The organism is Butyribacter sp., assembly GCF_056818865.1.
Genome location: NZ_DBLYGC010000026.1, coordinates 1 through 41,597 on the forward strand (window position 1 = coordinate 1; position 41,597 = coordinate 41,597).

Here is a 41,597-nt window from a genome sequence, read left to right on the forward strand (position 1 = left end):
CATTGCACATCGCTTAAGCTCTTTCCACCACCCGCATAGCAGGTGGTTTATTTATTTGCTACATTCCATTTCTCCTCCAAGAGAAACTACATTTCGCAAATAAGGCCTCTAGGCCTATACAATAAAAAAGACAGACTATCTGCATTACAAATAGTCTATCTTTCGATAAATCACCCTATTGTATAAACTCAAAAAATCAAATAAAAACGAGCATCAATTTGCGCTAAAATCAAGATATTTAATCTTTTTTAATATATTTTTTAAGTTCATCTATTGCCGCATTTAAAATCATACAAACGGTAGCAGACTCTCTCCCGGCATCATTTGGCAATTCAATGCTTCCTCCTGCATTAAGTTTTAATTTAATTTTTTCAGACAATAATTTTTTGCTATGTTCAATTCCTGCAATATCATCTATTTTAATTCTACGCTCTCCTTCTACATTTCTCACAATCATAAAATCAGAATACAAAATATAATAATTAGGTGTCATCAATAATATTGGAATTGCCCCAGCTAAAATCGGATAATCCCACACATCTGTATTTTCTTCCAAATAACGAACGACATTTTTATTTGCCAATATCTTATTAAGTTCTTCCACTTTCCCATACATACCAAAATGCCTTGTTATCAGACTGTTGGCGGCAAGTAAACTTTCTACATGACTGTAAATTTCGCCCACTTCTTCTTCTTTTCTGATTTTCATCATATTTTCAATTTCTTGAATATATTGTCTCTTCGCTTCTTCCCGTGCCTGAAAATGCATTATTGACTGTCGAATTTGCAATAAATGTCCAAAATCAAAATCCTTATAACCTGCACAAATCTCATTCAATTTATTTTTATCTAAATACATATTGATTTGTGCCGTTTTTTCATCAGCTTCTGGTATCTTCGCTTTTAAAACTTCCGCTTTCATTTTTTCTAATTGTTCCGTGGTCGCACTATCCATATTCTGACAAACACTATCTATATATTTCTTTTCTGCTTCAATAAGAATTTTAGAGAATTTATCTTTTTCGGCGTTTATCATATCTTCAGAATATTCATGCAAATTATACATCTTTATTTTTTTTATACATTCCTCATAACCAGACAAATCAAAGTTTTCATAACCTGCACACATTTCACTGAAAAGACCATCAATTTCTTCTTTATTCAATGCATTTATACGATTCTTTATCTTATCTATATACTCATCAGCCAACGGACTATTGATTTCTTTTAACTCGTCCATCTTCTTCTCAAGCGATACTTTGTCGGCGTTTTTCCAATCATTTACAATATTAATAACCACTTTATTTTCTTCTTCATAAATTGCTTTTTCCAATCCGGCAACAGCACATTGAAATTGCATCAGTACATCTTTATTTTTTGTTTGATTTGAATTTATACAACTTTTAAGCAAACCCACATATTCCTTCTGTTCATTAACAGAAGCATTCTTTACAGCCTCATATCCTTTCCATAAATTTTGACGTTCTTCAAAATCCTTTAAATTTCCACTATTATCAGATTTGTCTAACGGTAGTTTATCAGAAGCATCCAACTTTTTTGCTATCATCACCGGATTGATAAGTTCCATAATGCTTGTTCCACTTACCGTATCATTGTAAATAACAATATCGTCACCACTATACAAAGGAATTTTCTTTTCCTTTATTGAAATGAGGTCATGTAAATTAATCTTTTTACCTTTACTAAACATAAAACAGAGTCTATTCAAATTTTTTCTTGTAGTACTTGTACATTCATTTAGTAAATTGTAACACGCATTATACATTTGAGCTGTTCCAATATGCTTTATTTCATTTATATCCATGTTTTCCAACCAAGCTGATTCTGCATTATATGTACATTTACCTTCTGCAACCTTTCTAATGCGAGATATTGTATCTAAATCATATACATAATTTATGTTTTTATTGATGTCCGACATATCATTAGTTGAAATAAACAAACTCTTAAAAAATGAAACATATTTTGGTTTATTTAGAAATTCAAGAACATCAACCCCTAAGTCACATAATTCAAAAAGAATCTTAATTAACTCACAATATTTTTCTGTTTTCTTCAACCACTCTGTTTCATTTTTCTCCATTACTCCATTTAATTGTTTAGTTGCATTAAGAATACTAGATAAAAACTCAACAACATCTTCAACATGTTTGGAACGATACTTTAACTGATTGCATCTTTCAATAGCTTCTTCTATTGACATAGCATCATCAATCTGTACTTTATCAATAATATCCAGTAATTTTTGATATTCCTCTTCTAATTCAGATACGGTTTCAGGGCAATCATAAATTTCTCCATCAAATTGACAATGATATGCATAATTTACTCTTTTTGCCTCAACTGCAAATTGTCTATACTTTCTTGATGATTTTGAACGAAACGCTTGTACTGCTGTTGTTAATTTTTGGATATTTTTTTCATCACCAGCATTAAAATTTTTTGTCAATTTAACAAATTCATCTCGTTCAGCAATCGCATTTTTAACTTCATCTTCATCATCATACTCATATCCATCACAGCAAAACATTACATCTTCATATGATTTTATAATTCTATTAAGAGCCTCCACCTTATCCGTAGGATCAACACCAAGCAAAGCACAGTTTATATTGATATCATACATAACCTTGGTAACATTATCCTTAGACGTATAATCACCATTTTTAAGAAAATAATCTATCCTCTTTCCCTTTACTAACTTATAATTCCACTCATAACAAAATCTCTGAGATATTTTTTCTAAAGTACCATTTATATCACCATATTCCACTAAAAGAGCATTATAAATACTGATACGAAATGGTACTTCAAGTAAAGCAGAAACGAGAATTTCTTTTCTTTTCTCAGAATCAGAAATATGTCTTGCATTTTCTTCCATAGTTTCAGCCTTTCTAAAGTCATAATCAAGACAAAATGTATAACCACAACGATCATTTACACAAGCCATAAAACCATAATAAATGCACATAACACATTCAGCTAATCCATTTTTCAAAGCGTTTTTTACATCTTTCTCGTTATATAGTTCAATTAAACGTTCTTCCATATTCTCCGCGCTCTTTCGATTTGCTCTTTTATTACGCAAATCATAAAGCATACCTGTACCTGCATTTATGGCAGCCGCCTGTGCCATCCCTTTCATAGCTCCTTCAAATCCAAATCCGCCACCAATAACCCTGCCACGTGAAGCTTTTTTGAATTCATTATACTTAATCTCTTGCTGATAATCTTTTAATATACTCTGATATAAATCTATTACCTGCTCGCAAACTTCAAGAGCAGGTTCTAAATTTCCACAATACTCCGAAAGAAATGTTTCCTTAGGCAAGTCAAAAATATTATAATCAAATAATTTTTTATAGCATTTTTCAACATATTGTGAAAGAACGCCACATCCGTCTTTGTCTTGAAAACCTTCAATAACATTTTCAATCGATTCCCTTTTTCTATAAACTGTTTCATATTTTTGAGAAACTTTTGACATTTCACGTCGCATTTCTTTATAGACTTTTGCAAACTTATCTACTTCGTCCCCAAAAGTCAATTCGTATCCTAACAATGAATATTTGCTCATATAATTTTTCCTCTCTATTCTTTTTAGTGCATGTTCAACAAAATCCTTGATTTTACTGACTTTATTAAACAGTTAATAAGTTACATATATCTGCAAAATAGAGTTTTCTGGATAGGAATCGACTTCGCGGAGTCCTTTCCGGATGATTTTAGGTACAAAAAATAAAACGTCTTTGTTTCTCCTTATAAATACCTTCTTGTTTCCCAATTTCACCTACAGTAACTAACCTCTCATGTCTACCAGGATCACCTGCCTCTGCCGGGTCCTAAATTCCTTCGTTCTGTTTATCCATAGTTTGGTGCTGCTTATGCTCCTACTACAGGGTCGTTGCCCTATTAAAAATGTCAACGCAGCTACTAGCTCTACTTTGTCTTATATATTTCTACATTCCTGTTTCACAGCACCATTGACAGCGGACGCTTTCCTGTTTACAGTACTTTCTTCTTAAGCGGCTATTATGTCGCCCGGACGGTGAATATCCGACATCATTTTGAATCTGTCGTAATCCACACCTTTCGTTAATACCACGTAAAATACACGGATTAACTTACAGTTGACAGCTATAATTGCCTGTCTTCGCTTCAGCGGACTCTTTACACGAGTTACATAGTAATCGTAGATCGCACGAAACTCTTTATTTCTAGCAAGCAATTGTACCATCACCTGATACAGGATCTTTCTGAGTTTTTTTCTTCCCCTCTTGCTGATTCGTGTTCTTCCTTTATGCTTTCCCGAACTGTTTCCCACAAGTTCCAGTCCGGCATATTTTTGGATCTGTTTCGGTGAATCAAAGCGTCTGATATCACTCACTTCAGCGATGAATCCTGCTATTGTAACACTTCCTACTCCTTTTATGGCGAGTAATTTCTCCACATATGGTACTTTCAGAATTGTTTCTTCAAGCACTTTATTAACGGCTTCTAATTGTGATGTCCACAGGCAATGCTCTTCAAGAAGCATATATAATTCGCTTTTTGCTCCAATACCTCCGTCAAGACCAACACTGTTGTGCGCAGCTTCAACCAGGGGCTTTGCCCTATCTTCTGTAACTCCTCTGCCACGCATCCTCTTATCATGCTATATCTTCCGGATTCCATTTACTCCAAGTGCGATTATATCTTTCGGCAGTGGTGCTTTCTCTAACACTGACAAATCACTTGCTGCATCAAACCTTGTGTATAATCCCAGATACTCTGGAAAATGTATTGCAAGCCATCTTTGGATTCTGTTTGCAGATATGTTATGCTGTTTCATCATCCTGTCACGGCTGTATACCAAATCTCTTATTTCGGCGTATATGCCTTCTGGCATATATGGGATGGAATATCTTCCATCCACAACCAGTTTTGCTATTGTTTTCGGATCTTTTGAATCCGTTTTCTTTGGACTATTGTCATCAAGTTCCTTGATCTTCTTAACCGAGAATGGATTGACCATTACTAATTTCTTCTGATGATCCTTAACATACTTTGCAAATGCAAACCAGTAATGACCAGTCGGCTCACAGCCTATCAGAACTGCAGTCTTGTTATTCTCTTTCTTAAGAGTCTCAGCCCAAAGATTGAAAGAATTAAATCCCTCGATATCATTCTTAAAAATAAAAACTCGTTTTGTGATCTCGCGTCCTCGATTATCAAAAGCCCTCGCATAGTGCGTCTTACTTCCAATATCTACCCCAACAACTATTGTTGTATCTGTTACTTGTTCAATCTTCTCATTCTGTGTATAATTCATTTTGAACCTCCTGTGTATTGATTGTTTTATTTACATCCGCCAAGATGCAACTCAATCATACATTGAGGTTCTTTTTTATTCAATTGGCACTTTTAATGAATTACAAGAATGCTCCTAAAATTTATATCCAAAATTAAAATTAATTTCAAAATAAATGTATTACTAAAATCATATCAAATAAATCATATCAAATATTTCAAAAAAAGTATTATGCTGTCAGCATAATACTCATATTAAATAGCAAAAAATCCCCGTTTTTTACCGGGGATTTTTGCTCACTCATCATTTAAATAACTTTTAATTTATAGATATACCTATATCTAATAATAATCTTTCCTTCAACTTCTTATACTTCCAATAACTGCCCCACAATGAGGACAAATAAGTACCTTCTTTTTTTAAATCTTTCCGCACTTAGGACATTTTATCCTGCCACCAATTATATTCATAATCATACCCTTTTCCTTCTTTTTTCTGCAAAGAATATTTTATTTTGTTAATCTTGCAAGCAAATCACTTACCTGTTTTTCAGCATCATCACTTACTGTGGATTTAATAATCTTTTCTTCCTGTTTTTTCTTCTCTTCTTTAAAATATGCCATGACATCCTTAAAAAAATTATATACAGGAACTTTGTTCATTAATCTGCTGCGCCATTCATACTCCTCACCGTCTTTTGTATAAATGTATAATGATGTCTTTGGATCTTCATCCTCATCTTCTACTTCTACACCCTTAATGTCTTTATATACAAATTCACCCTGTTTTCCGGAATCTTTATAATATGCCATAGTATCCGTAAAAAGATATCCCTCTTTTCCATTTGCCGTAAGAGTCTCATCTAATAAAGCAATCACATCTGATTCCGATACTCCGGTTGCATATGTTTTGATTGCATTTTTTAATGCTTTTGCCGGAATACTATCTCCCATATAAAAGCGTTGCACTGTACAAATATTCCATGCATATTCAGCTAAACATTTTGTGATTTCTTCTTTTTGTGTCATACACTTTTTCTCCTTACTGTTACACTTGTGCTAAACCGGTCTGGTCGCCAAAAACTTTTAATACGTTCTCACGCTGTGATAAAATATCACATATATCTTTTGTCAGCATACCGTCTTCACCAAGAAGCGGCATATCAATCATTGCTTTTAAAATCTGCACTGTTTTTAATGCAACAATCACCTTGTCTTTTTCATCCGACATAAGCATATTCCATTCTTTCTTCTGTTCGACAATCTGATACAGATTTTGATTGGCTTTATCCATAATCTTACTGAAGCGTTCAAAAAAAGATTGTAACTGCTCTGCATTTTTTTGAATAATATAAAATTGTTCTTCCACTAATTCCATTTCTGCTGCTCTTTTTTTCACGATTGCCAGATTAGCATACGCATCATCTTTCTGCCCTTTTGTTTTAGAATGATAAAATGCAAGTCCCACCATTCCTCCAATTCCCCAGCTTAAAAAAACATCTCTGGTCGGATTCGATTCAAGCAGTTTTTCGTTTTCTAATGTATCTAATTTTAGTTGTTCAAATTGTTTGTCATCAAAAGAAAGCTTTTCTAACTCCTTGATTCCACTTCCTTCCCGTAACTGTGTCTCTTTAAGAATAGAAAATGCAGATACAAAATCACGAATCTGTGTTCCATAAATATTCAGTTTTGTCTCTCCAAGCGTCTGTAATGATTTTTCTGCGTCTTTTTTTCTCTGATTAAATTTTTCGACCGCACAAGAATATTCATCCTGTGCCTGTTCTGACACTCTCATTGCCTCATCTGCATTTAATTTTCCATCAATTCCAAAAATAGCAGATGCTGCTAATAATGCAAGTGGCACCATCTAATCACCTCCATTTTTCTGCTTTTGTCACTTTATAAAACGAGCACGCTTTCCTTATCCTGCATAAATTCTTCAATCTCTTCTTTGCTGTTTAATGCCAGTTCTATGCCGAATGCTTTACCGAATTGGTCAATACAGCGAATATAGCCATTGATGTCATTATTAAGAGAAGTTCTTTCGATTTCCGAAAAAAGATTATCTATCAAGCGTTCCCGTTCTTCATATTTTTCCTGTGCATATTGTTTTAATTCTTCTTTCAAAATCGCAATCTGTGCAACTGCTTCCTGTGAAATCTGTTCCAGTGCTTTCCGCCTCTGTGCCGACATTTTTGTTTCATGCAGGATCTTAGTTACTCCATTATAAATTATTTTTGAAATTAAAGTTCCGGCAAAACTTCCAATCGCAGCTCCTATCGGTCCGCCTAATGCCAATCCAACAGTTCCACCAATACAGCCACCCGTCAGTTCCATTCCATTTTGACCTAATGCATACACAAGTTCTTCTGAGTTAATCTCTCCTTTTGCAAAACGGTAAAGATTCTTTCCGACAGAAACTGTTGTATTAGCAAGCAAAACAGGAAGATTAACAGCACTTGCACCAAGCTCACGGATTAATTCATTCTTAGATGCGTGCATCAATGCTTTTATCCCTGTTCCAATATTAGCAACACTATATGCGGTAGCACCATCTTTTGCAACAGTCTTCGTCACATCAACTGCTGCTTCGTCAAGATCTTTTTCTCCTGCCACGACTGCACACATATTTTTTACGCCGGATACAACACCAGATACGATCATTGTCCCCTTTGCAGCCGCTACTCCTGCTTCATGACCACTTTTTAGCATTTCTTTTGCTACAAATTTTTCAGGATTGTTTCTGGCGTCCAATGCTTCTGCTGAAGAAACACCTGAATCTCTGACTCTCTTTTGTGCATCTCTGTAACGCTGTGCTTTTTCTTCTATTTCTTTGGCTTTTTCTATGTTGCCTTGCTCCCGCAATGCTGCTGCCTGTTTTTCTAACTTTTCAGCTTCTTCTTTGGCATACCGCACTGCACCCTCATATTGATCAGATGGAATGTCAACCGGTCCATCATACCGATCCCAAGATGTATCTTTGGCAAGCTTATCGATGACATTATATTTTGTCTGACCATTTTCTGTGGTACGGGATTTTAAAAACTTCATCTGGCTGCCTGAGCCTTCCTGTACATTTCCGTTTTCATCTACTATAACATGGTCATACTGTGTATCATTTGTCTTTCCAATGCCATCTGTTGTTCTGGTTCGATTGCTTTCTCCATTTATAACCGCTTGCTTATTATCACGTGATTCCTTAATCAACTCTGCCGAAAATCCAGATTGCTGTTTTCTTGAAACATCCGGGTTGTCTCCTAAATTATACTCACTAATCTGTTTTAAATTACGCCCATAAAAATCTTCCAAATGACCATTATGATCAACACGAATCCCTTTATAAGCCTGTAAAATCTGGCTGGACGCTTCTCCATGCCTTTGCACGATTTCACCCTGTGCCAGACCAATTAGGGAATCTTTATTATCCCTTTCTTTCTTTTCTTTTTCTGTCATTTCCTTCACCTTCTCTTTTCTGCACACGGTACTTATGTACTAATTACTGTACCCTTAGATTGTCCTGCCTGTCACATGCCGGCATATTTCCTATAATCTGCCTGACTTTTTAGGCATTGACATATTCTAAAATGTCGAGAAGTAGCTTGTACATCCTTTTCAAAAGGACAGCATATTGCATTTCTGGAACAAAAACTTTAGTTACATAATATACTCTTGGTGCTGAAACACTCAATATTGATGAGCTATTATTTCCCGCTGCTGTCTGTGATACTGTGATTTCAATAAAATCTTTATCTCCTGAACTTCCATAATCAACATCTTCGATTTCATCATATTGAACCATAAAATCCATTTTAAAAGGATCACATGTTTTGAATACATATACTGCATTATCGCAAAAAACCGTTCCTACACCGTTTTCACTATATCCCATTATCATAGAATCTTTCTTAACTTTTCGTTTGACTGCATCATAGAAATCATCAAAAAATCCTCTATCCTCTTCCGGTTTCATATAATTTTCTCCAAACCGTTCTGTTGCTTTTTCTAATATGTATTGCCGGATATCCGTCTTTCCCGGATGACACTCTTCCTGATATGCATTTCTGATTTCTGCAATCTGTTCTTTAACTTCCTGTAACTGCTTTTCTAAACCAGCTACACTAGATTCTAATTTTTGAAAATTTACCATGTTTTTTCTCCTTTTTCTACAAATTCACAAAACAAACCTCTCCAATCTTTAATATATCAAAACTGTTATTCAAAGTAAACTGCTGCCAGCATAGAAAAAAGACAATGACCCCGCAGACAAAATTATTGCCTGTCTAATCATTGCCTTTTTATTAGTGATTTAAAAGATTATACATATATTATGCATAATTTCTTATAAGCCATTTAATTCTCTTTTTTGTCTGGTCTGTCAGGGATGATTTGTACATCAATGTATACCCTGTTCCGCCTACCCAGCCTGCTGCATCCTTATCAGCCTTCTTATCTCTTTTTTTAATCCACTTTATTTCGGATGCGACCAACTGCTTTGCTCTCTTATCTGAAAGTGAGCTTTTTATCTTTTTATAAACTCTGTTTAATTCATTATCCCAAAGTTTATATTCAGCACAAGCTTCTCTATTCATCTCCGCCTGTGAACCGGAATAAGTAAATTTTCGGCTGCACTTTTTCACTAACTTTTGGTAACTTTTAAGATAACTTGCTTTACTGTTTGCACTTGCTGTTGTACTAATACAACTCATGCTGCCCGTAATCATGCAAACTGCTATGATGGCAGTTATAATAACACCTATGATTTTCCTGTTTCTCAAATTACTTTTTCTTTCTCTCATAATTTCCACTTCCTAACAATTTTACTATAAACATTACTCATGTTCTTTAGGAATTATAGCATATTTATTTCTTGGTGTATAATGCTGAGAGCATACTTTCATTATTTAAATAATAATTACATTGTATTTTATTTCCCATCTGTATCTATAAGCACCTCTTTACCTTTAAAAGCAAAACCATAGTGTCTGATATTTTCCTGTTTTAAACCTCTTTTTATAAGTTCTTCATCATAGGCTTTTTCTTTTATCTGTTTCAATGCATTTTGGGCTGTCTCTTCTAATGTGTTCTCTTTTTTGGCATTAAAAACTTTAAACTCTATCACTATCCCCGGATATTTTGCATTATTTTTATCTATTGGTTCAAGCATTATATCATATCTTCCAAATCCACTTTCTCTGTTTGAATTTAAAATATAATTATCTATCTGGTCTACCATAAGTCCCAATACAAGCCCGTGGTAAAATCTCTCCGGTGCTTCGTCAGATGGGCTTTTTCCTGTATCAAAGTAACTTATCACACCTCTTGTCACTCTGTTCATATATTCATTCATACTTTCCGTATCACCTGCAAGCAGTGATTTTACAAACTCATTATAATTGACTTTTTCTTCTCCAAACCATTGTTCTATCATTCTTTCAAACATCTGTTCTACTTCTAAATTGGTAAGTTTTAATCCATATACTTTTCTTTTTAATCGACCCTCTTCACGATATGATGCAATACACAAATATCCACTTGCAAGTAATAAACTCCATATTGCATCTTCATTTTTATCCAATTGTTCAAATACTATCTGCTCATCTATTCTCTTCTCTATAACACCACCTGAAAGAAGTATTGCCATCAATTGCTTTACAGCAGAAGAACCCGTTTTTATCAATCTGTTTACTATACTATTAGAACTTGAATCCGCCCAATATGAATCAATTTTTCCTGTTTGTAAAAAATTTGTAATCGACCATGGATTATATATATCTTTTATATTTCCAAATGTAAATCCATCATACCATTCTTTTACTTCTATTTTTTCATTTGGCATATTTGCATCGTCAAGTGCCTCAAACACTTCTTTTTCCGTAAATCCAAAACTTGTCGCATATTCCATGCTTGTTGTCGTGACTACCTTAAGATTATTTAAGTCTGAAAAAATGCTTTCTTTCGATACTCTCGTTATTCCTGTCATTATACCTCGTTCAAGATATGGATTTGTCTTAAATGTTGAATTAAAAAAACTCCTTGTAAAGGCTACAAGCTCATTCCAGTAACCATTTACATATGCTTCCTGCATCGGTGTGTCATATTCGTCAAGAAGTATTATTACTTTTTTGCCATAATAACGGCTAAGATAATTTGCCAAATCATTAACCGCACTCTGCGCTATCTCGTCATTCATATCTATGCAGACCGATTTGAATTGTGCTCTTTCATTATCATTATATAAATCACTTTTCATTATATAATCATACCTATTATATACATCCGTTATCTCTTTTTTTATCATTATAATTGCCTGATTATATCCTGTTTGTTTTATTCCAGCAAAGCTCAAAAATATCACCGGATATGTTCCCTGCAATTTTCTATATTTTTCTTCTTTCCAAATATTAAGTCCTTCAAACAAGTTACCCCTGTTCTCATAGCGATTTGAAAAAAAACATTTAATCATATCCATATTTAATGTTTTCCCAAAACGACGTGGACGTGTGATAAGGGTCACCACATCATCTGACTCCCACCACTCACTTATGAAATTTGTCTTGTCTACATAAAAGCAATCTTTCTGTCTTATAGTCTCGAAACTCTGATTTCCTACACTAATTTTTTTCATAACATTCCTCCAACACAAACTACCGTCATTCACGAAACATTTCCATTTATGATATAATGAGCACAATGTGCTCATCTTAGGAGTTTCTTTGAAACTCCATTATACTCAGAAAACATGCACAGTTATTATGATATAATAACATCACCCGAAAACAAACGGCAACCATAGACTAAAATTTATTTAACCTATGATTGCCTTATTTAAATTTTTAACAAAAATCACCCTATAATGTTCCATTATCAAAATAATCTATCTGCATTGCTTTTCTTACATCATTCAATGTGGCTGCCGCCTTTTTCTCTGCTTTTTCGCTTCCTTTTTTCAAAATATCGTATACATCCGGAAGTCGCTTCTCCCATGATTTTCTTCTCTCTCTGATTGGCTCAAGTTCTGCCTGTATTACATTATTTAAGAATTTCTTGACTTTAACGTCTCCAAGTCCACCTCTCTTGTAATGCTCTTTTAATTCATCAAGATTATTATAATCAGGCAAAAATTTCTCAAAATATTCCGGTTTGCAGAACGCATCAAGGTAGATAAATACCGGATTGCCATCGACCTGACCCGGATCCTCAACTCTTATGTGATTAGGGTCTGTATACATTGACATTACTTTTGTCTTTATGTCCTTTGCTTCATCAGAAAGATAAATACAGTTGCCAAGTGATTTACTCATTTTTGCTTTTCCGTCAATTCCCGGAAGTCTCAAACATGCCTGGTTGTCAGGAAGTACAATCTTTGGATCTGTAAGTGTTTCTCCATATACTGAGTTAAATTTGTGTACTATTTCCTTACACTGTTCAATCATAGGCATCTGGTCTTCTCCAACCGGAACAGTTGTCGCCCTGAATGCCGTTATGTCTGCTGCCTGGCTTATCGGATAGCAGAAAAATCCAACCGGAATACTTGCCTCGAAATTACGCATTTTTATCTCTGCTTTTACGGTAGGGTTTCTTTGAACTCTCGATACTGTTACAAGGTTCATGTAATAAAATGTAAGCTCAGTAAGTTCAGGTACCATAGACTGGATAAAGATAGTTGATTTTTCCGGGTCAAGACCGCATGCAAGATAATCAAGTGCAACCTGAATAATGTTCTGTCTTACTTTTTCCGGATGCTCTGCATTGTCAGTAAGAGCCTGTGCATCTGCTATCATGATATATATTTCATCGAATTTTCCTGAGTTCTGTAATTTTACTCTCTCTTTTAATGAACCTACATAATGACCTACATGGAGTTTGCCTGTAGGACGGTCTCCTGTTAATATTATCTGCTTCTGTTCCATTTTATATATTTCTCCTTAAATTATATTTTCTGTTTATCATTCAAAATATGCCATATTTGACTATGTCTTATACAACACCACATTTTATTGTACTATATATTTTAATTTATCGCAATTGTTAAAATATTTTTGAAATCATTATTCCTCTGAGAATGAAATTCCAAAATGCTCATAACCGGCTTTTGTAACACTTCTTCCCCTCGGCGTTCTTGCAACAAGTCCGTTTTGTACAAGATATGGTTCATACACATCTTCTATAGTTCCGGCATCTTCACCTATTGATACGGCAAGTGCTTCAAGTCCGACCGGCCCTCCTCCAAAATTATTTATCATTGTGAGTATTATCTGTCTGTCCGTGTTGTCAAGTCCAAGTTTATCTACCTCAAGCAGATCAAGTGCAAAGTCAGCAACTTCTTTTGTTATCCTGCCGTCATATTTTATCTGTGCAAAGTCTCTCACACGTTTTAACATTCTGTTCGCAAGTCTTGGTGTTCCTCTGGAACGTCTTGCAAGTTCAATTGCACCATCTTTTTCTATCTCTACGCCAAGCACTTTTGCTGAGTTTGTGATAATCTTATAAAGTTCATCCGTTGTATAAAATTCCATTCTGTTCACAACTCCAAACCTGTCACGCAAAGGTGCTGAAAGCATTCCTGCTCTTGTAGTTGCACCTACCAGCGTAAATTTAGGCAGATCCATTCTTATAGACCTTGCCGTAGGCCCTTTTCCTATCACAATATCAACTGCGTAATCTTCCATTGCCGAATAAAGCACTTCTTCCGCCTGTCTGTTTAACCTGTGTATCTCATCTATAAACAGCAGGTCTCCTTCTGCAAGACCATTTAAAATTGCAACAAGGTCACCTGTTTTTTCTATAACAGGTCCTGAAGTTACTTTAAAATTTACCCCCATCTCATTTGCGATAATTCCTGCAAGTGTAGTTTTTCCAAGCCCCGGCGGGCCATATAAAAGAACATGGTCGAGAGCCTCGCCTCTTTGTTTTGCCGCTTCTATGTATATTTTAAGATTACCCTTAACCTTCTCCTGACCTATATAGTCTTTCAAGAATTTAGGTCTTAGCGTCGTTTCTATACCCGCATCTTCCTCTGTAAATTCTGTTGTTATACTCCTTTTTGCCATCTATTTTCTCCATTATGAATATAAGTATTTCAAACTCAGTTTCAGCAGTTCTTCAACCGTAACATCGTCACCTGCATCAGCTTTTCTGACTGCCTTAGTCGCTTCCGTTGCGGAATAACCGAGTGACACAAGTGCTTCTATGGCATCTGATACTGCCTGCTTTGAACCACCGTCATCAAATATACTCTGCTGCCCGTCAATTTCTGACGAAATATTTTCTGCCACATCACGCATTTTAAGCTTATCTTTGAGTTCAATAACCACTTTGCTTGCAGTCTTTGCTCCAATCCCCGGTGCCTTTGCAATCGTCTTTGCATCCTCTGCCATAACCGCATATCTGATGTCATCCGCAGATAATGTTCCAAGAACACATATAGCTCCTTTTGGTCCTATTCCGCTGACAGTGATAAGAAGCTTAAATATTTCAAGCGTATCTCTGTCAAGAAAACCAAAAAGCTGCAATGCATCCTCTCTTACATGCATATATGTATATATCATAACTTCACTGCCTACAAGCGGCATATTTCCTATAACCGACACAGGCACAAATATCTCATAACCTATCCCGTTATTTTCTACTATAATAACATTCTCATATATGTGAACCAGTTTTCCTTTTATAAAACTAATCATTCGTCATCCTCCAAACGGCTGAACGTACCATTTACGGTATTTAGCCAGCCCTCATCCATAAATTTTATTATCTCATACGGATGTATTCCAAGTTCCTCCGATATCTGAAGTGCATTACTGTTTGGATACATTCTCAGATATGCCACAATATCATCAAGCTGCGAATCGTCAACACTGCGGCATTCTTTACAGCAAAGTGTTCTTATCTTTGACTTAAAAACTTTGTGACAATGCTTACATACATTTGTATAAACCATTTTGCCTCCTCTTTTCAAAAACGCTTCTGCGTCAAATCATAATAATGTTGAAAATACATTTAATATTGGCTGAATCATTTTCCATGTTCTCGGTCTGTTAAGCCAATCCTGATAAGTAATTTCCCTGCTTTCCTCAAATGTTTTCTCAAAATCTCTCCTTACAGCATTTTGAATCTGTTTTCCCGACATCCACACCCCATTTTCATAGTGCAGATAAAAACTTCTGTAATCCATATTTATAGTGCCAACAATAACTGCATCTTCCGTAAGTATCTGTTTTGCATGTATAAATCCCGGCGTATATTCATAAATTCTTACACCTTCCCTGAGTAAGACACCATAGTTATAATTTGTAAGCATCTTCACCTGCTTTTTGTCCGGTATATTTGGCGTAATTATCCTTACATCCACGCCCCTCTTTACCGCCTCGATAAGAGACTGTTTCATATAATCTTCTATTATAAGATATGGTGTAGTTATATAAAGATATTTGTTTGAATACATTATCATCTGATTGTAAATGCTTTCTATCGGGTTTCTCGGATTATTTGCCGGTCCGTCCGATATTACCTGGCAATATGTGTTTCCAACTCTCGGATATACCGCTTTATATTTAAGATAATCTATATGCACATCATCTCTTCCGCATACTTCCCACATCTGTAAAAATACAACAGTAAGTCCCCATACACCCTCACCGCATATTCTTACACCTGTATCTTTCCATACACCAAAACGCTCAATAAGATTTGCATATTCATCTGCAAGATTAAATCCTCCTGTATATCCTACTTCACCGTCTATTATGAGTATTTTTTGATGCGAGCGAAAATTCATATAAAGTTCTCCCGTATACTTGTGTATCGGATTGAATATTCTCACCTCAAATCCCTCATCTTCAAGAACTCTCTTGAAGTACTTGCCGGTTCTGATTGCAGCTCCAAAATCATCATACATGAACTTCACTTCAACACCTTCTGCAATTTTTCTAAGAAGTATTTCATGCATTTTATCCCACAGTGCCCCCTCAGCAACTATAAAGAAATCAATAAGTATAAATTTTTCGGCTTTCTCAAGGTCTTCAAATATATCTTCAAAAACATCTTCACCCATAGGATAATAGGTTACTTCATTGCCTCCCGTAAACATATATTTCTCAGCAGACATATATTTAACCATACGGCCTGCCACCGGATTTTTGTCTATATAATCATTTACAAGTTTTTTATCTCCCAATAAAAATTTGTTTCCGTAAGATATCTGCCTTAGTATATACAAATCAAGATATTTTCTCTTTTTTCCTGACCTTCCCCACAAATAATACATAAAGAAACCACTTATAGGCAGCAGAAGCACTATGGATATCCACGCAAGCCTGTAAGAAGGACTCTGATTGCGGTTTACCAAAGTAACAATCGCAATAACAGATATAATTTCAACTATAAAATAAAAATATACCGTAAACTGTCTGAGCAAAAATGGCAGAAATGTTATAAGCAATACCTGCAAAAAAACAATAAGTGCCGTAACCAATACCCTTAAAAATCCACTTAGATTGTTTTGCACTCTTCCTTTAAGCCCTTTCAGATATTTCTTTTTTCCGATTTCAAACTGCTGTGAGCTTTTCTTTTTTTTATTCTTTCTGACCCATTTTTCATAGGCAGAATCTGAATTAAAAAACTTTTCCAATTAAACTCCCTCCTGACAATTTTTCATATCAATATATTTTAACATAAGTCAAAGCATTTTGGCAAATAAATGTTCTGATGTAACTTTGGTATTGCCGGCAAGCTTTTTATAAACGAACTGCTCAGCTATTTAATATTGATAATTTTTGTTTTTTATGTCAAATAAAAATATGTTATTATAATAGAAGTAATTGTACTAATATTCACTGTCCAAGCTGCGAATATCATTATATTTTTAAGAAATCGAGGTTTTTATGAAAACTTTTAATTACAAATGTAAAGTTCCAAAATTCAAATATTATTTCAGACACCCTGTTGAACAAATTCTTTTTTTTGATATAGAAACAACCGGTTTGTCTCCAAAAGCTTCTTCTCTTTATATGATTGGAGTTATGTTCTACAACAAAGAAGATAACAATTGGCATCTCATACAATTTTTTGCCGATAATTATAAAAGTGAAGCCGATATGATAAACAGTTTTCTTGATATTCTTGAAAACTATAATTATCTTTATCATTTTAACGGAAAGACATTTGATATACCATATATTTTAAATAAATGTGATAAACACGGCATATCCCCGTCAGAACATTCCGATAAAATATTAAATGATAAAAGCGGTATATATTCTATTGATATTCTTGCATATATACGACCTGTCAAAAAAATGCTTAATCTCTCGAAAGCAAACCAGACTGCTCTCGAAAGATGGCTTGGCATTGTAAGGGACGATAAATTTGACGGTGGAAAACTTATCCCAATTTATACAGAATATATGCAGAAAAAAATTCTTGCTCCGGCAAAAGCGGATGAACTTGAAAAAATTCTGTTTCTTCACAATTATGAAGATATTGAAAACATGTTAAATGTAGCAAGCATAATGTCTTACAATGATATTTCCGCACTCTCTCCAATATCCGATGACGAAACTATATTCAATGAATATTCAAAACAGTTTTATATATCGGATATAACAATTGACGAGGACGGAATGCTAAATATATTATGCACTGTTGATGAACTTATATTTCCCAAAAAAGTTGATATAAATATTCCGTTTCCTAAAAGCAGTTCTAAAGTCTATCAGGAGACGGATAATTTGCAGCTCACCTTTGAAAATAATACCGTCCTGCTCAAGGTTCCAATCTTATCAGGCATCTTATATAATTATATTAAAAATTATAAAGACTATTATTATTTTTCGGATAAAGATATTGCACTTCATAAAAGTGTTGCCGCTTATATGAACAAATCTCACAGAAAAAAGGCAACCGCCGCAACATGCTACACAAAAAAGCAGGGATATTTTATTCCATCACTGCATCCGATAAAAAATAACAAATCCGACACAGATAATTGTTTTATAAAATATAAACTTGCATTGCGTGATAAAATTTCATTTTACCAAATAGAAACTATTCCCGACCTCGAAACAGCCAACGATAATAATTCTTTCTGGAAAAATTATGTCTGCATGCAGCTTACAAATCTTTAATATTATGCTGCCATGTTCAAAAGCCTTCACAAATATATTTTGCAAAGGCTTTTTCTTTTTATAATTTCATATACGAATAATTTATATAAGTAATTTATCAGTCATACAGTGAAATGCCATATCTCATTTTACGATACACTTTATAAAAAATCACACCAACCATTCCGGCTACAGTGCCAAGAGTTACTGCAATTCCTAAAATTCCACCTAAAATTATAACAATCCACATAATTATATTCATAATAATACCTCATTTCTGCACTGTCCTTTTCTGATAATATTTTTTGCTATGTATCAACTTATGTCAGACAGTGCCATGACATAAGTAACAGGTTAATGCAGTTTGTAAGGTATTATTTATTTTTCGCCATCCTTGGCATGTATGTACGAAACCACGGTTATGCTGCTGAATATAATGCCTGACAATAATTTTATCAACACTGACTCAGTTATATAAACATGGCTTTGAACAAAATCATTTCTTATCGATGCCAACAAGCGCAATCTGTAATTCTGTCTTGCCTTTAAGCGGATACTTTGAATAATTCCCTGTATTATTTCATTATCTTTTTCGCTTATTCTCAATAAATTGTCAGTGCAGATGTCATACTGTGACAATTTACTGTCTGATATTCCTATTATTTCCTGTTGTCCTGTATTTGTGTACTCAAAAGAAGAATCTGTTCTCAAATTTTCAGAACACATTCCTAATACAAAAAGTATTACAATAATCAAACTAATATATCGCTTTTGATTTATACTTTTCACAGTGATTCACCTCATGAGATATTTTAGCAGCTTTATGTTTTTGTTGCAAGATTTTACACCAACAAAATAAGTCCCTATCTTACGATAAGGACTTATTTTTATTATGATAAAATTCTCAAATTGATTATTCAGCTGCTTCTGCAAGAATCTCCTTCTTATTATAAGAACCACAAGCCTTGCATACTCTATGAGACATCATTAAAGCTCCACATTTGCTGCATTTTACCAAATTTGGTGCTGACATCTTCCAATTTGCTCTTCTTTTATCTCTTCTTGATTTTGAAGATTTATTCTTTGGACAAATAGACATTACATTCCACCTCCTAGCCTTTTCCTTTACAACACTTCTCCGATTATACCCAATTTTCATAGGCTTGTCAATATATTTTGACAGATTTTTTATTATTATTTTTATTAGGCATAAACGACTATACTGTTTTACAGTAACAATTCAGCCTTTCATCTGTTACATTTTGCAGCAAAAACTATTTTACAAGTCTTGCTGTCTCTCTTGCGATTGCAAGTTCTTCGTTTGTCGGTACTATCCATACAGGAACCTTGCTGTCTTTTGTTGAAAGAAGTATCTCTTCTCCGCGTGTCTGATTTGCCTCCTGGTTAATCTTTACGCCAAGTACACTGATTCCTTCCATAATCATCTCACGAACTTCTTTATTGTTCTCTCCGGCTCCTGCTGTAAGTGCAATAGCATCAACTCCGCCAAGTGCCATATAATATGCACCGATATATTTTACGATACGGTATACGAGTACATCAAGTGCATTTGCCGCATCTTTATTTCCGCTCTCTCTTGCATCTACCAAATCTCTAAAGTCATTTGATACTCCTGAAAGACCAAGTACACCTGACTTCTTGTTTAAGATTGTCGTCATCTCACTGACTGAAATATTTTCTTTCTGGCAGATAAATTCAACAATTGCAGGATCAATATCTCCTGAACGTGTTCCCATTACAAGTCCTTCAAGTGGTGTCATACCCATACTTGTATCAATTGATTTGCCATTCTTAATTGCAGAAATACTTGCTCCGCTTCCGATATGGCAGATAATCATTTTTGAGTTGTTATAGTCAAGTCCTGCAAGTTCTGCAAGTCTCTTTGATACAAAGCTGTGGCTTGTTCCATGGAATCCATAACGGCGTACCCCATATTTTTCATAATACTCTTTTGGAAGTGCATATAAATAAGCTTTTGCAGGCATTGTCTGATGGAATGCCGTGTCAAATACAGCAACATGCTTTACACCCGGCATAACTTCCTGACATGCACGAACACCTAAAATGTTTGCCGGATTGTGAAGCGGTGCAAGGTCGTTACAGCTTTCAATATCTTTTATAACATCTTCTGTAATGATAACTGAAGAAGAGAACTTCTCTCCACCATGTACCATACGATGTCCTACTGCATGTATCTCATCAAGTGAGCTTATTACACCTCTCTCTTTATCTACAAGAAGTTCAAGAACTTTTTTGATTGCAATTCCATGCTCCGGAAGGTCTGTTTCCGTAACAAACTTCTCACCGTGAGCCTTATATGTAATCATTCCGTCAAGACCTATTCTTTCGCAGTTTCCTGATGCACTTACCTGCTCTGTATCTGAATCAATAAGCTGAAATTTAAGTGATGAACTTCCACAATTTACTACTAAAATATTCATTGTCTGTTTCCTCCATATAATGATTTACTTTTGTTTTCCATAAAAGAATAACGCCACTGTACCGGGACCTGAATGTGATGCTATAACAGGGTCAAGCATCCTTACCACAACTTCCCCGACATTAAAGGCTTCCTTGACTTTGCCGGCAACATACTCAGCATCTTTGAGGCAGTCGCCATGACTTATATACACAGACTGACCGTCAGGCTCTACTACACTCTCTTTCATATGTTTAACCAATGCATCAAGTGATTTTTTCCTTCCTCTGGCATTTTCCATTGGAATGAGATGTCCGTTGTCATCAACATGTAAAACCGGTTTTATACTAAGTGCAGTGCCCACAATGGCAGTGGTTGCCGAAACCCTGCCTCCACGCTTCAAGAAAAATAAATCATCAACAGTGAACCAATGACAGATATTGTTTCTGTGATTAACTACCCAATCGGCATTCTCAGAAACAGACATGCCATTTTCTCTGTTGTCAATAACATATTTTACCAGAAGACCTTCGCCTAGAGCCGCTGCCAGAGAATCAACTGCATAAAGCTTTCTCTCAGGATATTTTTGTGACAATGAATCAGTTACAAGTGATACTGCCTGAAAAGTTCCGCTAAGTCCAGAAGAAAATCCTATATAAATATAATCTTTTCCTTCTTTTACAATGTTTTCAAGCAAATCCATGGCATCCCCAACCGTAACCAAGGATGTCGTAATCTCCTTCTTCTGACGCATCATAGAATAAAATGGTGCCATGTCAGTTTTTTCACCTTTGATGTATCCCTTGTGTTCTTCGCCGTCAATATAATAGTTCAATGATAAAATCTCAAGTTCATATTTTTCTATCATATCCTCAGGCAGATTTGCTGTTGAATCCGTTACTATAACATAATCGTACGCCATCACATATTACCTCCATATCCCCATCTCAGGCAGCATAAATTCAGTAAAAAACTGATATATGCGCTTTTTTAACCGATTTTATAACAATGAAATATTACTGCCTGCAGCTTTGCAGACAGCAATATCAGAACAACTATGTTTTAGTATAATGTAATTCAGACCGAATAGCAAGTGTATATTATTATAGAATCTTATATTTATGCCATGCATGCATTTGTAAGAATTTCATTTAATGCAGTTCCGCTGCTTGTATGACATCTTACTATATCTGCATTGCATTTTTCCGCCTCAGTTATGGCACATTTAACCATTTTATGTGAAACTGTATTTGTAAAAAGAATCAGTAAATCAGGGCTTCCTATCTGCTCACTAAGTCTTGCTGACATCTGGGTAAAAACTTTTGCTTTACAATTGTGCTCCTTACAGATTTTTTTGTATCTACAGACCATGCGGTCATGTCCTCCAACTATAACTACGCTCATATCTTCCTCTTTTCTGCACATTTATCCGTGCCTTTTATTTGATAAATATACGGCTGCCTCTGAAATATCCAAAATGTTTTATTCCTCACTTTCATTCTGACGGCAGCCGTTATTTAAAGGTGAGGTCTTTTAATACAGCTTCCTCTGTCTGACTGTATTTTTAAGAGTCACCTTTTTAAGTAACCTCTCTACATCCCAGCTAACTGTTTTCCGAGACTTTCACACTCACTTATCGCATCATCATCAGGTGTCTCCTGACAGATAAGTCCCTCTCCGTTTATTACTGTTGCTCCGGCACTTGTCATACGCTCTTCCCAGTCACGCATCCACTGACCATCTCCCCAGCCATATGAACCAAATAAAGCAATTTTTTTACCTTTTACTTTTCCTTCAAGGTCTGCAACAAAAGGTTCCATCTCGCTTTCTTCAAGAACTTCTGCTCCCATAGCAGGACAACCAAGTGCAAATACCTCTTCCCCATCTAAATCACTTACCTGACAACTACTGACATTAGTAACCTCTGCTTCAGCTCCGCCGGCAGTAATTCCTCTCCCAATTGCATCTGCCATAGCAAGTGTATTTCCTGACTGTGACCAATATACAACACTAATTTTACCCATGATGATAATTCTCCTTTCAAAGTGAAATGTTTAAGTTAGTCATCGCTAACTTTGATTTTATGATATAGAAATCTTATGATAAAGTCAACAAAGTAAATGACACCTTTTTCTCAATATCAGTCTTATTGAGAAAAAGGTGTCATTTACTTGAATTATATATTATATATTTTGTTATTAGTCAATCTGATTATTTATTATACTATAATCAATCAAGAAAACTTTCCATGCTCTTTAAACTTATTGCAAGTGTTGATGCATTATGTAAAAGTGCTGACGTTGTCGGCGCAAGTAGTCCTGTCACACCACACAATATCAATCCCGAATTAAATCCGACTATAGTTCTATAGTTCTTCTTAATCCTCTTCATAAGTGCATCGCTCAGCATTTTGAGTGTTACTATCTGATACAAGTCATCAGAGCCAACTGTTATGTCAGCTATCTCTCTTGCTATTTCTGCTCCGTCACTTATTGCTATTCCGACATTTGCTGCTGAAAGAGCCGGTGAATCGTTTATTCCGTCACCTATCATAATCACTTTTCTGCCTTCTTTTCTCTCTTTTTCAACAAACGCCGCCTTATCTGCCGGAAGAACTTCAGAATAATAAACATCTACTCCGACTTTCTCGGCTATGTTTTTGGCTATTCTGTCACTGTCTCCGGTCATCATAACAACCTTGCTTATTCCTGACTTTCTTAAAGAATTTATAACTGCTTCAGCTTCATCTCTAAGAGGGTCTTCTATAAGTATAACCGCTGCGAGTTCACCCTGAATTGCAAGATATAATCTTGAATACTGCTCAGGAAGATTATCAAATTCCTCTGCCTTATCCTCAGGCACTGTACAATTTTCATCTTCAAATACAAAATGATAACTTCCTATAACAGCTTTTCTGTCGTCAATATAACTTGATATACCATGAGCAACAACATAATCAACTTTTGAATGCATTTCCTCATGTTCAAGTGACCTGTCTTTAGCGGCTTCAACTACTGCTTTTGCCATTGAGTGTGGGAAATGTTCTTCAAGACATGCAGCAATTCTTAAAAGTTCATCCGGTGTCTCACTGCAGAATGAAACAACATCTACAACAGTAGGTTTTGCCTTTGTAAGAGTTCCTGTTTTATCGAATACTATTGTATCTGCCTCGGAAACTGCTTCAAGGAACTTTCCGCCTTTAACCGTAACATTGTGAAGGCTTGCTTCTCTTATTGCTGATAAAACCGTTATTGGCATTGCCAGTTTAAGCGCACATGAAAAATCGACCATAAGCACTGAAAGCGCTTTAGTAGTATTTCTTGTGAGAAGATAAGTAAGTGCCGTTCCTGCAAGAGTATATGGAACAAGTTTGTCTGCGATATGACTCGCCTTGCTTTCACTTGATGATTTAAGCTTCTCAGTTTCTTCTATCATTTTTACGATTTTTTCATACTGGCTTGAACCACCGACTTTTTTAACCTTGATAGTTATTTCGCCTTCCTCAACAACAGTTCCGGCATAAACATAATTGTCCTTAACTCTTCTTACCGGCATTGATTCACCTGTTATTGAAGCCTGGTTAACCATAGCCTCACCGTCATAGACTTCACCGTCAAACGGAATAATATTTCCCATGTGAACAACTACACAGTCGCCTTCTTTTACATCATTTGAAGATACCTGAACTTCTTTTCCATCACAGAGCATCCAGACACTTCCAGTATTGAGCGACATTGTTCTTGCGAGATCATCAACTGATTTTTTGTGTGTCCACTCTTCTAAAAGTTCACCTATTCCGAGAAGGAACATTATTGAATCCGCTGTCTTTATATCATTTCTAAGAACTGATACTCCTATAGCTGTCGCATCAAGAACTGGTACTTCAATCTTTCCTTTAAGCAAAGTCTTTACGCCTTTGTAAATATATTTTAATGACATTGCCGTAGTATAGACAGCTCTCACCGGATAAGGAAGTAATATCTTCCTTGCATATCTGTAAACGACTTTTTCAACCATTTTTCTCTGATATGTATTGTTAAGTCCTCTTCCTGATGTTTCTAATACTGCTGCCGGCACGTCAACATTTTCATAAGCAAATTTTTTCAACGCATCTATAATATTTTCTCTATCTCCGACAAAATATACAATAGCGTCACATGTTCTTTCAAACACCTTTGCATTTGTAACATACTGATTATTTGTAAGATAATATAATAATGTGTCTGCCTGTTCAAAGGACATTCTGGTCTGATGTAAATGAACTCTTATTCTGCCTTTTATTTCATGCTTAATAGAAAACTTCATTTTTGTCCCCCATTTCCGTACTACTAATTTAACTTCAATTAGAATCATCTTACTGCCATATACCTAAAACAAGACACCTGAAAAATCAGATGTCTTGTATAAATATATGTCAGATTATTATCTAATTGATAAACTTTGTGCAATATGTATCTCACAATCTGCACTTTCAAACCTGTTAACTACTCTGCTTCTGCTGCTGCCTCTGCGTCTGCACTTTCTGCTTCATCATCAACTTCTTCAAAATCTTCTGCTTCATCTTCAAAGCATTCTTTTTTTGCAGCTCTTTCCTCGTTGATTTCTACTGCCTCAGCATAAATATCTTCTGCATTTTCCTGTACTGTTGATACAACGTTCATAACACAGTCTTTTGCACGAAGAACTGCTGCTGTACAATTTGAATATACATTCTTTGCATCATCACTTGAAAGAATCTTGATTCCTGCTGTACCAAATGCAACTCCTGCTGCAAATAAACCTGTCTTTTTCCAATTAATAGCTTTTAAACAATCTAACATAATAATTTCCTCCTTAATTTTGCCTTTTGTGACATTATATAACAGGAAACACGGTACGACAAAGCTAATTATGCTTTATTGATAAATTTTAATCAACAAAAGTCTATTTTGTCTTTTCTTGAAACTGTTTCTCAATATCATACTCTTTGTTTCACAAAAGAGCACTCTAACCTACATGTCTTTCAAACTTTTTAAAATCAAGAATCTTTTCAATCTCATCAAGTGCATCCTTAGGAATTCTAAAGTCTGCCGCCGCCAAATTGTTTTCAAGCTGTGACGGCTTGCTTGCTCCCGTAATAACACTTGATACAATCTCTTTTCTTAAAATCCAGCTGAGTGCAAGCACCGACATATTGATTCCGAGCTCCTTAGCTATCTTTGTAAGCTTTTCAACCTTATCAAGATTTTCATCAGTAAGAAGATTGTTTATCTGTTTATCCGCCTGATGTGTTGCTCTTGACCCTTCCGGATAAGGCTCTCCCTTTTTATATTTTCCCGTCAGAAGTCCCTGGGCAAGCGGTGAAAATGGTGTTATTCCTATACCGTATTTTTCACATACAGACATAATTTCATGTTCAATATATCTGTCTATCATATTATATTGTGGCTGCACTACCGTCATCGGATATAAACCATATCTCTCGATTATTCTCTGTGCTTCCTCAAGTCTTGCTGCTCCCCACTCTTCACTGACACCATAATATAAAATTTTTCCTTTTGACACCAAATCACTTAATGCCCTAAGAGTTTCCTCCATAGGTGTTGTGTTATCAAATCTATGGCAGTAATACAAATCTATGTAATCCATATTAAGATTTTTCAGCGAACGGTCAACATTTTCAAAAATATGTTTTCTTGATAATCCCCAGTCATTTGCTCCGCCGCCTGTCGGGAAAAATACTTTACTTGAAACAACATAACTGTTTCTCGGATATTCATTTAAAATTTTTCCTAAAAACTTTTCAGCTTCACCGCCGCTGTAGGCATCTGCACAGTCGAAAAAGTTTACGCCTTTTTCATATGCAAGTCTTATCGTGTCTCTTGCAATATTAACCTTATCATCACCGGCAAGGTCTGTCATCCAGCTTCCGACAGCAATCTCACTTACTTTAAGACCTGATTTTCCAACATTACGATAATTCATAAAATCCTCCTATTTTTTATAACTTTGTTTTTAGTTGTCGCCGTTATGCTTAATACGCAGAACAGTTACAGAATATTTAGGAACCGTATAATTAAATTTATCCTTTATTCCGCTTACCTTGTCACTCTTTAATGTAACAATTTCTTCTTTTCCGAGAATATTGTCATCATTCTCACTGTTTCCTGCAACTACATCCACATCTGCCTCATCGGATATTTCTCCTGCATTTGCAATATCAACAGCAAATGTTTTGTCTGTGCCTGTTACATTTACAAGTTTTACAATGACATCTCCTGTTTTGTCCGTACTTACAACCTGATAACTCTCGCTTCCTTCTGTCTCAGGTATCGTATAGTCTACATAGAGTAATCCATCAAGATAACATTTTACGTTTCTGTCCTTTACTTCTATTTTTATATTGTATTTCACATCATCAGCGATAGTACAGCTTGTAACCGTACCTGCAAGCTGTCCGGATTTTGAACCTCCTGACACTTTCTGTAAACATGATACAGTATTATTCCATCCACCAATATTCCAGAAATAATTTTCATTTTTGTCACCGACTGAAAATGGAATCATAAAACCTTCCTGACCTGAAATCTTTGTAGCTTCAACAGTATATGTATAATTCTTCCATGAACTGTTTCCAAAATATACAACACTTCCCTGATTTCCATATGTAACTGTATTTGTCACATCCGATGACTGGACAAGCTTTCCGTTTTTCACTGACCATACACCATCTGTAGCCTGCTCCCAGTATTTTGAAAAGTTTGCTGCTTTTGTAAATGTCTCTTTTCCTAAAATCTTTCCTGTATCTTTTGATACCACCTTTACATTATCAAATTTTGCTGCCGTGTTCCATGTACCTACACCAACTTTTCCACCAAATGGTTTTGATGTCACCGTTGCTCCTGTCATATCTGATTTCAGCAGAGTAGTTCCTGCATTTTTTGCAAATATCTTTTGTACATAATAGTTAACCGAACTTGTAACCGTATTATTATTAAACCATATAAGGTCAGGTGACCAGTGAAGTGCCGTGAGATTTCCAAACAGCGGTGCATATGCCGCCATCTTAACTATGTCTCCGTTTCTCTCAAGTCCCGTCATATATGCGGCCTCCGAAAGTGCCGCCTTCCATGTATTTGACTGTGCCGCATATTCCCCAAGAAATACATTCATTCCTCCGCCATATGTTGATGTGGTCATATTGTCAGTATCTCTGCTGTAATTCTTTTCGTCATAATAATCAGTATGTGTCAAGAACCAGCTTGGCTCATTGTAATAATGATGGTCAATAGCACCCGCAAAATCATTTATCGTCTTGTCAGGATGTGCTTTAAGCCATTTTGCAGCTTCATTATATGCCTGCATGTAAATATCTTTTCCGCTGTCTCCGTCATCGACACCTGCCGTAAACATAAGTTCAATATCACCGTAAAGTGCCGGATTTGTTTTCTTTGCGTCATTGAATGCATCTACAAACGCTTCATAATGTTTAAAGAAATCATCACCCCACTGTTCATTTCCGATACCGATATATTTGAGTTCAAACGGTTCCTCATGTCCCATTGCAATTCTTATTTTACCCCATTTTGTAGTTTTATCTCCACGACAAAACTCAACAAGGTCAAGTGCATCCTGAATGTACTGTTTGAATTCAGCAGAATCAAGTGCAGGACCGTTTCCGTTCGACTGACCCATACAGCATTTTCCACAGTTGATAACAGGTACTCCTATTGCTCCTATATCCTCAGCAAGCTGGAAATACTCATAAAATCCAAGACCATATGTCATAAATGATGGATTCTGGTCATTGGTTGCCCACTCATCAGTCCATATGTTTTGTCCCTGTTTTCTTGCTGCAACATCACCGTATGTACCGTTAAATTCAAACGGCTGTCCGCTTGCATCTGCACCGATGGAATCTTTCCAGTTGTATCTCGTCTCAATAGTTGCACCCTCAACTACACATCCTCCCGGAAATCTCAAAAATCCCGGATGAAGTTCTTCAAGTTTTTGTGCAAGATCTTTTCTAAGACCATTCTTTCTTCCCTTGTATGTATCCTGTGGGAACAGTGATACCATATCCACCGCAATCTTTCCTTTAGGAATTGTAACCTGTAATTTTACATTTCTGTTTGATGTGACATTTGAGTCAAGTTTAAGTTCATATTTTTTCCAGTCACTTGTCACCTTTTCAATAGTACCACTGCCGGCAACCTCTTTGCCATTCATTATTTTTACATTTAAAGAACCTGTGTAGCCGTCAATTCCTTTTGCATAAATAGAAAAATCATATCCTGCATTCTTTTTTATTGACATGCCGTCAAGAAATCCCTTATTCGCAATACCGGCTTCTTCATCGGATTTATTCTCAATAACCATATAATTTGGATTGTTTACATTAAGACAGCCTGTCTTATCATCCTTAACCACATTTGCAGTTACATCACCGACATTGTTCCAAGCATGTTTTTCGTTGTCTGAGGCAAGTTTTGTAAATTCAAATGAGCGGTTCTGAACCATCTCAGCATACAAGCCTCCGTCAGCGGCAAAATTAATATCTTCTATAAATATTCCATATAATATATCACTTATATCATGTACTTTATCAGAAGCATCAACGCTCAATGAATAATTACTTTTTTCTTTACTATATTCACTGACTTTTCCTGCCTCTCCGTAAACTGCCGGTACAGGTGTAGCTGTAGGCTGTGCCTCTGCATCCGGTAACACATCTGTTGTGTCTTCAGGTTTTGAAACTTTCACTGTACATTTCAATGTTTTTTTACTGACTTTTTGCGAATTTTTCGGAATATAGCGTACCGTAACTTCAATCTTTGTACTGCCCGCTTTTACGGCCTTTACAACACCCTTTGAAGTTACAGATGCAATTTTTTTATTTTTACTCTTAAATGTAACCTTTTTAAGTTTGCTTACATTTTTCACCGTAACTTTTATCTTTTTTTGTTTACCTTTTACAAGTTTTAAGTTTGTTGTACTTAACTTTACGACAGCTGCGCTGCTTTTCTTTGCCGCAGTACTCTCCATATACACACCGGGTACTGAAGACAAAACGAGTGCACCGCTCATGCATAATGCCAAAATTCTTTTCTTACTTAATCTCATACACATCCTCTTTCCTTTTAAATTCGTATTGTTTCTCCAAAACAACATAACATTTGAACTTTTTAGTTATATTTAAACATTAAATACAATGCACATATATTGTACTTTACCAAAATAAAAACAGTTTACGAGAGGAAGTTTTTTCGGCATTTTATACAACAACAGTGCATTTGTATTTAATTTTATAAGTATGATTATATAAACTTTTTATACGCAAGTCCATGATATTAGTTGTCATATATTTGATTTTTTTCGCTTTTTATTTTATAATAAAAAAGACGTTAAGTATTAAATTGTGACAACTTAATGTATACTTTCCAGATTTAATTTTTGTGTTTTGGAGGATAGGTTATGATTAAAATAAAATTAATAGGATACCATTTTCAAAATTGTCCCGGCTTTTGTGTAGAACGTCCAACAGGCTCCGGCGACTATTTATTATTGTATCTGCGCAGGCCAACTGAAATAATGAAAGACGGGCATTACATAAAAGTTCCCGAAAATACTTTTATCTTATACGAAAAGAATAAACCTCAGATTTACAGGCATATTAAATCAGAAAATTCTGATGACTGTTTTATAAATGACTGGATTCATTTTGACTTTGACAATTATGACAATTTTTTTGAGAAACTTGAAATTCCTTTTAATACACCTATCACACTTTCAACTCCAAAAATAATAACCGATATGATTGCCGATTTATTTATAGAATATTTTAACGAAGGCGATCAGCACGAATATATTATGAGCAGCAAAGCCGAAACTCTTTTTCATAAATTCAGCGATATTTATAGGACTACACTAAATTCCGGTTCTGCTTTTGACAAGTATTTTGACGAATTTTCAGAGTTAAGACAGCATATTTACAATTATGAATATGTCCCATCCGGTGCAGACGAAATTGCAGCTAAACTCGGACTAAGCACATCTTATTTTCAGCATACCTATAAAAAACTATTTGGAATATCAGTTCACCAGGACATTATAAAAGCAAGAATAGAACATGCTGCAAGACTTTTACAGGGAAGCAACAGCTCTATCTCTGAAATTGCAGCCACTTGCGGTTATGAAAACCTTGAACATTTTTCGAGACAATTCAAAAAAATAAAGGGAATTTCTCCACAGAAATTCAGAAAATAATTATTTTATATTAAGAAATAACTGCTTAAATATAAAAATAAAAAACAAAAAGAATGCAATCTTGTAAAGACAAAACTGCATTCTTTTTACTTTCTACTTTCCGCACTGGCATGATTTTGCAATAACACTGCGCACATTTAAATCAGTTGGATAACCGCATGCCGCAAGTCCCGCCTTTATAACCTTATGCCATTTTTTTGCTGACAACTCAACAACCGTATCATCATCAAACTCAATAGTGCAGGCATTTTCAACTTCACACCCGGAACCGCAGGCTATCTTATACATATTTTTTCTGCTGATAGCCCCGATTTCCTCGAGTTTGTTAACCATTCTATATACGGTGGCAGTGCCTATCCTGCCGTCCTGTTTTGCCGCCTTGTAATATATCTCTTTGCAGCATGAGCAGTCTTCTTCCAATATAATGTCAAGTAACATAAGACGCTGCTTTGTTATACGACACCCATCATCTTTAAGACGTTGTATCACCATATCTTTCTGCATTTTTGTACGCTGATAATTCTGTGATTCCTGTATCTTTCTCTTTTGTTCCATCACTGCCATCGCCATAGTATGATTCCCCACCTCTCATCTCTTTGTTGTTAACTGTCTATTTTTCTTTAAAAAAACCTATTATTATCTTTATCGCTAACACAAACATAATTGCAAGAACGATTAAGATAACCACATCAACCGGTTTAACTTCTAAATTAGTATGCATTGTAAAAATTCCGCTTATCTAAAAATCACTTTATGTTATTTTTAAGCTTCTCCTGCTGCTGTCTTATATTCCCTCTTCTTGTTTGGGTCCGGACGGAAAAGGAAGTAAAGTATTACTATTGCTACAATAAATGCTGCTACTGTTGCAGGTCCGAATGCTACTGAACCTGTGATAAGTCCGCCAATCTGATATACCATAAGTGCTACGCAATATGCTAATACATTCTGGAATATAAGTGCAAATACTACAAATTTCTTTGATTTCATCTCTCTTGCCATTGTTGAGATAGCTGCAAGACAAGGTGAATCGAAAAGGTTGAACATAAGGAATGATACTGCTGCGATTCCTGTTGGGAAGAACTGTGCAAACTGATCATGCATAGATGCTGCATATTCTTCTACTTCGCCAAGTCCACTGAGTACACCCATTGTTGAAACGATACCTTCTTTTGCAACAAATCCTGAAAGTGATGATGCAACTGCCTGCCATGTTCCAAATCCGAGTGGTTTGAAAATCCAAGCGATAGCTCCACCGATTGAAGCAAGGAAACAATATTCTGTATCTACCATACCAAATGTTCCGTTCTGGATACCGAATGTTCCGAGGAACCACATAACTGCACAGCAAAGGAAGAGGATTGTTCCTGCTTTCTTAAGGAATGCCCATACTCTCTCCCATACATGGAGAAGAACACCTTTAAGTGATGGGATATGGTACTGTGGAAGCTCCATAACGAACGGTGCCGGATCACCAGCAAAAAGTGATGTTTTCTTTAAAATAATACAAGAAACAATAACTACAATAATACCTACGAAATACATAAGCGGTGCAAGCCACCAGCATCCGTTTAATAAATATCCTGCGATAAGTGCAATAACAGGAAGTTTTGCACCACAAGGAATAAATGTTGTTGTCATAATTGTCATACGACGATCTTTATCGTTTTCAATTGTACGTGTTGCCATAATTCCCGGGACACCACATCCTGAACCGATAAGGAACGGAATGAAACTCTTTCCTGAAAGACCAAACTTACGGAAAATTCTATCCATGATGAATGCGATTCTTGCCATGTATCCGCAATCCTCAAGAAGTGAGAGGAAGAAGAATACAATAGCCATCTGAGGTGCGAATCCGATAGGAGCACCAAGACCTCCGATAATACCGTTAACTACAAGTGATACAAGCCAGTCTGCTGCACCGACATTTTCCAAAAATCCCTGTACTGCCGGCTGAATCCACTCACCTACAAGTGTATCATTTGTCCAGTCTGTAACAATTCCACCAAGTGATGATACTGCTATGTAATAAACTACAAACATAATTGCTGCAAATATAGGAAGTGCAAGTATTCTGTTTGTAACAATTTTATCAATCTTATCCGATGTTGTGAGCTTTCCTGCTGATTTTTTCTTAATACAATCCTTAATGATAGATGTGATAAATGTATATCTCTCATTTGTGATGATACTTTCTGTATCGTCATCAAGCTCATCTTCTACATTTTTGTTAATTTCAGCAATCTCTTTAAGAACATTATCTGAAAGATTTAACTTCTCTGCAACCTTCTCATCGTTCTCAAAAAGCTTAATTGCAAACCAGCGTTTCTGTGACTCCTCTACTGAACCAAGTGCAATGCTCTCAATATCTTTAAGGGCATCTTCTACCTTAGCTTCAAAAGAATGCTTAGGAGCTGCCACTTTCTTACCTGCAAGTTTAACTGCCTGCTCAGCTGCCTCAACGATTCCCTCACCTTTAAGTGCTGAAATTTCAACAACCTCACAACCTGTTTCCTCTGCAAGTTTCTTAATATTTATCTGGTCACCGTTCTTACGAACAACGTCCATCATGTTTACAGCTATTAAAACAGGAATTCCGATTTCTGTAAGCTGTGTTGTAAGATAAAGGTTTCTTTCAAGGTTTGTTCCATCGATAATGTTCAAGATGACTTCAGGTTTCTCATCAATAAGATAATTTCTTGAAACAACCTCCTCAAGAGTATATGGGGATAATGAATAAATACCGGGAAGATCGACTACTGTCACATCTTTATTTCCCTTTAATCTTCCCTCTTTCTTTTCCACTGTAACACCAGGCCAGTTACCTACATACTGGTTTGAACCTGTCAGTGCATTAAATAATGTTGTTTTTCCGCAGTTAGGATTACCTGCTAATGCAATTTTAATTGACATTTTTTCTCTCCAATCCGCACATATAATTCTATATGTATAATGTATAATCCATCAACCATATATGTGCCAAAATTATTTACTACTACATTTGGTTTTGACTGCCTATACCAAATTTGTATTCACTTGCTGTAATTAGTACAAGCTAACCCGTGACCAAAAAAAATTTGAGCCTTAAAATTACTCAACTTCAATCATTTCTGCATCTGCTTTTCTCAGTGAAAGCTCATAACCTCTTACTGTCACTTCAATAGGATCACCAAGTGGTGCGACTTTTCTTACAAGGACATCAGTACCTTTGGTAATTCCCATGTCCATGATGCGTCTCTTTACCGCTCCTACTCCTGTAAGTTTTGTAACTTTTACAGTTTCGCCACATTTAACTTCCTTCAATGTTTTCATCATTTTCCCCTTTCTAGACCATGATCTTATTTGCCATATCTTTACCGATGGCAACTCTGGCATCCTTGACATTTACTATCATATTTCCACCAATCTGTGAAATAACAGTAACTGTTCCACCCACAACAAAACCAAGGTTTTCTAAAAATCTGCGTGTTTCTTCTTTACCGCCTATTTTTTTTATTACGCTAGGCTGTCCTTCAGCTATCATTGATAATGGCATCATATCATCCTCTTTCTTAATCTCTTTTGTTGATTATCATTTATCCATGCGTTAGTATAATCTAATCGAGAATAGTTGTCAATAACATTATTGAGAAAAATTTATCAATAATGAACAAATTCGGGTTCCGGCATTTTCCCCTGCCAAAACCCGAATCCATAAAATATCTTATAAGCTTTCTAAAATTTTTCCGTCACATGAAATCGTCACAACCTGCCGCGGAATCATCTTACCACTGTTCTTTAAAGCATTTACAACTGCATTTTGCAGACCTCCGCAGCATGGAACTTCCATACGGACTATTTTCACGCTCTTTATGTCGTTATTCTTAATTATCTCAGTAAGCTTCTCACTGTAATCAATATCATCAAGTTTAGGACATCCGACAAGCGTAATGTGATTTTTGATAAAGTCCTCATGAAAATTTGCATAGGCATACGCTGTACAATCTGCTGCCACCAAAAGATTGGCTCCATCAAAATACGGTGCAGATGTCGGAACAAGTTTTATCTGAACCGGCCACTGGCTTAATCTGCTTACAGGTTTCCAGTTGCCGCTTCCTGTATCTGCATTACTGCAGTCATTTTCTTTAGCATTTTCCGTCTGTGTATGCTGTAAGCTTCTTGCCATGCTGCCCGGACAGACATGAACAGGTGCACCGTTCTTTTTTGCATTCTCAGCCATTTTTTTTGCGGCGATCCTAGCCTTGACAGCCGCCTCATCATATTCATTTGCCTCACGCTCTATAATTTCAATTGCATCCATAGGACATGCAGGCAGACAGTCTCCAAGACCATCACAATAATCATCTTTAATCAGCCTTGCCTTTCCGTCAATCATAGCAATCGCATCCTCGTGGCACGCATTAGCACACGCACCACAACCGTTACATTTTTCTTCATCTATATGAACTATCTTGCGTATCATTTTATTCTTCCTTTCTAAAATACAAACAATGTCTCACTTACCGCATCATTTTGTACAAGTGTTTTGCTCACAACCTGTCCGTCTGCATAGGAAATCTCATCCTTAAGTGTAAGTACCTTTGATTTTTCAATGTTTTTCATAAGCTCTGCCATAATTTTATTCCTCCAATTTTTTATTTTAAATTAAAATTTTTGATGTTCCCAGATTTTTATAAATATTCTTCAAGCTTTTCCTGCGACACAATAATTATCTTTCTGCCCTCAAGCCTGATTATGCCTTCCTTTTCCATATTTCCAAGTTCTCTTGAAAGAGACGGTCTTGTTACGTTGAGATAATCTGCAAGTTCCTCTCTTGAAGGATTTTTTGCTATCTCACCTGACGGTGTCTGATTTTCAATGAGATAAAGTGAAATTTTTTCCCTTATGCTGCCACAGCCAAGCAGTCTTACCTTGCCGCTTAGATTATACGCCTTCATTGCAAATATACCCATTAGATTTTTTCTTATCTTTTCCGCAACTAAAGCATTAGTATTATACGATATATTTTCAAAAAAATCACTCGAAATACTTAGTATCAACGACTCTTCGCCAGCCTGTGCCGACATGTCATACTTGCTTTTCCCCATAAACATATAAACTTCCGCAAACATGTCTCCGGGATTTTCAATGGTTGTTATCAAAATCTTCTTCCCCGAAAAAGTCAGTTTTGAAACTTCGACATAGCCGTGTACCATCACATAAAGCCTTTCAGGTACGTCACCCTCTTCAAATACAAAACTTCCTTTCTCGTATTTTTTTATCTCTGTACTATTTTCTTCTAATAAACAAAGAAGTTCATCCTGCGTAAATCCTTTGCAAAGTGCGGATTTACTCAAAGCCTGTATTATCTTGCCATTCTCATCTTTATCCATATATCTGCCTCTTATATCCGTCTCCTATTTGAGGAATTTTTTCAAATCTTCCTCCGGTGAACCTATAGGTGAAATTCCAAAATTTTCAACAAGAATATCAAGCACACCCTGCGATACAAATGCCGGAAGTGTTGGTCCTAAATGTATATTCTTTATTCCAAGATGAAGAAGTGTAAGTAAAATACACACCGCTTTCTGCTCATACCACGAAAGTACGATAGATAGCGGAAGTTCATTTACCGAACATTCAAACGCATCAGCAAGAGCTGTCGCAACTTTTATAGCACTGAAAGCATCATTACACTGTCCCATATCCATAATTCTTGGTAGTCCTGCAATCTCACCTAAATCAATATCGTTAAATCTGTATTTTCCACATGCTAATGTAAGTATAACAGAATCTTTCGGAGTCTGCTTAACAAATTCTGTGTAATAATTTCTCCCCGTTCTTGCTCCATCGCATCCTCCCACAAGGAAGAAATGCTTTATATCTCCATTCTTGACAGCTTCAATAACTTTGTCAGCAACAGACAAGACAGTTCCATGTGCAAATCCTGTCATCACTTCATGACCGCCGTTTATGCCGGTAAAACTTTTATCTTCATCGTAACCACCCAATTCAAGTGCCTTTTCGATAACAGGTGTAAACTCTTTATCCACACCAATATGAACCATCTCAGGATATGATACCACTTCCGTTGTAAATACTCTGTCGGAATAGCTTTCTTTAACAGGCATAAGGCAGTTTGTTGTAAATAATACCGGTGCCGGAATATTTTCAAATTCCTTCTGCTGATTTTGCCATGCAGTTCCAAAATTTCCTTTAAGATGAGAATATTTCTTTAATTCAGGATATGCATGAGCCGGAAGCATCTCACCATGCGTATAAATATTTATTCCCTTGTCTTTTGTCTGTTCCAACAACTGTTTAAGATCATACAAATCATGTCCGGTAATCACGATAAACGGACCTTTCTCAACTGTAAGAGGAACTTTTACCGGTGTCGGTGTTCCATAAGTTTCAGTATTTGCTTTATCGAGCAGTTCCATACATTTGAGATTTACTTCTCCAACTTCCATAACAACAGGAAGAAGATCATCCTTATTTAAGTCATAGCCTAGTATGCACAATGTTTTTATAAAGAAATCATTCACCGTATTATCTCTATAGCCAAGTACATTTGCATGATATGCATATGCCGCCATACCCCTTATACCAAAAAGAATAAGTGATTTAAGTGAACGTATATCCTCCTGTTCATTCCAGATTTTTGTAACATCATAATCATCCGTGTTCCCACACTTTGCTGTACATACGCTGCAATTTGGAACAACCTCATATTTCTTTTTTCTGACTTTTTCTGTAATTTTTCTGATAGTTTCATCATTAAAATTGACATTTGTTATTGTTGTAAACAGTCCTTCTACAATAATATCCGTAACACTCTCATCATGTGGATTACTTTCGCATGCTTTTGCAAGACCTATCAATGCCCCGGTAAGTTCATCCTGAAGATTTGCTGTTTCTGCTGTTTTTCCACATACTCCTGCATTTCCTGTACATCCCGAACAGCCCGCTGTCTGTTCACATTGAAAACAAAACATTTTATTTTCCATATTTTTCCTTTCTTATATATATTGTAACACAAACTTTTAGTTTTTCTTTTGACATTGACTATAATACAGTAATACCATAAAAAAATCCGTAACATATGTTACGAATTTAAAAAATTATTCAAAATCCCAAATATTTATTATCTCCTGCGGAATATATTTCTCAGTCATCAGAAGATTTTCAAAGTTTTCCCACATTTCACTTCCAAAATATGAAGCAAATGTCTGACCAATATTTCTGTTCTGTTTTTCTTTTGTAACCGGAAGTCTGTCCATTCCAACCCTTTCAGCCTTTTCATACATTCTTATGTATGCTTCATTAAATGGTTCGACCATCATTTTTTCAGCAATTATACCCTCTGTGCTTTTTTCCTTAAAAATTTCCACAAGTTTTTCATAAATGCCTATCCCCTCGTAGTCCATATCCCCAAAATATAAAAATTTATTTTTTCTATGCGCAAGATATTTCTCGGCTGTATATTCAAAATCCCTGAATGAAGCTATGACTTTTTTACCTGAACCATAAATAATTGTTCCAAATTTTTCACCTAATATCACATTCTTTCCGGTATCCTGCATGTATTTTCTAATAGTATAAAATGTATCTTTATTTTCAATAATAAGTACATTTTGCGGAACCAGTCTGTCAAATGTATAACTAACAAAAGGTTCCGGTGTTTCATATACATTCAAATCCGAAAAATCAAGCCCAAGATTTTTTAGTATCCTTTTTCCTCTGCCTCTGTTTTCATTCTTACTTTTGTTCTCACTGTCACCTTTTATAAACTTTTCATCATTCCATATCTCAAAACTGCGCTCATTTACAGACTCTGCTTTTTCAAGCTTTTGTTTTTCGCTGTCATTTTTCAAAAACTCACTTAATTTAAGTACGGCATTTCTGTCTTTTTTATATTGTTCAGTATGCTTTTTATAATATTCTGTGCTGATTTTTGCTGATAATTTAAAGTTTAATTCATCATCAAACTCTCTGTTATCTTTTTCCTCTTCAATCTGCCAATATGCATTGTAAAGTGATGGTCTTTTTCCATTTGAGCCACTACTTTTTATAGGAACAAACTCCCCCAATTCCATTTTTTCACTTATGTAGTCACACAATATTTTATATGAGTCAATTCCTGCCGTAAATTTTTCTGCAATGGCTTTGTCTTTACTTTTTGATATAAATTTTTCTATTTGTTCTAAACTTATTTTATGTTTCATACCAATTTTTCCTTATATCATAAAAATTCTGCCATATAAACCACTTAGTCTATATGGCAGAAAACGTTTCGACTATTTTTCAAAGATTTTATTTTAACATCTTTTTTATATTAATTGTCGGAAGAATTACCGGCTTTATATTTGCTCCAGCTGTGTATGTAGATACAATAGCCCTCACATACGGATACAAAATCGATAAAGCATTTGAATAAAATAGATTAATATCATAATCTAAATAATCTTGTGATAATTCAAATAGTCCTTCTAAACAAATACTCATAAAAAACGGACTTTCATCTTTATCTCCAATTTCAACATTCAGTTCAACCAACATATTTTTTAATTCTTTATCAACCTCTTTATCCGAACTGACCTCTACATTCAATTCATTAGATTGCTTTTCTGTTTTATTTAAATAAAACTCAACTTTTGAAACCCTATAGTCTAAAAACTTAATTGCTCCCTGCTTATCTGACATATTATGCCGCTCCTATTCTATTCTCTGATAATCCGAATACCCCTAAATCCTCTTGATCAATATTATCTTCTACATTAAATTTCGTTTGCAATGTTAATTCATCAAATGCCTTTACATAACTGCTATCGCACGCAAACTTAACTTTTCCAAAATCAATTTTTTTCTTATTAATATTGTATTGCTCAACAGTAAGATTGCTAAAATGTTCTTCAATTCTATTAAGTTCATCTCTTAAATCCATTCCATTTATCATGACAATCTTCCCTCCCTAAATTCTTAAAATCAATATTGATAATCTTGTTTTCATTACTTTCCCTAATATCTATATATTTTTCTTCATCAATATTATTATTCAAATCAGTTATATTTGTTATAATTTCTCTTTTTTTTACACATATCTGAAGTTGCTGTCTTTTTTCTGTCCTAAGACACGGATATGTAATTCTCTTTCCCATAGGAATACTCCAACGGACTAAGTCGTAATTATCTTTATATTTTAATATTTCAAAAAGATAATTAAAAACATCTCCTTCTCTTACCTCGTGTCCTTCAAGCTCTACTAATTTATCTTTAACAATTTCAAATATTTTAAAATGCTCAGGATTAAAATTTGTAAACTCCCTTTCTTCATTTCTCTCTAATTCACACCCCAAAATTGTAAATTTACATAACAATTTTTTACTATTTGAATATTTATTTTTCTTTATATTAGAACGATGCATATCAAATATCCACTTATATGCATCTCTCTCATACTCATAAAAATACCAGCCATCACCAAGCCATTGTTCTCTCTTGACTGAAGAAGTACTTATTGGAAGTTTTTGCTCTTTAACAGCCTTTCTTCCTCTTTCAATTTCTGTACCATGATAATACACTATATTCTTCTCTTTCTTTTGAATGTACCATTGTTCTATTCCATTTTGATTATATTAACATTGCCAACACAAAAAGTCAATTTATAACATTTTTGAGTTTCCCCATTTTTCAAACCGCTATCACTCGAAACCCAATCCAGCAAAGCATTCAGCCAGTGTTAGTTGTTGTGATTGCTCTTTTTTTAAAAGGAAACCTTTTATGCCTGAGTGTGTTCTGGCAAGGACACGCTCAATGGCATAGCCTAATCCATAAAAAATAAATTTTGGTATATCAAAAATACGCTTGGAACATTCCTTTAATTCCAGCATAAAAATTGTATCTTCTTTTTCGCAGCTCATCATACCTATATAGCCAGTGACAAGTGTTGCAAACAGATTTAAATTACGGATTGATTGCAAAGACATTACACGTAAATCTTCTAATTCAAATTGTTGTTTTTTGAACTTGAAATATTCCTCAATTCTCCACAGCATCAGATATACTTTTGTTGCAATCATACATAGTTTTTTCTTTTCAGACACACCTAAATTTGTAAGCAATAACATTGGCTGTACACCAAAACCATATACCGTCACAAGAACCAGCACCTTGTTTGGAAATTCACATAACCGTACAGGAATATAACTAATTTTACATTCTATCTTTTTGCCATGTTTATCCTTAAAATTCATCCGATAATTCCCTTTGTACTTACCTGCAACATCCATAATGTTTTGCGTTTTTCCGTTATAAATGACATTACGATTCTTTTTTGACCGAATTACAAATTTTTCATCATTCTTCAAGAAATATCTGTAGTAATCATTTGCGTCAAATCCTCTGTCAAGTGTTCGGACACAGTTCTTTGAGAAATGTGCAGACAACGATTTCAAGCATTGTAGATTCTCGTGTGTTGCACTGATAAACCCTTTTTCTGCCGCCGAAAAGACTTTTTC

38 protein-coding genes and 1 pseudogene are annotated in these 41,597 nt (G+C 35.3%); 2 read left to right on the top strand and 37 right to left on the bottom strand.

Annotated elements, in window-relative coordinates:
* Positions 1–238: 238 nt before the first annotated feature.
* The 13 genes and pseudogenes from ACZLXV_RS11310 to cls all read right to left on the bottom strand — a co-directional run bounded on the left by ACZLXV_RS11310 (position 239) and on the right by cls (position 16,939).
* Positions 239–3,598, bottom strand: a complete 3,360-nt coding sequence (locus ACZLXV_RS11310) for a hypothetical protein (RefSeq protein ID WP_482383502.1) — start codon at positions 3,596–3,598, stop codon at positions 239–241.
* A 444-nt stretch (positions 3,599–4,042) separates the two neighbouring features.
* Positions 4,043–5,332: pseudogene (locus ACZLXV_RS11315) on the bottom strand (IS110 family RNA-guided transposase).
* A gap of 488 nt (positions 5,333–5,820) precedes the next feature.
* On the bottom strand, positions 5,821–6,339 hold the full coding sequence (locus ACZLXV_RS11320; protein ID WP_482383503.1) for a hypothetical protein: 519 nt from the start codon (positions 6,337–6,339) through the stop codon (positions 5,821–5,823).
* A 19-nt stretch (positions 6,340–6,358) separates the two neighbouring features.
* The gene (locus tag ACZLXV_RS11325; protein WP_482383504.1) at positions 6,359–7,177 is read right to left on the bottom strand and encodes a hypothetical protein; all 819 of its coding nucleotides are present in this window, start codon (positions 7,175–7,177) and stop codon (positions 6,359–6,361) included.
* Positions 7,178–7,209: 32 nt separating this feature from the next.
* Positions 7,210–8,763 (bottom strand): DUF456 domain-containing protein, encoded by a 1,554-nt coding sequence (locus tag ACZLXV_RS11330; protein WP_482383505.1) that lies wholly within the window; start codon positions 8,761–8,763, stop codon positions 7,210–7,212.
* A 109-nt stretch (positions 8,764–8,872) separates the two neighbouring features.
* Positions 8,873–9,457 carry a hypothetical protein gene (locus ACZLXV_RS11335; protein WP_022223718.1) on the bottom strand — a complete coding sequence of 195 codons (585 nt, stop codon included), beginning with the start codon at positions 9,455–9,457 and terminating at the stop codon, positions 8,873–8,875.
* A gap of 178 nt (positions 9,458–9,635) precedes the next feature.
* Positions 9,636–10,106 carry a lysozyme inhibitor LprI family protein gene (locus tag ACZLXV_RS11340; RefSeq protein WP_482383506.1) on the bottom strand — a complete coding sequence of 157 codons (471 nt, stop codon included), beginning with the start codon at positions 10,104–10,106 and terminating at the stop codon, positions 9,636–9,638.
* A 128-nt stretch (positions 10,107–10,234) separates the two neighbouring features.
* Positions 10,235–11,935, bottom strand: a complete 1,701-nt coding sequence (locus tag ACZLXV_RS11345; RefSeq protein ID WP_482383507.1) for an AAA family ATPase — start codon at positions 11,933–11,935, stop codon at positions 10,235–10,237.
* Positions 11,936–12,158: 223 nt separating this feature from the next.
* Positions 12,159–13,220, bottom strand: coding sequence for a tryptophan--tRNA ligase (gene trpS, locus ACZLXV_RS11350; RefSeq protein WP_482383508.1), 1,062 nt, complete (start codon positions 13,218–13,220; stop codon positions 12,159–12,161).
* A 138-nt stretch (positions 13,221–13,358) separates the two neighbouring features.
* Complete coding sequence (gene ruvB, locus ACZLXV_RS11355) at positions 13,359–14,360, bottom strand: Holliday junction branch migration DNA helicase RuvB (RefSeq protein WP_022224243.1); 1,002 nt, start codon at positions 14,358–14,360, stop codon at positions 13,359–13,361.
* A gap of 12 nt (positions 14,361–14,372) precedes the next feature.
* Positions 14,373–14,993 (bottom strand): Holliday junction branch migration protein RuvA, encoded by a 621-nt coding sequence (gene ruvA, locus ACZLXV_RS11360; RefSeq protein ID WP_482383509.1) that lies wholly within the window; start codon positions 14,991–14,993, stop codon positions 14,373–14,375.
* On the bottom strand, positions 14,990–15,250 hold the full coding sequence (locus ACZLXV_RS11365) for a MerR family transcriptional regulator (protein WP_022224241.1): 261 nt from the start codon (positions 15,248–15,250) through the stop codon (positions 14,990–14,992). Before ACZLXV_RS11365 ends, ruvA begins: the two co-directional genes overlap by 4 nt.
* A gap of 36 nt (positions 15,251–15,286) precedes the next feature.
* Complete coding sequence (gene cls / locus ACZLXV_RS11370; protein ID WP_022224240.1) at positions 15,287–16,939, bottom strand: cardiolipin synthase; 1,653 nt, start codon at positions 16,937–16,939, stop codon at positions 15,287–15,289.
* Positions 16,940–17,192: 253 nt separating this feature from the next.
* Here cls and ACZLXV_RS11375 point away from each other — a divergent pair, with 253 nt between their 5' ends.
* Positions 17,193–18,434: a ribonuclease H-like domain-containing protein gene (locus ACZLXV_RS11375; protein ID WP_482383510.1), complete on the top strand. Its 1,242-nt coding sequence runs from the start codon at positions 17,193–17,195 to the stop codon at positions 18,432–18,434.
* A 97-nt stretch (positions 18,435–18,531) separates the two neighbouring features.
* Here the strand turns inward: ACZLXV_RS11375 and ACZLXV_RS11380 are convergent, their stop codons facing one another.
* The 11 genes from ACZLXV_RS11380 to ACZLXV_RS11430 form a co-directional block, all read right to left on the bottom strand.
* Positions 18,532–18,675 (bottom strand): hypothetical protein, encoded by a 144-nt coding sequence (locus ACZLXV_RS11380; protein WP_022224238.1) that lies wholly within the window; start codon positions 18,673–18,675, stop codon positions 18,532–18,534.
* Between the two features lie 116 nt (positions 18,676–18,791).
* The gene (locus ACZLXV_RS11385) at positions 18,792–19,202 is read right to left on the bottom strand and encodes a hypothetical protein (protein WP_482383511.1); all 411 of its coding nucleotides are present in this window, start codon (positions 19,200–19,202) and stop codon (positions 18,792–18,794) included.
* A gap of 124 nt (positions 19,203–19,326) precedes the next feature.
* Positions 19,327–19,512 (bottom strand): 50S ribosomal protein L32, encoded by a 186-nt coding sequence (gene rpmF, locus ACZLXV_RS11390; protein ID WP_022223478.1) that lies wholly within the window; start codon positions 19,510–19,512, stop codon positions 19,327–19,329.
* Between the two features lie 175 nt (positions 19,513–19,687).
* Positions 19,688–20,875 (bottom strand): acetate/propionate family kinase, encoded by a 1,188-nt coding sequence (locus ACZLXV_RS11395; protein ID WP_022223477.1) that lies wholly within the window; start codon positions 20,873–20,875, stop codon positions 19,688–19,690.
* Between the two features lie 24 nt (positions 20,876–20,899).
* Positions 20,900–21,775, bottom strand: a complete 876-nt coding sequence (locus tag ACZLXV_RS11400) for a DegV family protein (protein WP_022223476.1) — start codon at positions 21,773–21,775, stop codon at positions 20,900–20,902.
* Positions 21,776–21,972: 197 nt separating this feature from the next.
* Complete coding sequence (locus ACZLXV_RS11405) at positions 21,973–22,257, bottom strand: DUF2325 domain-containing protein (protein WP_022223475.1); 285 nt, start codon at positions 22,255–22,257, stop codon at positions 21,973–21,975.
* Between the two features lie 188 nt (positions 22,258–22,445).
* Positions 22,446–22,877: a flavodoxin gene (locus tag ACZLXV_RS11410; protein ID WP_022223474.1), complete on the bottom strand. Its 432-nt coding sequence runs from the start codon at positions 22,875–22,877 to the stop codon at positions 22,446–22,448.
* Between the two features lie 205 nt (positions 22,878–23,082).
* Positions 23,083–25,158: a heavy metal translocating P-type ATPase gene (locus tag ACZLXV_RS11415; RefSeq protein WP_482383512.1), complete on the bottom strand. Its 2,076-nt coding sequence runs from the start codon at positions 25,156–25,158 to the stop codon at positions 23,083–23,085.
* A 179-nt stretch (positions 25,159–25,337) separates the two neighbouring features.
* Positions 25,338–25,673 (bottom strand): DUF6110 family protein, encoded by a 336-nt coding sequence (locus ACZLXV_RS11420; RefSeq protein ID WP_022223472.1) that lies wholly within the window; start codon positions 25,671–25,673, stop codon positions 25,338–25,340.
* A 166-nt stretch (positions 25,674–25,839) separates the two neighbouring features.
* On the bottom strand, positions 25,840–26,817 hold the full coding sequence (locus tag ACZLXV_RS11425) for an aldo/keto reductase family protein (RefSeq protein ID WP_482383513.1): 978 nt from the start codon (positions 26,815–26,817) through the stop codon (positions 25,840–25,842).
* A gap of 30 nt (positions 26,818–26,847) precedes the next feature.
* Complete coding sequence (locus tag ACZLXV_RS11430) at positions 26,848–29,955, bottom strand: alpha-L-arabinofuranosidase C-terminal domain-containing protein (protein ID WP_482383514.1); 3,108 nt, start codon at positions 29,953–29,955, stop codon at positions 26,848–26,850.
* Between the two features lie 351 nt (positions 29,956–30,306).
* Between ACZLXV_RS11430 and ACZLXV_RS11435 the strand changes: the two genes are divergently transcribed.
* Positions 30,307–31,098, top strand: a complete 792-nt coding sequence (locus tag ACZLXV_RS11435) for an AraC family transcriptional regulator (RefSeq protein WP_482383515.1) — start codon at positions 30,307–30,309, stop codon at positions 31,096–31,098.
* A gap of 93 nt (positions 31,099–31,191) precedes the next feature.
* Here the strand turns inward: ACZLXV_RS11435 and ACZLXV_RS11440 are convergent, their stop codons facing one another.
* From ACZLXV_RS11440 to ACZLXV_RS11500, 13 genes are all read right to left on the bottom strand, one after another.
* Positions 31,192–31,668: a transcriptional repressor gene (locus ACZLXV_RS11440; RefSeq protein ID WP_367334712.1), complete on the bottom strand. Its 477-nt coding sequence runs from the start codon at positions 31,666–31,668 to the stop codon at positions 31,192–31,194.
* 192 nt (positions 31,669–31,860) lie between these two features.
* A complete protein-coding gene (gene feoB / locus ACZLXV_RS11445; RefSeq protein ID WP_482383516.1) occupies positions 31,861–34,011 on the bottom strand; it encodes a ferrous iron transport protein B in 2,151 nt (716 codons plus the stop codon).
* Positions 34,012–34,188: 177 nt separating this feature from the next.
* On the bottom strand, positions 34,189–34,410 hold the full coding sequence (locus ACZLXV_RS11450; RefSeq protein ID WP_367334823.1) for a FeoA family protein: 222 nt from the start codon (positions 34,408–34,410) through the stop codon (positions 34,189–34,191).
* A 13-nt stretch (positions 34,411–34,423) separates the two neighbouring features.
* On the bottom strand, positions 34,424–34,636 hold the full coding sequence (locus ACZLXV_RS11455) for a FeoA family protein (RefSeq protein ID WP_022223464.1): 213 nt from the start codon (positions 34,634–34,636) through the stop codon (positions 34,424–34,426).
* 165 nt (positions 34,637–34,801) lie between these two features.
* Positions 34,802–35,560, bottom strand: a complete 759-nt coding sequence (locus ACZLXV_RS11460) for an ATP-binding protein (RefSeq protein WP_482383517.1) — start codon at positions 35,558–35,560, stop codon at positions 34,802–34,804.
* Between the two features lie 14 nt (positions 35,561–35,574).
* Positions 35,575–35,712, bottom strand: coding sequence for a hypothetical protein (locus tag ACZLXV_RS11465; protein ID WP_482383518.1), 138 nt, complete (start codon positions 35,710–35,712; stop codon positions 35,575–35,577).
* A gap of 56 nt (positions 35,713–35,768) precedes the next feature.
* Positions 35,769–36,470: a Crp/Fnr family transcriptional regulator gene (locus ACZLXV_RS11470; RefSeq protein ID WP_482383519.1), complete on the bottom strand. Its 702-nt coding sequence runs from the start codon at positions 36,468–36,470 to the stop codon at positions 35,769–35,771.
* Positions 36,471–36,494: 24 nt separating this feature from the next.
* On the bottom strand, positions 36,495–38,087 hold the full coding sequence (hcp, locus tag ACZLXV_RS11475; protein WP_482383520.1) for a hydroxylamine reductase: 1,593 nt from the start codon (positions 38,085–38,087) through the stop codon (positions 36,495–36,497).
* A 114-nt stretch (positions 38,088–38,201) separates the two neighbouring features.
* The gene (locus ACZLXV_RS11480; RefSeq protein ID WP_482383521.1) at positions 38,202–39,305 is read right to left on the bottom strand and encodes a Wadjet anti-phage system protein JetD domain-containing protein; all 1,104 of its coding nucleotides are present in this window, start codon (positions 39,303–39,305) and stop codon (positions 38,202–38,204) included.
* Positions 39,306–39,393: 88 nt separating this feature from the next.
* Positions 39,394–39,783, bottom strand: coding sequence for a protein-export chaperone SecB (locus ACZLXV_RS11485; protein WP_022223459.1), 390 nt, complete (start codon positions 39,781–39,783; stop codon positions 39,394–39,396).
* Between the two features lies 1 nt (position 39,784).
* Positions 39,785–40,036: a hypothetical protein gene (locus tag ACZLXV_RS11490; protein WP_482383522.1), complete on the bottom strand. Its 252-nt coding sequence runs from the start codon at positions 40,034–40,036 to the stop codon at positions 39,785–39,787.
* Positions 40,008–40,661 (bottom strand): hypothetical protein, encoded by a 654-nt coding sequence (locus ACZLXV_RS11495; RefSeq protein WP_482383523.1) that lies wholly within the window; start codon positions 40,659–40,661, stop codon positions 40,008–40,010. The genes ACZLXV_RS11490 and ACZLXV_RS11495 overlap by 29 nt, the downstream gene beginning before the upstream one ends.
* 120 nt (positions 40,662–40,781) lie before the next feature.
* The coding region (locus ACZLXV_RS11500) for a hypothetical protein (RefSeq protein WP_482383524.1) at positions 40,782–41,597 on the bottom strand (816 nt) is incomplete at its 5' end.

Bases quoted from the DNA above. Each gene is read 5' to 3' on its own strand.
- ACZLXV_RS11310 (WP_482383502.1), bottom strand. From the start codon at position 3,598: ATGAGCAAATATTCATTGTTAGGATACGAATTGACTTTTGGGGACGAA.
- ACZLXV_RS11320 (WP_482383503.1), bottom strand. From the start codon at position 6,339: ATGACACAAAAAGAAGAAATCACAAAATGTTTAGCTGAATATGCATGG.
- ACZLXV_RS11325 (WP_482383504.1), bottom strand. From the start codon at position 7,177: ATGGTGCCACTTGCATTATTAGCAGCATCTGCTATTTTTGGAATTGAT.
- ACZLXV_RS11330 (WP_482383505.1), bottom strand. From the start codon at position 8,763: ATGACAGAAAAAGAAAAGAAAGAAAGGGATAATAAAGATTCCCTAATT.
- ACZLXV_RS11335 (WP_022223718.1), bottom strand. From the start codon at position 9,457: ATGGTAAATTTTCAAAAATTAGAATCTAGTGTAGCTGGTTTAGAAAAG.
- ACZLXV_RS11340 (WP_482383506.1), bottom strand. From the start codon at position 10,106: ATGAGAGAAAGAAAAAGTAATTTGAGAAACAGGAAAATCATAGGTGTT.
- ACZLXV_RS11345 (WP_482383507.1), bottom strand. From the start codon at position 11,935: ATGAAAAAAATTAGTGTAGGAAATCAGAGTTTCGAGACTATAAGACAG.
- trpS (WP_482383508.1), bottom strand. From the start codon at position 13,220: ATGGAACAGAAGCAGATAATATTAACAGGAGACCGTCCTACAGGCAAA.
- ruvB (WP_022224243.1), bottom strand. From the start codon at position 14,360: ATGGCAAAAAGGAGTATAACAACAGAATTTACAGAGGAAGATGCGGGT.
- ruvA (WP_482383509.1), bottom strand. From the start codon at position 14,993: ATGATTAGTTTTATAAAAGGAAAACTGGTTCACATATATGAGAATGTT.
- ACZLXV_RS11365 (WP_022224241.1), bottom strand. From the start codon at position 15,250: ATGGTTTATACAAATGTATGTAAGCATTGTCACAAAGTTTTTAAGTCA.
- ACZLXV_RS11375 (WP_482383510.1), top strand. From the start codon at position 17,193: ATGAAAACTTTTAATTACAAATGTAAAGTTCCAAAATTCAAATATTAT.
- ACZLXV_RS11380 (WP_022224238.1), bottom strand. From the start codon at position 18,675: ATGAATATAATTATGTGGATTGTTATAATTTTAGGTGGAATTTTAGGA.
- rpmF (WP_022223478.1), bottom strand. From the start codon at position 19,512: ATGTCTATTTGTCCAAAGAATAAATCTTCAAAATCAAGAAGAGATAAA.
- ACZLXV_RS11395 (WP_022223477.1), bottom strand. From the start codon at position 20,875: ATGAATATTTTAGTAGTAAATTGTGGAAGTTCATCACTTAAATTTCAG.
- ACZLXV_RS11400 (WP_022223476.1), bottom strand. From the start codon at position 21,775: ATGGCGTACGATTATGTTATAGTAACGGATTCAACAGCAAATCTGCCT.
- ACZLXV_RS11405 (WP_022223475.1), bottom strand. From the start codon at position 22,257: ATGAGCGTAGTTATAGTTGGAGGACATGACCGCATGGTCTGTAGATAC.
- ACZLXV_RS11410 (WP_022223474.1), bottom strand. From the start codon at position 22,877: ATGGGTAAAATTAGTGTTGTATATTGGTCACAGTCAGGAAATACACTT.
- ACZLXV_RS11415 (WP_482383512.1), bottom strand. From the start codon at position 25,158: ATGAAGTTTTCTATTAAGCATGAAATAAAAGGCAGAATAAGAGTTCAT.
- ACZLXV_RS11420 (WP_022223472.1), bottom strand. From the start codon at position 25,673: ATGTTAGATTGTTTAAAAGCTATTAATTGGAAAAAGACAGGTTTATTT.
- ACZLXV_RS11425 (WP_482383513.1), bottom strand. From the start codon at position 26,817: ATGAATTATCGTAATGTTGGAAAATCAGGTCTTAAAGTAAGTGAGATT.
- ACZLXV_RS11430 (WP_482383514.1), bottom strand. From the start codon at position 29,955: ATGAGATTAAGTAAGAAAAGAATTTTGGCATTATGCATGAGCGGTGCA.
- ACZLXV_RS11435 (WP_482383515.1), top strand. From the start codon at position 30,307: ATGATTAAAATAAAATTAATAGGATACCATTTTCAAAATTGTCCCGGC.
- ACZLXV_RS11440 (WP_367334712.1), bottom strand. From the start codon at position 31,668: ATGGCGATGGCAGTGATGGAACAAAAGAGAAAGATACAGGAATCACAG.
- feoB (WP_482383516.1), bottom strand. From the start codon at position 34,011: ATGTCAATTAAAATTGCATTAGCAGGTAATCCTAACTGCGGAAAAACA.
- ACZLXV_RS11450 (WP_367334823.1), bottom strand. From the start codon at position 34,410: ATGAAAACATTGAAGGAAGTTAAATGTGGCGAAACTGTAAAAGTTACA.
- ACZLXV_RS11455 (WP_022223464.1), bottom strand. From the start codon at position 34,636: ATGATGCCATTATCAATGATAGCTGAAGGACAGCCTAGCGTAATAAAA.
- ACZLXV_RS11460 (WP_482383517.1), bottom strand. From the start codon at position 35,560: ATGATACGCAAGATAGTTCATATAGATGAAGAAAAATGTAACGGTTGT.
- ACZLXV_RS11465 (WP_482383518.1), bottom strand. From the start codon at position 35,712: ATGGCAGAGCTTATGAAAAACATTGAAAAATCAAAGGTACTTACACTT.
- ACZLXV_RS11470 (WP_482383519.1), bottom strand. From the start codon at position 36,470: ATGGATAAAGATGAGAATGGCAAGATAATACAGGCTTTGAGTAAATCC.
- hcp (WP_482383520.1), bottom strand. From the start codon at position 38,087: ATGGAAAATAAAATGTTTTGTTTTCAATGTGAACAGACAGCGGGCTGT.
- ACZLXV_RS11480 (WP_482383521.1), bottom strand. From the start codon at position 39,305: ATGAAACATAAAATAAGTTTAGAACAAATAGAAAAATTTATATCAAAA.
- ACZLXV_RS11485 (WP_022223459.1), bottom strand. From the start codon at position 39,783: ATGTCAGATAAGCAGGGAGCAATTAAGTTTTTAGACTATAGGGTTTCA.
- ACZLXV_RS11490 (WP_482383522.1), bottom strand. From the start codon at position 40,036: ATGATAAATGGAATGGATTTAAGAGATGAACTTAATAGAATTGAAGAA.